This window comes from Bradyrhizobium sp. USDA 4502 (assembly GCF_054063355.1).
Genome location: NZ_JBSSGF010000001.1, coordinates 9065250 through 9122920, shown reverse-complemented (window position 1 = coordinate 9122920; position 57671 = coordinate 9065250). Strand labels below are relative to the sequence as shown.

Below are 57671 nucleotides of genomic sequence, written 5' to 3'. Positions count from 1 at the left end.
GACCGGCCGCTTGGCGCCGCGCAGGATCGCGCAGCACTCGCATGCCGGATTGTCGGCGACACGCAGCTCGTGCATCGCAAAACGCGCCTCGGCGTCAAATCCCGCGTAAGCCCGCTTCAACTTCAGCCCACTGTTGGGGACGAGCCCAAGCCCACGCCATTCGAACTGCTCACGCAATTCGAATACCTGCGAAACCTCGTCCTTGGCGCGTCGGTTGCCTTGGCGAGTCACCGCACGGCTGTACTGGTTCTCTACCTCGTAGCGGCCTTCGTTTACCTGGCGTACCAGCATCAGGATCGCCTGCATCACGTCGAGTGGCTCAAATCCCGCGATCACGATCGGCTTGCCGAATTGCTCCGCCAGGGGCTCGTAGGGCTGCGTACCGATGATCGTGCTGACATGTGCAGGACCAACGAAGCCGTCGATTGCGACCCCGCCGATATTGCGCATCTTCGGGTTCTCGAGAATGCTGTGCATCGCTGAGGGCGTAAGCACATGGTTGCAGAACACGCTAAGGCCCCTCAGCCGCTTCTTTTCGGCAATCCGGATCATCACCGCGGTCGGCGGCGTCGTGGTCTCAAATCCGATGGCAAAGAAGACCACCTCCCGGCTTGGCACCTGTTCGGCGAGCCGGATAGCGTCGAGCGTCGAATAGACCATGCGAATGTCTGCTCCGAGGGCTTTGGCTCGCATCAGGGACTGCCCCTGCGACCCCGGCACGCGCATCAGGTCGCCATAGACGCACAGAGTGACCTCCGGCCGCTCGACGAGCCGGATTGCCATGTCAATCCGGCTGGCGGGCAGAACGCAGACGGGACAACCGGGCCCGTGGATCATACGAATGTTCGCGGGCAGCAAATCCTCGAGGCCGTAGCGGGAGATCGCATGAGTGTGTCCGCCGCAGAATTCCATGAACCTGTAAGCCCGTCGCGCACCGGCTTCGGCGCCAATTGCCCGCGCGAGTCCCTGTGCGATGGTCTTGTCACGAAATTCGTCGACATACTTCATGTTCGGGGTTCCTGCCCTGCACTGCCGAGCTCCTGCAAGAGCTCCAACGTGCGCGTGGCTTCTGCTGGGTCGATCTTGGAGAGCGCATAACCGACATGCACCAGAACGCTGTCGCCAACGTCGAGCTCTTCGATGAGAGCAATCGATATTTCCAGGCTGACCCCATCGATGGACACGATCGCCATATCGTCGGGAAGAATTTTTGATACCTTTGCCGGGACCGAAAGACACATATCAGGCTACTCCTTCCAGGGCTGAAGACCGTTCAATAATCTGCAGAGCGGCAATCCACGCCTGGCCGAGGCTCAAACCTCCATCGTTGGGCGGCAGCTGCCTTGGCACCAGCGGGGTGAGGCCTGCGCTGCGGCAACCGCGCTCAATTTCATCCGCCAGCACCGCGTTCAGAAAGCAGCCGCCGCTTAGAACGATGGTATTGACGCCGGTTGTCCGTGCAGAGCGGCTGACCCAGTCAATGCAAGCGGCGGCAAAGGTGCCATGAAACAGCCCGGCTCCGTCCGCCGCGTCGATGTCGTCTGCAATCAACCGCGCAAATAACGGTCGAAGCGATAGCACGCCGCCGTCGATGGTCCAGCCGGCATCGAAAATCGCAGTCCGCCGCACCAGCGCCTCGAGCTTCATCGCGGCTTCGCCCTCATAGCTCTGCACACATGCGATTCCCAGCAGCGCTGCCGCGGCATCGAACAACCGGCCCGCGCTGGTCGTGGTGGCCCCGCCCGGCTGATCGAGCAATACCGACATGCGCTCAGCCTGCCGCTGCGCAGCAAAGCGAGGCCCGATTTCGTTACCCCGGCCGAGCGCCTGCAATATTGCGCTTGCCATACGCCACGGCTCGCGCGCCGCCCGCTCTCCACCAGGCATTTGCAAAGGCGCGAGATGCCCGATGCGTCGACACCTTGTTCCTTCGCACAGCAACAGCTCGCCACCCCAGTTACCGCCGTCGGAACCGAAGCCATGGCCGTCGAGCACCAGGGCAAGCGCCGGTCCGGCATGGCCGTGCTCAGCAATGACGGCGCCAGCGTGGGCGTGGTGATGCTGGACGGCGACAAGGGCCCGGCTGCTTGCTTCCGCAAAGCGGGTCGATGCCATATTGGGATGCAGATCATGGGCAATGACGACAGGCTCCACATCAAGGGTCGATGCGAGGTGGCGGATCGTCTCCTCGAACACACGGATGCCTTCGGCGGTATCGAGATCGCCTATATGCTGGGAGACGAAGGCTTCGTTGTCCCGCGTGATGGTGACGGTCGATTTCAGCGCGCCACCGACGGCGAGCACGACCGGCACAGACCTCGCAAGCCGGATCGGTTCGGGGACGTAGCCACGTGCGCGGCGTACGAATTGGGTCCGGCCGGCAACCACCGACAGCAAGGAGTCATCGGCACGTGTCAGGATATCGCGATCATGGGTTACGACTAGGTCTGCAATCCCTTCGAGCCGCCACAGCGCCTGCGCATTGTCGATCAGGAGCGGTTCGCCGCAAGAATTGGCGCTGGTTGCGACGATGACCGGGCACGCCCCCTCAAGCCACGCTCCCGTCGAACGAAGCGCGTGAAAGATGAGGTGATGCAGTGGCACGACCGGCAGCATGACACCAATGCGCGATAAGCCAGGAGCTATGGCGGGCGCCAGATTATTGCGCGAAGGCAGAAGGACAACGGGACGTGCTACGGATTCAAGCAGCGCAAGCTCGGCCCCATTCGCTTCTGCGATTTCGTTGACCAGCTCTGTGGAACCGACCATGACCGCGAACGGCTTTTGAAGGCGGTGCTTTCTGCTGCGCAATCGCTGCACGACGTCCTGGTTGCGTGCATCGCAGAGCAGTTGATATCCGCCGAGCCCCTTGATGGCTACGATTTGGCCGCCGGCGATCGCCGCGACAATGGCATTGATCCCATGGCTGAGCCGAGGACCGCATATCTGACACGCGATCGCCTCCGCATGAAACCTGCGGCTCGCTGGATCGGCATATTCGGCCGCGCAGGCAGCGCACAGCCTGAAAGCTTTCATGACCGTGTTGTGGCGATCATACGGAAGCTGTTCGGCGATCGTATAGCGCGGGCCGCAATGGGAACAGCTGACGAACGGATAAAGGTAATGGCGATTTTCGGGATCGAACAGCTCACTGAGGCATTGCTGGCACGTCGCGGCATCGGCGACGATCCGCGCTGATAACTTGCCACCCTCGCTCGTGCCGATCGAAAAGCCTTTTGCCGCGAGCGCCCCAGTCTGCTGAACGCAGATGTGGTCGATGTGTGCCAGTGGAGGCAGTTCGAGCGGCAATGCGGCGACAAACTCGGGCGCGCGGCGACCCTCGACTTCGATAGTGACGCCCTCGGAGCTGTTGACGACAAACCCCGCTAATCCGTACCGCGTGGCGAGGCCATAAACGTAGGGGCGAAAGCCGACCCCTTGCACGGCCCCGCTCACGCGCACGCGCAGCCGTGTTCGGTCGCAGGTGGTGGCGCTCATCGCCTCGTGTCCTCCAAGGCGCGCCTGTGATGCGCGGCCTGCTTATCGATCCAGGCGTAGAGCCCGCCAAAACCCTCGCCGGTCCGCGCCGAAACCGTGAGTACTTCGATCTTTGGATTGACGCGTCTTGCATATTCGACGGTCTTGCCCAAATCGAATTCAAGCAGCGGCGCCAGATCAACCTTGTTGATCAGCATGAGTGAAGAAGCGCCAAATGTATCCGGATATTTGAGCGGCTTGTCTTCACCTTCAGTGGTCGACAACACCACGATCTTGCAGGCCTCGCCAAGATCGAAGGCCGCGGGACAGACCAGGTTACCGACGTTCTCGATGAAGAGGATACCGCCAATGAGCGGCGGCAGGCGGCGATAAGCCTCGCCAATCATAGCAGCATCAAGATGACAACCCTTTCCGGTATTGACTTGAATGGCTGGCACGCCGGTCGCGCGAATGCGTTCGGCATCGTTCGAGGTCTGCTGGTCGCCTTCGATCACCCCGATCGGACGGCTGCGCTTGAGCTCGGACACGGCGCGGACCAATAGCGAAGTTTTGCCTGCACCGGGACTGGACACGAGATTGAACACGAGGAGTTCATCGGCCACGAATAGCGCGCGGTTATCCGCCGCGATCCTGCTATTCTTGCTAAAGATGTCGCGCTCGATCTGAACGACCCGCTCGCGGCGCATGTCCGCGACCTTCAAGCCAGCCGGGCCGGCGCTGCAGTCCAGAATCGCTTGCCCACCATCCGCCCTCCGACGGCCAGGATGATGATCGTGATCATGGCTGTGGCGAGCATGGTTTGAACGCTGCAGGTCCTGGTCGTCATGCAGATGCGCCTCATGGCGATCGCAATCGTCCTGCACATGAGGATAGTCGCGAGCGCGGCCTTGCGCATTATGAGCTTCGGAGGGCTCGGTCGAAGGAGTCCCTTCGCTGCAGCCGCATACGCCACACATCAATCGATCTCCAGTTCTTTCACTCGCATCTCTTCGCCCGCGGTGACCTGCAACTGGTAGCTGCCGCAACTAGGACAGCTTTCACCGCGCCGTGCAATCTCGACGCTCTTCGAACAGGTCATGCACCAGGCCTCGCCGGGGCGTTCGATGATTCTAAGAGCCGCGCCCTCGGCAATGGTCCGCGTTGCCACGACACCAAAGCAGAACCTGAGCGCTTGCGGCGCGACATGGCTCAAGGCCCCGATCTCCAGACAGATGCTCCGCACCAGCGAAAACGATCGGCGATGCGCTTCTTCCTCGACGATTTCGATGATGCTCTGACAAAGCGCCATTTCATGCATCGTCAACTTTTGCGAAACTTGAGCGTGAATCCGACGCAGGGATCAAGCGATTCGATCACCGCACGAACCGCTTTCTGATGCCGTCTCGCCGTCAGCACAGCGCCCTGCAGGTTACGGACAAGCGGTCCTCGTCTATGGAAATTCCATTCCGTCGGAGCAAGAAATTCGAAGCGGAATATCTGGCCCTGAGGATCAAGCTCAACCGCGTGATAGAGCCGACCCCTGGCGCATTCGACCGCGGCCGCCGCACGTCGAGGACCTAACCTGTAGCTTTCGATGATCCCAGGCTCCGCTGCGTCGATATGAGCACCGGACTTGAGCCAATCGCATAGCCGAACGATCTCTGCAATTCTGGCCTTCAGCCGCTCAACCGGACCGGATCGCCCCAGCCAGAGCCGCTCACGCGTCATTTGGCGCGCCCATGGACCTGTCTCGGGCGCACGCCCCCCAAGGTCGGGACAATGGCAAAATGTCGGGTCATCGCCGAGCAGCCGTTCAACGATGTTGCGGTCGTCGGCGACGGACAGGAACGAGTGCGCGATCCGGATGGACTTCAAGTCGACCTCGTCAAGCGCTGCAATGCAAAGCGCGGACGGGCTACCGGGCCTTGGCACGCCATCTTCATTCGGCATGCCAAGTGCAGTGAGCGCAGCAACAATCTGAGCTATCGCTTCGCGTCGAGCAGAGCCGCGAGCTGGCCGGGCGCTGCCGACAAGCATGGACAATGCCCGTATAAGGGACCGGATCGCCGCCGCACTGGCGTTCGGCGTGGGATGCGCGACAAAGAGAGCCCGCAGCAATTCTGAGATGCGTTCGGCAACGACCAGGATCATACGACGCTGTTTTGTCGCGAGGATGATCTCTTCGTCACGCGCCGCTTCGATCGCGGACAGCAATGCGACCTGCTGCGCAGCGGCACATAAGGTGAAGAGCTGCGGCAGCGCATTGAGCAACGACGATGGCGGTTTGCCGGCGAACAGCCGCGCCAGCGGCGGCCTGGCTCGCGGCAGGATCTCGACCTCGGCGATGACGTCGGCAGCAAGCAATATGGTAACATCGATTTTGTTGCGGGCGATAAGGCTCATGCGCACCGGTCCGCCATCATCTCGCGCAAGAAATGCCGGCGATTGATCAAACGAAGATGTGATGCTTGGAAATGACGTTGCGTTCGGCGGTCGTCCGGCCACACCATGGCAGGGACCGCTACTTCGGCAATGGCGCCACCCATGTCTTCGCCTGCGGAACTCGCCGAGAGCAGGAAGCAACAGGTGCTCGAGCTCAATGGCGCGATTTCGCTGAAAACAAGTTCAACGTCGCCGGATCGAACTGAGCGCAGGTTCGACCTCTGCCCAGCATGCCGTGAGCAGGTGCCGTTGCCCAGGCAGACGGCCACCTTCATGGCCCAAGGCGCGCCCATTACGCTATCGCCCCTGCCTTCCGCGCGTGCGAAACCCGATCGCGTCGACCCTGGACATGGATCGTTCAAGACCGATCGCGGGCGCATGGCTCGACCGGCGATATCCCAACAGGCTGCTACGAGCATCTCGTCGGACGCCGACAGCTCGGCGTTCTTGCGCCTGCGAAAGTCCTGTCCACGCTCAAGCATCACCTTCAGCCGACGCAAAGCCGGCCTTGGACGCACGAAAGCCGAAGCAGCTTTTAGTTTTTCGCGCGCAACGCGCTCGCGCAGCAGTCTGCGTCGCCATCGTTCTCCGGTGGTTGCGCACGATTCAGCCAAGGCCACATTGCGCGCGCGCCGGCTGTGAGAACCGACCGGACGCCAAACAGTCTCCAAGCTCTTCATGAGACGTAGGCCTTCATGATTTCCTGCAGACGTTCGGCAGAATCCTCGAAATCCTCGTCGGCAGCCAACGCAACAATCGGCGTGCCGCCGACCTCCAGCGTGTCGAGGATGATGGTGTCAATAGAGTTGAAAAACTGCACCGACCAGACGTTCCGGATCCCGGTCGCCTGCACTCGGCATGTGCCGTAGCCGCGGAAGATAAGTTGGACCGGACCGTTGCCCAGGCCTTGCTGCAGAAACGCCAGATCAACGGCGTTCATCGGCAGCAGTGTCAGATTGATGACATGCGCGCGCATGCCATGCCGCCAGACGCGGGCCCTCTCGCGTATTTCGGCGAGCACCGGCAACACGTTCATTGCGCCGTCCGGCGCCGCACCGATCACCAGATTGGTCGACGTCAGGTCTGTTGCGGCGCGTCGCACGATCTGCGGGATCGCCCCGATCTCAACGTATTCGTGCGCCGGTTCCGTCCCTATGCGCACGCGCCAGATTCCCGCAAGCACGGACTCCTGGATTTCGGCCAGAGAGCCATCTGGTAGCGCAACGAAGCCGGCGACCTCGCCTTCCCCAAGCACTTCGGCAATCAGCTTGCGCTCGGGATCACTGAGATCCGCGAGCCCATACAGTTGCGCGCGTGCGTTGCTCTTCTGGCCGCGAGCGGCAGCAGCGGCGTTCGATAACAGGGCGATGGCATTTGGACAGTTTCTTGCAAGCTCGCCGCCATCGCGCCAAGCGCGCTCGGCGAGCGCCCCCACAGCCGCGGGCCCGCTATGGATGACGTCGAGACTATCCGCATCCACAGGAAACTCGCTCATCGGCGACGCAGGGATTTCGTCTCCGTTGCGGGCCGCCGTTTTCATGACCCGACGTTCCGGTGAACGTGCCGAATGGCAATGCTGTTGGCGATCCAGGCGCTACCGGCTTGTGGTCGTACGATCGATGCCGACATGGGGGCGATCTTGTCCAAGCGGACCTGACTCTCACCGACCAGGCGCAGTGTAGCGCGCTGAGGGCATTCGGTCGGCCTCGGCGGGCCATGCAGGCCGAGCCGCCCGCCCGGTTCGCCACCGGCGCTGCGCGCGGTTACGACCTGTTGCACGGGCCGCCGGAGCGCCTTGGTCTGTTCAGAAAGCGCGGTTGCGACGTGGATCGCCCAGCGTGAATATAAGGGGCCCGCTGCCGACGGCAGCTCCACGCCTTTCTTCCCGGGATCCTGCCCGGCCAGATGAGCATCGCCGCCCGCTCTCTCAACCTCGGACAGACCAGGCCGCGCCAGATCATGCTGAGCCGGCTGGAACTTCATCAGACGCCTTTCTGATAATTTTCTGGTTCTTCTCGGCGAGGTCTTAGCAAGGCACATGCCAATCATCGTCTCGCTGTGATCGCATTCCCGACCGGAGCAGCGGCTGTAAGCGCTTTACATTTTCTCTGTAAAAGTTGCCTACGATTGCAAATCGGTTCGTGAGCAGGGGCCGGCAACACGATGTCCGCGCTCGGCACCCCGCTAGCGTAGATGGTCGGGCAATTGCGGCTCATGACCAATCAAGTCCGCAAAGAAGCGATCGCAGTCCTCGCCGTTGAGACTAGCCTCGAGCCCGTCGAGTGCTTCCGAGATTCGCCTTGCTTCATCCTCCTCCAAGGGCCGCACCGCTGTCTCGATATGGACGAGCACCTTGGCGCCGACCATCGCGCCGGAGAGCAGCATGACCGAGACACGTCGCTTTTCACCGCCATACTCGCATAGCGCCGTGACGCCGTCGGTCTCAACAATCGTCATTGGTAAGCCAAGGCACATGGATAACCGCGGCCGCTAGATCGGCTGCGCCCTTTCATAATTGACATGGTCGATATTGTTCCCCAACAGCCGTTCTGATGCAGGCAGCGGGGCGGCCCGCGGTCTTGCCGGTGCGCCCCACTGGGCCAGCAGGTTGCAGGCCAGTTCGATCGCAGGCGTGATCTGAACACGCACCGGTGCAGTCAGCGAACCGCCCCAATGCTCCATGTCCAGCGGCTGACAGCCGATCAGAGCGATCTCTCGCGGGCAGCGACCAAGCAGGTCGGCTGCATTCAAGACCTCCTGAAAGCCGGTCTGATGCAGGCTCAGCTTCTTGGCAGCGGCAAATTTCGGCACTTCGTCATCTCGCACGAGCTTCAACTGTCCGGGCGAAAGTCCATAATCGACGGCATCGAACACGATCAGGCAATCGGCCTGCTCGAGAAAACCGACGAGATAGAGCCCCTGCGTGCCACCATCGAGGATGGAGACGTTGTCATCGATGGTGTAGCGACGATAAAACTCCTCTACCACCCGCACGCCGAATCCCTCATCGGCCCACAGGATATTGCCGATGCCGAGCACCAGGATCCTTTTCTTGTTCTCCGGACTCAGCATCCGCCTCCTAGTCAATTGCGAAACTGACGCTGACCCGAAATCATCGAGGAGATGCTCCGGCCCGACATGATGTCTTCCCGGATCACCGCATAAATGTGGACCATCGCAAAGGTCACGATCACCCACAGGCCGAGATGATGCCAGGTACGGACGTCTTGACCGTTCGGCCAGATCGCGAATACCCAGTCGAACAGCTTGTACTGCCAGCTGTCACGATCGGTGCCCTGCCCGTAAAGTGCAAAGCCTGTGACGATCATGAACGTGGTGGTCTGCGTGAACATGAAGAACATCGCGAGCTGAGCCAACCGATTGTGCCCGACGTGCCTTTCGGGCTCAGCTGCCAGGAAGGCGTACCAGCGCATTTCGTCGTACACTTCGCGCCAAAAGCATCTGCGCCAGAGCGGCACGCAAAAGATCTGCATGGCATGCGGGTTTCCCATCAAGGCCCAGTAGATGCGCAGCATAAATCCGACGCCGAGCACATATCCCGCCAAGAAATGCGCAAAGCGGATATAGCCGAACAGGAAATTGTCGCTAGCCTCCCCCGGCATTGCCGGTGTCCCAGTTCCAATGAGATAACCGGTTATGCCCAGCACCAGAATGGCCACCGCATTGCCCGCGTGCCACAGTCGCACCGGCGCTTCATAAACGTAGGCGGCCCCGTGAACAGTCGGCGCTGCATCGACGACCGCAACGGCTTTCGGAGCCTTGTCCAGTATGGACCTAACGAACATTGATTGAAGCGATTTCTTGGCCGTAGGGACTGATCACGTGGGTCGAGCACGCCAAGCACGGATCAAAGGAATGGATCGTGCGCAAGATCTCCAAGGGCCGCTGCGGATCGACGACCGGGGTACCGATAAGGGAGGCTTCAAAAGCGCCAATATTGCCCTTGGGGTCGCGAGGAGACCCGTTCCACGTCGTCGGCACGACACATTGGTAATTGTCGATCTTGGTGTTCTTGATCTTGATCCAGTGGCCAAGCGCACCGCGCGGCGCTTCAGTGAAACCGTAGCCCCTGGCCTCATTAGGCCAGCCTTCCGGCTTCCAGTTGCTGACGTCGGCAGTTGCGCTATTGCCTTGCTTGATATGGACGACCAGCTTGTCCTGGAAATAGCGCATCTGATGCGCCGCCCACTGGCATTCGAGTGCCCGCGTCGCGGTACGGCCAAGCGTCGAAAACAGCGCGGTCAAGGGAAGATTGAGCCCCTTGAGCAGTCTCTCGGCCGGCTCCTTGAATTCGGCTTTGCCTTGCGCATAACCGATGATGTATCGCGCCAATGGCCCGACCTCGACGGCGTGGCCGCGCCAGCGCGGCGCTTTGATCCAGGAATACCTGCCGTCTTCGTCGAGTTCCTTGATATCTGTTCTGCTGCCTTTGACCTTTGCCCCTAGCTCAAAATTCGGTTCGGTGACGCCATCCCAGGGATGCAGGCCGCTGAACTCGCTAGGGTATTTATACCATGAATGCGCGACGAATTCCTGGATCTGCTCGGGATCGCCATGGTCGATCGGCAAAATCTCCTCAAGATTGCCGCCAAGAATGACGCCGCGCGGCAGCTTGAGACTTTTCGCGGAACAGTCGTTAGCGTTTTCGGGGATGTCGCCATAGGACATCACGCTTTTGCTAGAAAGCCCGCCGCCATGCAGCCAGTCCTTATAGAACGAGCCGATCGCTGCGATGTCGGGCAGATAGACCTGCTCGACAAACTCGATCGAACGGTCGATGACCGAGGACACCAGGTTAAGCCGCTCCATATTGATCGCGCCAACCGCACCATTTCCGTCGATGTTGATCGCGCAGGCCACGCCGCCGACCAGCCAGTTCGGATGCGGATTCTTGCCCCCATAGATGGCTTGGATCTTGACGATCTCCTTCTGGAAGTCGAGCGCTTCCAGATAATGCGCCACGGCCATCAGGTTCATTTCCGGCGGCAGCTTGTAAGCCGGATGCCCCCAATAGCCGTTCTTGAACGGACCGAGTTGCCCTGACCCGAAGAACTTGGTGAGCCTGATCTGCAAATCCTTGAAATAGCCAGGAGACGACAGCGGCCAGGGCGAGATGGACTGCGCCAGCGCCGAGGTGGACCTGGGATCAGCCTTGAGCGCGGAAACCACGTCGACCCAATCCAGCGCGTGCAGGTGATAGAAATGCACGAGATGATCATGCACAAGCAGGCACAGCTGCATGATGTTGCGGATCGAGTTGGCATTCTCCGGAATGGCGATCCCAAGCGCATTTTCAACGGCGCGCACGGAGGCGAGCGCATGGGTGCCGGTGCAGACACCGCAAATCCGCTCGGTGAACGCCCAGGCGTCGCGCGGATCTCGCCCGCGCAGGATGACTTCGATGCCACGCCACATCGTCCCGCTCGAGACCGCGTTGCGGATCACGTTGTTCGAATCGAGGTTGGCTTCGACGCGCAGGTGGCCCTCGATCCGGGTCAGCGGGTCGATCACAATTCGCTTGCCGGACCGATCGAGGTTGAACCCATTCGGTGTCTGGACGGCCACCGTCGTCCTCCCCTCAAGTTGGCTTATTTTTATGAGCTGCGCGATCCGGCTTGCGGGTCAATCGCTTCACCGCCGTGACCGCCGCATGTGCGGCTACGGTCAACCCAACCGCGCCGGCAGCGGCCATCCCGATCTGATCGGCGTTCTTCTCGATGCCGAACTGCTGGATGGCCGTGAGCCGGTCGTAGAACGAACCTTTGTCCCAAAAGCCGTCTTCGGAGCAACCGAGGCAACCGTGGCCGGATTGAATAGGGAATGAAACGCCCCCATTCCAGCGAAGCGTCGAACAGGCATTGTAGGTGGTCGGCCCCTTGCAGCCCATCTTGTACAGGCAGTAGCCCTTGCGGGCGCACTCATCGTCCCACTCCTCGACAAATTGGCCGGCGTCGAAATGCGAACGCCGATAGCACTTGTCGTGGATGCGCTGGGAATAAAACATCCTTGGGCGCCCTTGGCGATCGAGTTCAGGAAGCCTTCCGAACGTGGATATGAAGGTCACGAGGCCGGTCATGACCTCTGCGATGGGGGGACACCCGGGAACCTTGACGATCGGCTTGTTGGAGATCACCTTGTCGATAGGCACAGTACCGGTCGGATTGGGCCTGGCCGCTTGCGCGCAGCCCCAGGATGCGCAGGTCCCCCAGGCAATGACCGCCATGGACGCTTCCGCCATCCACCTGAGCCTCTCAACGAACGGCTTGCCGCCGTCAATGCAGAACATGCCTCCCTCGTTCAGCGGCGGGTTGCCTTCGACGGCAAGCACATACTTGCCTTTGTACCTGGCACGGTTTTCCTGCAGGACGGCTTCGGCCTGGTGACCAGCCGCGGCCATGATCATATCGTCGTAGTCGAGCGAAATCATCGACAACAGCACGTCTTTGATCAACGGATGCGCTGAGCGGATGAAGCTTTCGGAGCAGCAGGTACACTCGAGCCCGTGCAGCCAAATGACGGGTATACGCGGTTTGGTCTCGAGGGCATTGGCGATACTGCTTGCTGCGAGCGGACCGAGTCCGAAGCTCGCGGCCGTCAAACTGCAGAACTTGTGGAAACTGCGACGCGTGATACCCTGACGTCTGATCACGCTGTAGAAGGTTTCCTCTATCCCGCCCATGAGCCCTTCCAAGTGACGCGTCAGCCGTAACGATGCTGACGTTCAGCAGCAAGAAATAGGCCATTGCACAGCAAACATCTGACGGATACCAAGCCGTCGCTTGTGGATCTGCAGCAGGATTGGCGAGCTACGCGCAAGCTGCGCAACTGACCACTTGTCGTGCTTATGGTGTCCGGTTTGGACCGTCGATGTGAGAACTCCAACAATGCATCACAATGGCTCGCTCCTGGCGGCGACGGCGTCATACTCGCTCTTCAAGTACGGCCGCCACACCGGCCGGCACGATAATTGTCGCAGTTCGCGGCACCGTACTGATCACCGATTTCGATCAGAATGGCTCGTTCCAAGCACTGGGCCCGATCGTCCGACGCGGGTCAGCAAACGACCTTGCTGTCCTTTCAGGTTTGATGCCTGTCCGCAGCAGCAAGCATAATTTGCCAGTCATCCAAGCTGTTCATCGAGCATTTCCGACGGCAGCAAACTATCGAACTATTCCGGCATAGACGATATTTTGGACCTGTTCGCGGTAATACTTGCGGATCTCTCCGGGCGCGGCCGTGCCGACCACCACGACCAAGCGCTCCTTCGGATCACAGAAAAATTGTGTTCCGTAAGCGCCGGTCCAGGTGAACTCACCTGGACTGCCTGGAACGGCCGAGAGACCCTCGCTTATGCGCACAGCCACTCCGAGCCCGAACCCAAAGCCGGCGCGGTGCGGCTCCACATGAGCGACCTTATTTTTGATCTCTGGCCCAAGGTGGTTGGAGATCATGTGATGCACAGTCTTCGGACCGAGGATCCGCCGCCCATCGAGCTCCCCGCCGTTTAGCAGCATTTGCCCAAAGCGCACGTAGTCACCAACTGTCGCGAATGCACAGGCTCCCCCGCAGTCAAACCTCGTCTGACTTTCGAGGAGCTCGATGCTTTGTGGCTTTCCGGTCAGCGGGTCGTCTCTAAATGGACGCGCCAACCGCTTGCGTTGCGATGCCGACAAATGAAAAGTGGCATCCAGCATTCCGATCGGCTTCCACACGTTGCTGGAAAGATACTCGCCCAACGGCTGCTCGCTAACCTGCTCCACGACAGCTCCAAGCACGTCGGTCGAGAAGCCGTATTCGAACTCCGTGCCCGGTTGGTGCGCCAGCGGCAGCTTGGTAATGGCTTCGATGAAAGCCCGCTTATCGCCCTTGACCGGCGGAGCTGCGAAATCCGGATAGAGACGCGCCACCTGATCTGCGCTATCCGGTGGCGCACCATAGGTGAGCCCTGATGTGTGGCGATACAGATCGTGGACGTAAATCGGAGAACTCTGCGCTTCGTATTTCAATGAGCCGTCAGGCTGCGGCACTCCCACCTTCATCTTTGCAAATTCGGGATAGTAATCCGTCAGTTTGGCCCGCAGAGGCAGGCGACCTTGTTCCGTGAGGGTGAGGCCGGCAACCGCCACCATCGGTTTGGTCATAGATGCGAGCGCGAATATCGCATCGAGCCGCATCGACGTTCCTTTTTCAGGATCGAGCTGTCCATACGCCTTGTAGTGAATCAGCTTGCCGTCTCTGGCGATTGCAACCACTGCGCCCGGCACGCGTTTGGTTGCGTAGGCTGACAGCACCTTGGTGCGCCCAGGAACGTACAACGGAAAAGCGCGCTGACTTGCCGCCACTTGCTGCGGGCGGTCGCCCATTGCAACAAAGGCGCTATGGATCGGCTGCACCACCAAAGGGAGCGCCGAGAGGACCGACCCCACCACGATCCCCGCAAAGGTAAATGCGAGTGTGTGCTCGCCCCAGAAAGAGGCGAGAAGCCCGCCGGGTCCGTTCGGGCCGAGCAGGATGAGGACGCAGAAACCGAGCGCCGTCGGCGGCAGCACAAGCGGCAGTGCGATCATTGTCGCGACCGCCTCGCTCAAAACCGTCTTTGACCGTGCAAGCCACCACGCGAGCGGCGCGCCAATCACCAGCAGGATCATTGTCGTCACGCAGGCAAGCTCGACCGTGAGCGCAACGGATTGCCAGATCTCCGGCGAAAGGACATCCATGTGCGTCAGCCCACCAGTGAGAGCACGTCGCCATGCCCGCGCGGCGGTCGCTTGCACGCCCGGCCCGCCGAGGACTCTCGCGCGCATCGCGTTTTGATCGGATCCAGGCCCCAAGAACTGGGCGCCGTGCCTAGCTTCGGCTGCATCGCTTGCAGGATGGCGACCGCATTGGTTGTGTTTGCTTCACCTTTTCGCGCCACGATGCGCCTGGGGATCGACAACATCGTGAACGACGACGGCTTGCGGGTCTCCACGCCATTCACGACGCCTGAAGCCCAATTCGCCGCAGTCGTGAGGTGGATTTCTGGAGCCACAGGAGCATTCTCAAGAATGTCAATCGGGCGAATGCTGACGCTCGAGCGGAACGCCTGGAATGTTTCGATTTGCGTGCCTTGGCTATCGAACCTGGTGCTTGCGTTAACGCTCAACGCGTTCTCGGACCGTCTCAACGGCTTCGGCAAGATGGCACGCATATCGTCCGGCATGCGCAATCTCGTGAGGGCCACCACATTGATTCGCGTCGTTTCTGCGAGCAACTGCGGCATCGCAAACCTCATCGGAAACTCCTGTGACAGGGCCGCTCCGACCGGTCTGACGGCGGCAGCTCCTCGCGCGCCGTTCAGCAATACCCGTGCCGCTTGCGAAATGTGGTGCGCTTTGTGCCTAACGCGAGAAAAACCCACATGGACGCCAGCGTCACTGTGCAGTGGACCTAACCCGCTGTCAGGTTCCGGGCATCTTTGTTCTCAAACAGACAGCGGCGGCAGAATGAACAGGAGAGCTGGCCGCCCGACAGATATCGCGCTCTGAAATAAAATCGATGCAAATCCTCACGTGATTCCGCATCGAAGTAGTAATTGGTTTCTTTGGCGTCTCTCAAGAGCGACCGTGTATAAGCGCCGAAGCCCGCCAAAGTCCTACTGCGAGAATGGACGCCACCGAAAAACAAAGGTTTCGGAGTCCATTTCGTATTCGGACTGCGTGTTGCCGAGGACAAAGACAGGAGCTGCCGACCGTCTTCACCCGGTAATCATGCACGCACTGTTCCATGATAACGGAGCCTACCGTGGAACATGCGTTAGTTGCCGAGTTCTCGGCCAGAACCTGCTGCCCGAAAAACGTGCTGCAGCGAATCTATGGAGCGTCCGGGCGGTGTAGTATATCGACTGTAATGGTGCCGCGAGCGCGAGAGACACATGCACAGATCTTTTCGTTCCCGTGCTTTTGCTGCTCGCTGAAGAAAACGTCGCGGTGGTCGAGATCACCGTCGATTTCGACGAGATCGATGGCGCAGACGCCGCACTCGCCGCGCCGGCAATCCGAAATCACTTCGTACCCAGCCTCATTGAGCACGTCCAGCAACGAGCGATTGCGCGGAATCTCGATCTCAAGAGACCGATCTGCAAGGCGCACCCGGAAACCTTCGGTCGGCAGTGAGCCGCTCGAGCCAAAGGTCTCGTAGCGTAGGTCGGATAGTCCGCGACCTGCACCGGTCCAGGCCCGGCGGGCGGCATCGAGCATCCGGATCGGACCGCACAAGAGGGTCAAGGCATCGGGCGGCAGCGAGGCGAACAAGCCATCGAAATCGAGCCTGCGCCCTTCGCTGCCTGCATGGACAATAAGCCGCTCGTTCAGCAAAGGGGCGAGAACGTCCAAATAGACGGCTTGCTCACGGGAAGACACAGCATAATGCAGAGTGAAGTCGGCATTGCAGCGTGCCAGCGCCTGAGCCGCCCCGATCAGCGGCGTAATACCAATGCCGCCCGCAATCAGGCAATAGTGCCGGCGTGCCCAGTCAATCGGCAGCAGCGAGGCGGGCGACGTAATTGTCAACCGAGCGCCCGGCGCGAGCGACCACATGTACTGCGAGCCGCCGCGGGAGTCCTCCGCGCGCCGCACGGCGATGCGATAGCCGGCCGGGTCGGCTTCGCCAACCAAGGAATAGGATCTCGTCTCCGGGCGCCCATCGATAGTGACGGCAATATTGATATGGCTGCCGACCGGATAGGCCGTGCCATCAAAATTTTCTGGTTTGATCAGAAACTCGCGGATCGAAGGTGTCCGATCGCGCGTCGCGACGAGCGTTGCCGATGTCCAGCTTTCAATGAAGCGCATGAAGATTTCCCTTAATCGCCTGCCATCCTGATAAGCGCCAGTCCAGGCAGCAGGTCAGAATGCGTCTTATTCCTGAGCACCAAGCGGAGATTGCGCGCCGCCACTCGAGCGTGCTCGCGCATGATTGCCTCGGCGCGCGCGCCTTCGCGGTTTTCGATTGCATCGACCACGACGCGGTGTTGATCTTGCGCAATCAATAGTGTGTGGCGCGCATCCGGTAGTGTCGATTGGGTCATCACAAAGCCGCTGGGCGAGGCGAATGGTAGCGCCGACGCGCGATCAACCTGCCGGATCAAGGGCGGACTGCGCGACAATTCGGTCAACAGCGCATGAAAACGCGCATTGAGCGCGACGTAGGAGGAGAAAGCCTCGACGGAAATTGGGTCCTGCCGCACCAGGCTGTCGATCTCGTCAAGACATCCCTTTAGAGGCTCAAGATCGCGCGACGAAACACCGCGCTCGGCAGCAAAACGCGCGGCCAGACCTTCCACGGTGCCGCGCACTTCGATCGAATCCAGCACATCTCGTTCGGAGAATGCCTTCACCATGAAGCCGCCAGAAGGGATCGCTTCCAGAAGTCCTTCCTCCTCCAGCCGAACCAATGCCATTCGCACCGGACTACGCGATGCACCGCTCGTCTCCACGGCCTGCAACTCGGAGATCCGTTCGCCCGGCCGCAAGTCGCCCGACAGGATCAGATCGCGCAAGCTGAGCTGGGCGCGTACCGTCTGTGAGACGGAACGGTCATTGTCGCGCTCGACCATGCCCTACTCCGCGGCCTGACGACCGTGGTGCGGATTCTCGGCCTCGATCATGCGATCTATCAAGCGGCGGGCCCACATCGCGCCGGCATCGATGTTGAGGTTATAGAAGACCCGGTCGGGATTTTCGTCGATCGCGCGCTGCTGCGCCTCGAGAATGACCTCGTCCTCACGGAAGATGCCGGAAACGCCTTGGCGAAGTTCGGTGGTCAGGCGCTGTTCGTTCAGGCGATAATTGCGCACGAAGGCCCAGAAATAATGGCAGCTTGTTTCCGTTTCGGGCGTGATGGTGTTGAGGACAATACCATTGACGCCAGCCGATCGATCGCCTTCGGGCGCGCCGGTTCCTGCGGGCGCCACTCCGACGTCGATATTGATCGTGCACGGCGCCTCGAAACGGATAATCTGCCAGCGGTCCACCGGACCAGGTTTTTGCAATTGCTTGGCCCAAAACGGGGGCGCGGCAATTCCCTTCATCCAGCGCGTTACGGTAGCGGTCTTCTCACCATGGGTGACGTCAAACGGCGCTTCCGTGATTGCGTCATTGCCAATGCTGGCGCCATGCACAAAAGTCTCATGCGTCAGGTCCATGAGGTTGTCGACCACCAGACGATAGTCACATTTCAGGTGAATGGTGTCACCGTCGCCGGCCCAAGCGGGATCATCGCTCCAGTGCATATCCGGCACCAGGCCCGGGTCGGCTAGCGCCGGATCACCCATCCACAGCCAGACGAAGCGATCGCGCTCGACGACAGGATAGGCACGTACACACGCAGAGGGGTTGATCGTCTCCTGCGAGGGCATGAAGGTGCAGCGGCCCTGCGCGTTGTATTTCAGCCCATGATAGCCGCAGACCACGCTGTCGCCCTCAAGGCGCCCTTTTGAGAGCGGCACCAACCGATGCCAACAGGCGTCCTCCAGTGCTGCCACCTCGCCGTTGGCGCGCCGATACATCACGACGTGCCTGCCGCAGATTGTGCGCGGCAACAGTGCCTGCCTCACCTCAGTATCCCAAGCGGCCGCATACCAGACATTGGTCGGAAAGCAATGGCTCATGCGCCGATTCCTCACTTTGGGGACACCGTCTGTATACATTAATTCGAAACAGGCCGAAAAAGTGACGGATATGCGGGCTCACAGTGGAATGATTGTATACGGAAATGGCGACTTATCGATTCCGCGCGGCCATAACGAAGCATGCGGTGCGCGCACCAAAACAGCTGCCGTCTGAATTCGGACTCGCCATCGCGCACATCCCAGCTGGATCTAGCCCTTGTACCGTCGCGGCCTCGTACGGCTATCGGCGAGGTTCCTGGCCTGCATAGGGGCGCAACATCGGGCGTTTCTTAGCCGGCAACACAGTCCCTTTGCCGGGATCGGACGTCGACGACTTGGTGCCTAGATCGGCCCATGCTCTCAAGTCATCCAGTGCGTAGATGACGCGACCGCCGATGTTTCGATACGCTGGCCCCGTGCCATATGTGCGGTGCTTCTCGAGCGTGCGGCCGGATAGGCTAAGATAACGCGCAGCTTCCGGCGTACGCAGGAAGCGCGTGGATAGATCTGACATCGGATCGGGCATTTGAGAACTCCAGGTGAGAGGCTGGCCGCGAACAGCGGCACTTTGTCGTGCCATCATCATGGAGAAGCGCGTTCTCTGGAAGGATACCGAATATCGAGGAAGCAACTTTCGGCACCCCGTCCCCTGCGCCCTGCCGTCAAGCCTTCTTCTATTTAGCGCCCGCTCCAGCCTACGACATTGGTCAATCACGACTCGCGGCTGCGAAGACGCATTTGCACGGATGGATATCCACTAGGTAATCAGGCGCCTTCGCAAGGCGACGCAGAAACGCCCTGCGCAGAAATTCCGCCGAACCATCCGGTTTCACCAGATCACCACTTCTGTACTTGAGTACGCTCACCGTCGTCCGATTGCCGCAATTCATTCGAACTCGCATTGCAGCCGGAACAAGTCAGATTGGTCTCGTCCTACCTAGCAATGCGTTTAGAAAAAGAACGCTCAAAACGCCAAAGCGGAATGATCGCAGCTCCATCGCGACGCCGAGGCGCCCAAACGGCTCAGCGACCGCCCGATGCGGATACGCCTCACGTCGAGCAACCCGCTAGATGTCGCACGCTTCCATCGCATGGATGCCTCCGATCCAAACAATCAATTTTATCAATGGAGCGTACTGTCGCATCAACACCAGCGGGCGAAGCGTACCGATAACATTAGGAATTCTATGCTGAGACGTGCCTCGGGCAATTTGCCAGCAAGACGCGGCGATGCTGAGCAACCTTCGCGATCGACCTCACAAATGCCATTCGAAGATTCAAACAGCCTCGTCAGAAGAAAGGCGGCTTATCTGATAGCGTCTCGATCGTCTGGTTGGGCCTCTGGTGCAGATCTTGCTTGACGAAGCACGATAACGTAACTGAACGCCTGCCTTTGGAATGACGCGCCGGCTCTCGGAACCGTCTTCTATCGGACACGGCTAAAATGACAGCCTCGTATGATGCCGCCGCCTCTCAACGACGCAGCGGCTCGCATGCGAGTGTATTCGGGAAGGAAGCGTCATGACCACCATGGCAACTGCGGTGCCCGCGCGCGCGCCGCAGACTTGGTATAAAATTCTGTACGTTCAAGTGTTGATAGCGATCGTGCTTGGCGCCATCGTCGGCTGGCTGTGGCCGTCGGTCGCGACTAACGACTGGGTCAAGGCACTCGGTGACGGCTTCATCAAGCTGATCAAGATGGTGATCGCGCCGATCATCTTCTGCACCGTCGCATCCGGCATCGCGCATATCCAGGATGCAAAGAAAGTCGGACGCGTCGGCATCAAAGCGCTGGTCTATTTCGAGATCGCATCGAGCTTTGCCTTGGTGTTGGGCCTCGTCATGGGCAATCTGGTCCAAATCGGCCATGGTCTTGCGGTCAAACCGGACGCTGCGGCGGTCGCCAATTACGTCAAGCAGGCGGAAGCCTCGAAGACCGTCGACTTTTTTCTCAATATCATTCCCGATACCGTGGTCGGCGCCCTCGCTCGCGGCGATGTTCTGCAAGTGCTCCTGTTCGCGATCCTGTTTGGCTTTTCGCTGATGGCACTTGGGGAGCGTGGAGAACGGCTGCGCGGCATGATTGACGACGTCGCGCACGCGGTGTTCGGCGTGATCGCCATCATCATGAAAGCGGCCCCGATCGGTGCGTTCGGCGCGATGGCTTTCACGGTCGGCAAGTTCGGACCGGCGGCGCTCGGTAATCTGATCGGGCTCGTCGTACTATTCTATGCGACTGCGGCGATATTCGTGATCGTCGTGCTCGGCCTGATCGCGCGGATCGTCGGCTTTTCGATCTTCAAATTCATTATCTATATCAAGGACGAGCTTCTGATCGTGCTCGGCACTTCATCCTCGGAAAGCGCGCTGCCGCAATTGATGGAGAAGCTCGAGCGGCTGGGCTGCTCAAAACCCGTAGTTGGCCTCGTGGTGCCAACCGGCTACTCCTTCAACCTCGACGGCACCAACATTTATATGACGCTTGCGACATTGTTTATTGCCCAGGCACTCGGGGTCGATCTGACCTTTGGCCAGCAGCTCACGATCTTGCTCGTGGCAATGCTGACCTCGAAGGGAGCAAGCGGCGTGACCGGCGCAGGCTTCATCACACTTGCCGCGACATTGTCGGTGGTCAACCCGGCACTGGTGCCCGGCATGGCAATCGTATTCTCGATCGACAAGTTTATGAGCGAGGTGCGAGCCCTTACCAATATCACCGGCAATGGCATCGCCGCTGTGTTCGTGTCGTGGTGGGAAGGCGAGCTCGACGACGCTACGCTGCACGCTCGGCTCAAGCAGCCCACCGTTTCCAACGGCATCGATACACGAACATCAAGGAGGTAGACCCCGGGTCTTGTTCGTGATTTCAAGGCGCGCTCAACTGAGCGCAGCCAGCTCCGTGGTTCGTTCGCAGTTCAAATCGGCACAGCCGACTTGAACTGCGAGTTGATGTTTTTTTTGCACGAGCAGCGGTTCACACCATTGCTCCGTGTCGCGCTCCAAACCACGTCTGAGAATTCCACGCAAACGCGGAAGATGAAGTCGTTTTTCCACGAATATTTTTGGCGCGCCGTGGAGTTGAAAGCTCCCAGCCATCCAAATGCTGGCGCAAGGTTGGCGTGGGGCAACACAACACGATTCCGACAGAGCCTACCCGGCCTGACTGGCCAAGGGACTGGGTCTAGCCCACAAAATAGCTTGGTGCGTGGCCACTGAACCGGCCTCTTCCGCGCCCGCGGGTGGCGGCAATTTCCAACTCAGCCATCCGTTTATTCCGGCGCGCGTTACGGCATCACGTCGGAGCGGCTATGATCACCGTCGACCGGCTTGGTACCACCAGGCTAAGATGGATCTTATCGAACTAACGTCACGGCGCTCCACGGCTCATCGCGGTTCTTTGCGACGACGTGCCTCGTTGTTCAGCGTTAGCGTCTTTGTGGAATTCATGTAGCTGTTGTGCGCGTCATTGGAACGTGCCTTGGCGCCACGCAGCTGTGTTCGGCACGCGATGTCCACAGCCTCGGTCCCCCGCCAAGCGATTATCGGCAACGAAGGAAAACGGACATCTCCGACCCGGTTGTACGCGGGTCAGCGTGCCATATTGAAAGGTTTAGAACAACTATACCTACGTTTGTAATGCGCCTTTCTCCGGCACGTGCTGAGTTCAGCTGCAAGCAATTGACCCAGAACATTGGCGAGCGTCCCTTGGGGCCGAAAGATTGCCCCATTTTTGCCTAAATGTTATAACTCTCCCGCCGGAGAAAGGCCGGACGGTCAAAGAATGTATAACCAAGTCAATAATTTCAAACGTTCAGCCACACAGTTCACATTCGGCAGCATAACGCTGGCGGTAGTGACGTTGGCCTCCTTGTACCTTCAAACACATTTCGCTGCGACGGCGTTCGGCTATCTGCTGGTAATATTGCTGTTTTCACTGATCGGCAGCTTTATTGCATCATCCGCCCTTTCCATCTTGGCCATCGCTGCTTTGGCGTACTACTTCGCGCCGCCCGCGTTCAGTCTTGGGATCGACGACCCCCAAGTTCTTCTGGTGGTTGTCGCTTTCTTTACTGTCTCGATTGTCGGAACGCACCTGATTGGAAAGATCCGCCAGGAAAGAGAGGCCGCGCGTGAGACTGCGGCCGAACTCCGGCGCAGCACTGCCGATTTGGAAGACCGTGAAAAGCGGTGGCGCGCAATCTTTGAGCACAATCCCTCCATGTACGTCATGGTCGACGAAGCGGGTACTGTCCTCAACGTCAATACGCTCGGCGCGACACAGCTCGGCTATGCGCGCTCCGAACTGATCGGTCAATCTGTCCTGGGAGTCTTTCTGGACGAGGATCGCGCGTTCGCCCGCAAATGCATTCGGGCCTGCCTTGAAGATATCGGTCAATCGCAAACCTGGGAGGCCCAGAAAGTTCGGAAAGACGGCTCGGTGTTGTGGGTACGTGAAAACGCCAAAGCAATGCTCTGGGCCAATGAGCGGCCCGTTGTCCTCATAGCCTGCGAAGATATCACGGAACGAAAGCGGACCGAACTTGCCCTGCAGCGAAGCGAAGCACATTTGGCTCAGGCGCAGGAGTTGAGCAATACAGGCAGCTTCAGCTGGAACGTCGCCACTGGCGAGGCCTTTTGGTCAAAGGAGCTGTTTCGTATTCTACAGTTGGATCCGCAGACGGCTCCCGCGCCGGAACTGATCGTCGCGCGCACGCATCCAGACGATAGGGCCTCAGTCCAAGAGACCATCGATCAAGCGATGCGAGATCCAAAGAGCTTCGAGCATGAATACCGGTTACTGCTGCCGGATGGATCGGTGAAGCACATCCATGCGCGGGCACGCACCACGAGAACCGCGACTGGTGACATCGAGTTTGTCGGGGCAGCGACGGATATCACGGCTGCAAGACTGGCAGAACAGCAGTTGCGCCGCAGCGAAGCCTATCTGGCCGAGGCCCAGCATCTCAGTCACACGGGTAGTTGGTCCTGGGACGTCTACCGTCTCGATTTTATCTATCGCTCCGCCGAGGTCGATCGCCTGTTTGGCTTTGATCCGCAAGAGACGGTGTCGATAGAGACCATTCGGTCGCGTATCCATCCAGACGATCTGCCGCGACTTCAGGAAGTGCAGCGACTGGCTAGAGAAGACAAAGAAGGACGCTTCGAGTACGATTTTCGAATCCTTATGCCAGATGGCTCGATGAGGCATATACATTCCGTGGCCCATGTGGTGGTTGGCAGCGACGGCAATGTCAGCGAACTCATCGGAACACATATGGATGTCACTGAGCAATATGCAGCCAGGGAACGTCTGGAAAGCACACTTGCCGCGCTGCGCGAAAGCGAGCAGCGCTTTCGCGACTACGCCGAAACAGCCTCCGACTGGCTCTGGGAGACCGGGCCAGATCATCAGGTCACTCGCTTGTCCGAGCACACCAGCGCTGCGGGAATCCTGGCGACAGGATTGATGGGTATGCTTCGCTGGGACATTGCGTGCGACGTCGAAGAAGAACCTGAGAAGTGGCGGCAGCATCGGGCGAGGCTGGAGGCGCATCTGCCGTTTCGGGATCTGCTCTACCGCACTGTCAACCGGGTGGGATCTCCGATCTACGTCCGAACGAGTGGCAAGCCTTTTTTTGATATCGACGGTAATTTTCTCGGGTACCGGGGCGTCAGCACTGACATGACGGCTATCATTCGCGCAAATCAAGCCGAACAAGAGTTGCGAAAGGCACAGGCAGAGCTTGCACATGTGACGCGCGTGACCACCCTGGGAGAGTTGACAACGTCCATCGCCCACGAAATCAACCAGCCACTCGCCGCTATTATCAGCAACGCCGATGCGTGCCTCGGTTGGATGAACCGCGAAACCCCTGATCTTTCCGCCGCGCGCTCATCGGTTGAGTGGATAATCGAAGACGCAATCCGAGCAAGCGAGGTGATCCGTCGCATTCGCGCACTTGCGAAGAAAGGCGAGATCGAGATGCTGCCGCTCGACATCAATGACGTCGTTAAGGACGTCATTGCGCTTGTGACACGTGAGCTGATTAGCCACCAGGTTACGTTAAAAACCGATTTGACGGTAGCGCTACCCGCAATCCTCGGAGACCGGATTCAGCTGCAACAGGTGATTATCAATCTGGTGATGAACGGAATCGAAGCGATGGACGCAGTTACGGACCGGCCGCGTGAACTAGTGATTCAGTCATCTAGCGACGATATGGGGCACGTGCGGCTTGCCGTGACTGACAGTGGCATCGGCATCGCCGAGAATGACGTCGACCGAGTGTTAGACCCATTTTTCACGACAAAATCGAGCGGCCTTGGAATGGGGCTTTCGATCTGCCGCTCGATTGTGGAGGCTCACGGAGGGCGTCTTTCGATCGTCTGCAAGCAAGGGCCGGGGGCCACCTTTCGGTTTGACCTGCCGCTGCACAAGGAGATCGTGTCATGAGTGAACGCTCCAACTCCCAGCGCGAAGGCAGCAAGGCCGAGGCGTCGGCGCATGCGATCGTCTTCGTTGTTGAAGATGACGTCTCGATGCGTCGGTCGCTTACGAACCTTTTCCAATCCGTGGGCCTGGACGTCGTTGCATTCGGATCGGCCCGAGAAATGCTGCAGAGCAAACTTCCCGACGTTGTTAGCTGCCTGGTTCTTGATGTCCGGCTGCCAGGCTTGAGCGGCCTTGAGTTTCAGACTGAGCTAGCCAAGGCGAACGTTCATATTCCCATCATCTTCATTACCGGCCATGGCGACATTCCCATGAGCGTCAGGGCTATGAAGGGCGGAGCGGTCGATTTTCTCACCAAACCGTTTCGCGATCAGGAACTGCTGGACGCCGTAGTCGCAGCGACCGAACGCGATCGCAAAAGGCGCGAGGACGAGCAGACTATCGCGAAGCTGAAGTCTCTATTTGAAACCTTGAGCCCGCGCGAGCAGGCGGTGATGAAACTGGTCGCTACCGGATTAATGAACAAGCAGATAGCCGCCGAGCTGGGGCTCGCCGAGATTACGGTCAAGATCTACCGTGGACACGTGATGAAAAAGATGCGCGCCAGGTCGCTGGCGGATTTGATCAGAATGACTGAGACGCTGGGAATCCGCGGTAACCGCCCCGAACAAACCTAAGTATGATTTTACAATTTAACCACTCAAGCCCACTTTTCGCTCAATGGTGGCTAGTGCCTCGGCAGCCGCTAGTCCCGCGCCAGGAGAGCTTGTCTTGTCCACGCCTTTGATTTCTGTCGTTGATGACGACGCATCGGTCCGTGCGGCGACAGAAAATCTTCTGAAATCGCGTGGCTACGTCGTTCAAACGTTTGCGTCGGCCGAGGAGTTCTTGAGGTCGCCGCGGTTGAACGAGACCTCCTGTGTAATTACCGATGTGCAGATGCCGGTTATGAGTGGGTTGGACCTGCTGGCGGAAATGCGGACCCGTGGCTATGGCGTGCCATTCATTTTTATTACAGCCTTCCCCAATGACCGCGTGCGCGCCTCAGCCCTGAGCGCGGGAGCGACCGGATTCTTGGCCAAGCCCTTCGCCGGACATACGCTGATCGAGCACCTCGATGCCGCACTGAGTGAGAATGGCGACGGCGCAGACGCTTGAAACAATCAGCCGACCGCCGACTTTTGTCCGGTCTGGGCGCCTCGCACGAGAGCCGATCTTTGGCCAGCCGAGCCCGCTCCCCTGTCGTTAGATTACCGTTTGGCGCGGGCTGGGGCTCTTATTAGTTTTGTACGAGTCCTGTCGGACTGCCACTCCCGAGCTCGCCTGAGTCAATTTTAAACCCACTGAATGGTGAGATTGTATCGCGACCTCGGACCAACTTTCCAAGGTCAGGCGAAACCACTGTGAACGGCCACGGCAAAGAGATCCGATCACGTAGGCACACGGTACAACTGCTCGAAAACTTGTAGTCAGCTTCTCGTCAGACAGTCTGACTATCAAGTCCCGCTCGGCCTTGGTGGCCCTGACACTCAAGACAACTTTCTTGGATGGGAGCGCGAACGCCCATGTACAATCGACTAGATGGCTCACCCAGCTTTCCATGGATGGGTAGTTCCGACTTTGATGGAATGACACAAATTGAAGCCGGCGGTACGCAGACAGATCAAGACCGACGCTTCGAGGACGTCTTTTCCAGTTTGCAGATAGCGCCACAAACAGCCTATGCCCGTTCAACTTCGGCAGCAGCGCGGCCGTACTCACTAGCTGCCAAACCACCTGTCGTGGAGATCTCAAGCACCTCATTTCAGGAACTGTTGGAAGATTTCTATGGGGATGAAGTCCAGCATATCGCGGCCAATCCCCAGCAATACTCGCGGTCGGTGGCATTGAAGGCCGAACGAGCTGCGGACGTCGCCTATAATCATGGCAGGAAGGTCGGTTCGGACGACGCACGACATTTCAGCTATCAATTAGGAAACAAAAGCGTTGGACTTCTCCGAACGGAAGGAGGAGCTACCGTCGATGATGTGTTCAAGGAGGAAACCGCACGCGCCCGTTGGCAGGAACAGTTTCCCGGACGATCGGACATAACATCGACAATAGACTTTCGGGTTACGCATCCCCTGGTCGACAATGCAGGCGATATCTTGCTGGAGTATCAACTTCGGCTTGATGGCGATGAGCCCTTGGTCCTTTCTCACCCTGTTAATCCGGAAGCAAAAGCCCGTGCGGCAGCGTTGGGTTTTGTTGAGATAGGTGACTCGCTGATGGTCCTTGATCCTACCCAGCATCCCGACAAGTGGGGTAAGAATAGCCAAGGAGAATGGCAGCGAGAGAACAAACCTCGATTTTACCTTTCCAAAGCGGCGGAGAGCGAAGGCAGAGGCACGGAACGTTCCGAGCGTGCAGGAAATACCTCGCCGGATTGGGAGGATGATGACTTTATGTAGGGGGACGTTTGGCGCTCCGCGAGGCACGATACGTCCCCGCGAGGCTATCTGCATTCTGTATCACTTTAGTTCGTCAGTTCGGCATGCGCGAGGATTGGAGGTAGGACGAGGCATTGGTGATCCATCAGGCATATCCGTATTTCGTTCGGGCTGGTTCGGGCCTGTGGAACTGATAGGTGCCCAGCTTGCAGCGTGAGCTGGGCTACCCGAAGCTAACGCACGCGGCATTGACGATGCGGAGAGGTACGAGGGCGCCCATGCGTCAATCACGAACGGAATCGGTCTAAGTTCACCTACTGAAGCGATCCGATCGCTTCCTTCCGATAGCGGTTAGGGTCAACCAGAGTGGCTTCCAGATCGCAGTCTCGATAAGTTCGGCGGGCGCGGCGAGCAGCGAGCAGTCGTCAATAGGAGTCACGACGACACGTTATTGCATCCCCGGAACTGCCCGCAGGACAGCATATCGACGCTGCCGCGGCCATCTATTCAACTGTGACCGATTTGGCAAGATTGCGCGGCTGATCCACGTCCGTCCCCATAACGACGGCGGTATGATAGGCTAACAATTGTACCGCGACGGCATAAACCATGGGCGTAAAGCTTGCAGCCATATCTGGTAAAACAATGGTCATGAGCGTATCCACCGTCGCTTCCGAGGCGCCCCTTGCATCGGTGATCAAGATGATGTTGCCGCCTCGAGCGGCGACTTCTTGCATGTTCGAGACGGTTTTCTCGAAGACCCCGTCGTAGGGCGCGATCACCACCACGGGCACTGTCTCATCGATCAACGCAATCGGTCCATGCTTGAGTTCGCCGGCGGCGTAGCCTTCTGAGTGGATATAGGAGATTTCTTTCAGCTTGAGCGCGCCCTCCAAGGCCAGGGGCGCCGATGTGCCTCGGCCGAGATAGAGCACGTCGCTCGACTTGGCAACATCACGCGCGAGTTTCTCGATCTGCGGCTCGACCAACAGCGCTGCAGCAATCAGCCGCGGCACTTCGATAAGTTCGCGTACAAGCCTCGATTCATCGATCTCGGATAGCTTACCGCACTCTTTGGCTGCTGCGACGGCAAGGGTCGCCATCACCGCCAGCTGGCAGACGAATGCCTTGGTGGAGGCCACGCCGATTTCTGGACCCGCTAGCGTCGGCAGCACGGATTCACTCTCGCGCGCGATGGTCGACGTCGGGACATTGACCACGGATATCGTGTGTAGGCCCTGGCTCTTGGCATAGCGCAACGCGGCCAGTGTGTCGGCCGTTTCCCCGGACTGCGAGATGACGATCGCGAGATCGCCCCGGCGCAAAGGCGCCTCCCTGTAGCGGAACTCGGACGCCACGTCGACTTCGACAGGCAGGCGGGCCAGCCGTTCAAACCAGTACTTGGCAATGTAGCCAGCATAGCTCGCCGTGCCGCACGCTGTAATTGAGATGCGCTGAATAGAATTGAAGTCGAACGGTAGTGTGAGCGGCAGGACTACGCGCTCGGCTGCCATATCGAGATAATGCGCCAATGTCTGTCCGACCATGGTCGGCTGCTCGTGGATTTCCTTTGCCATGAAGTGACGATAGTTCGCCTTGTCCACCAGGAGTGACGACGCGCCAGGCTTGGATGTTTCCCGATGGACGACAGTCCCGTCTGCGCCATAGATCACGCAGACCGCGCGGGTAAGCACGGCCCAGTCGCCGTCCTCAAGGTAAGTAATGGCATCGGTCAAGGGCGCGAGTGCGATCGCGTCCGATCCTAAATACACTTCGCCAGGACCATGCCCGATCGCAAGGGGCGATCCCTTGCGCGCACCGATCAAAAGATCCTCATGGCCTTTGAACAGAAATGCCAGAGCGAAAGCTCCGCGCAGCCGTGGCAGCGAGGCTTGTACCGCATCCTGCGGCGAGTAGCCATTCTTGAGGTAGGATTCGACGAGATGCGCCACCACCTCGGTATCCGTCTCTGAGCTAAAATGAGCTCCACTCCGCTCCAGTTCGGCTCGCAGCGCGTGGAAATTTTCAATGATACCGTTGTGAACGACCGCGACATTTTCCGTCGCATGCGGATGAGCATTACTCTCGGTCGGTTTTCCATGAGTTGCCCAGCGGGTGTGACCAATGCCGCTATGACCCGACGGCGGACAATGGCGTAGCCGTTCCTCAAGGTTTCTCAACTTACCTTTAGCGCGCCGGCGCTCGATACGGAGACCCTCGAGCGTCGCTAGGCCAGCGGAGTCATAGCCACGATATTCCAGTCGCTTCAGCGAAGCGACCAATTGCCCAGCGACCGGACCACGCGCCAAGATGCCGACTATTCCACACATATTGATCGATACAGCCCAGGTTCAAAGAGTCAGGCGTTCCCACAGAGGGCCCCATGGAATCTGCCTACCCGACGGTGATAGGTATCAAGCTCTCAATTTATTGCGGCTTCATGTATCGCCGCATTCGCAAGTGCGGGCTCGGTCTATTTCAACCATCATCGCTTTCTCCGGCCACGCTCTGCTTTTGGTTGTCTCCATCGAATACAAACAGCGATGACTGCGAATGGCGTGCCTCCTTAGAGGTGAGCCCGATATGCAGGCACGGTTGGTGGCTGAGTTCGGTATCCAATCCCGATACAAACAGACTCTTCGCTCGAAGGCGACGGCAACTGTCACCATCGCGTGGTATGCCCGCTGCGAGGATAGATCGCGCAAGCGCCTAGGCTTCATGGATTGAGGAACTTTGGCCAGATCGGCAGACCATTCATTCCAGAGTGAAGCGTCATGTCCTATTTGGCTCATCATCCTGATGAGCCACTCACGACTCTTCAGCTCAAATCCCAACAAAGCGAGCGGCGACGCGGCCGATCCGGTTAGCAGCCGACGCGGGAGTACGGTCCCGACGCCTCACTGAGGATCTCCTCGAGAACCTTGCACCGGCTGTGCTCCTTCGGGCTGCTAGAAGGATGCGGCCTCACCGTGCTTTCCACATGTCTGCTACTGGTGTATCACGCAGCCGCTCTCGCGTGGATCGTCTTTGTCGTTACTCGTCGGGATATGAGACTAGACGATTGCATCGAACTCTCTATTGTACGAACGTAAGCTATCGATATCGAAACGTTCGAAGAACTATACCAACGTTTGCCATTCTTTCTTATTCGGTCTTGCGTCGGTTTACACTTATTGAAAGAAGCGCTAGGCCGACGACCCTATTGACCAGATTGCGTGCTCTGTTCGGAAGTCAAAGGTACGGGAGCTTTGTAGAATACGATATCGAGGCCCAAGCTCATTGTGTGCTTGCATGGCGTAATTCCGGTAAGGGCGTCGGCAACTGCACCTCAGCAAACCACTCCGCCGGCTATGGCGAGACTACGCGAATATAACGTGCGCAAGATAGACGAGGAACTTGGACCATCGGCGTCATCTCGTTGGAAACATCGCCCGAGCAGTATCCGGCTGCGCGTGATGGCGTTTGTCGTCCGGCTTGTTCGGTCAGGATTGTGGACATTCAACTCAATGGTCCCGCTCTCCAGTCGAGTAAATCAACGTATATAGTGCGCATTTCTATATGATGTGTATGACTAAAGCTAATGATCGTTCTCCTCTAATTGCGGGTGGTGCGCGCTTGCGCATCTAGATATCACGAGAAAGCGCTCCGCAACGCGCGTTTCAAGGAGCGCTTTCTTTCCAGCGCAACTAAGAGAGACCATGGCGGCTCAGGACTCACAACGGCGCATTGCGCTGATCACCGGCATCACCGGGCAGGACGGCGCGTATCTCGCCGAATATCTGCTTGGTCTCGGCTACACCGTGCACGGGATCAAGCGCCGGTCGTCCTCGTTCAACACCGCGCGCGTCGACCATCTCTACCAGGACCCGCATGCCGGCAACGTGCCGTTCCTGATGCACTATGGCGACATGACCGATTCGACCAATCTGATCCGCCTGGTGCAGCAGATCCGGCCGACCGAGATCTATAACCTCGCCGCCCAGAGCCACGTCCAGGTCAGTTTCGAGAGCCCGGAATACACCGCCAACGCCGATGCGATCGGCGTGCTGCGGCTCTTGGAGGCGATTCGCATCCTCGGCATGGAAAAGGAAACGCGGTTCTACCAGGCCTCGACTTCGGAGCTTTACGGGCTCGTGCAGGAGGTGCCGCAGAAGGAAACCACGCCGTTCTATCCGCGCTCGCCCTATGGCGTCGCCAAGCTCTACGGCTACTGGATCACGGTGAACTACCGCGAGGCCTATGGCATGTTCGCCAGCAACGGTATCCTGTTCAACCATGAGAGCCCGATCCGCGGCGAGACCTTCGTGACGCGCAAGATCACCCGCGCCGTTGCCCGCATCGAGGTCGGCCTCGAGAACAAGCTCTATCTCGGCAATCTCGACGCCAAGCGCGACTGGGGCCACGCCCGCGACTATGTCGAGGGCATGCACAGGATCCTGCAGGTGGACGAGCCCGGCGACTTCGTGCTCGCGACCGGCGAAACGCGGTCGGTCCGCGAGTTCGTCGAGCTGGCGTTTGCCGAGGTCGGCCGCAGCATCGAATGGCGCGGCAAGGGCGTCGAGGAGGTCGGTGTCGACAAGGCGTCCGGCAACACCCTGGTGCAGATCGATCCGACCTATTTCCGCCCGACCGAGGTCGATCTTCTGATCGGCGACGCCAGCAAGGCGCGCGCCAAGCTCGGCTGGGCGCCGAAGACGCCGTTCGCGCAGCTGGTGAAGGAAATGGTCGCCAGCGATCTCGTCGAGGCCAGGCAGGATGCGGCCAATGGCAAGCACGGCGTTTGAGCTGAAGGACAAGACGGTCTTCGTTGCCGGCCATCGCGGCATGGTCGGCTCGGCGCTGATGCGCCGGCTGGCGCGCGAGGAGGCCGATCTCCTGACGGTGTCGCGCAGCGAGGTCGATCTGCGCGACCAAACCGCGGTCAACGCATGGTTTGCCGCGAAGCGGCCGCAGGCCGTGTTCCTCGCCGCCGCCAAGGTCGGCGGCATCGTCGCCAACAACACGCTGCGGGCCGAATTCCTCTACGACAATCTGGCGATCTCGAGCAACGTGATCCAGGCAGCGCACGCCAATGGCTGTGAGAAGCTGATGTTCTTCGGCTCGTCCTGCATCTATCCGCGCCTGGCGCCGCAGCCGCTGCGCGAGGATTCGATGCTGACCGGCCCGCTGGAGCCGACCAACGAGCCCTATGCCATCGCCAAGATCGCCGGCATCAAGATGGCCGAGGCCTATCGCAGCCAGTACGGCGCCGATTTCATCAGCGTGATGCCGACCAATCTCTACGGCCCCGGCGACAATTATCACCCGGAATACAGCCACGTCGTCGCCGCGCTGATCCGCCGCTTCCACGAGGCCAAGGTCTCCGGCGCCGGCAACGTCGCGGTGTGGGGCACCGGCACGCCGCGCCGCGAATTCCTCTATGTCGACGATCTCGCCGACGCCTGCATCCATCTGATGAAGACCTATTCCTCGTCCGAACTGGTCAATATCGGCACCGGCGAGGACATCACCATTGCCGAATTCGCACTCATGGTCGCGGCCGCCGTCGGTTTTCGTGGTGAGATCAGCTTCGACACGTCGCGCCCGGACGGCACGCCGCGCAAGCTGCTCGACGTCGGCCGACTGGCGCGGCTCGGCTGGCGCGCCACCACCTCGCTGGAGGACGGCATTCAGCTAGCGTACCGGGCGTATCTCGCCGACAGCAAATGGACGGTACCTTAGTGAACTGGTAGTCCCGACAGCGGGTGCAAGCAGACCCATCCGAGCATCAGCGGACATTGGATATTCCAGCCTGGCCCAACGGCATTCATCAACAACAGCGCTCAGTTGGATGTCCGATCACCCGAGTGACTCGCATATCCTAGTTACGGCTCAGCCAACCAACTTGCAGGAAAAGAAGAATGGCCGTGATCGAGGCGTACCGTTCTACTGCTAAAGTTTTAGACCTGATCGACGCTCAGCCTCTAACGCCGTCCCCCGTCTCTCTCGACTAACGAGCCTTAACGCCCCTCTGTCATCACCATCCGTGCCGACAACGTGACGACGCACATGAGCGCACCCAACATCGCGAACGCCAAAGGCAAGCCAGTCATGTGTGCGACGAGCCCGATGCCAGCGGGACCCACCAGTATACCCGCGTAGCCAGCTGTCGTGATGACCGCGATCGCAACGCCTACCGGCATCACCTTCTGTTTGCCGGCGCGTCGACACAGTACGGGTACAACATTTGAAATGCCCAATCCAATAAGCAGGAACCCCGCCATGGCAATCAGCGCTACCGGCGCGGCGACCACAGCCAAGAAACCTATCATGATCGGCAGAGTTCCGAGCATCAATGTGGCACGGTCGCCGATTCGCTCCACAACGGCATCTCCGCCGAGGCGCCCTGCGGTCATTGCGATGGCGAAAAGCATACATCCAAGACCTCCGTGCGCCTCCGTGAGAAGATCTTCCCCAACGAGAAGCAAAGCGCTCCAATCAAGCATTGCACCTTCGACAAGAAAAGTGATAGCCGCGAGCGCCGCTATTAGCAGCACACTGCGATGGGGCAAGACAAACAATGGCCCCTGCTGTCTCAAGCTCGTTGCAGTCAACCGCGGCCAGGCCGACACTATCGCGATCATCATAAACGTCGAACAGACCAACGTCGAAGAAAGTGAACTAAGCTGAAGCGAGAGAAACAGGGTCACGGCAGCAGAGCCGGTGAATTCTCCAATGCTGTAATGGGCATGGAAACCGGACATCAACGGACGGCCGGTGGCTCGCTCCAATTCGATCGCATAGATGTTCATGGCTACATCGATCGAACCGAGTGAAACGCCGAAAGCAAACAGCGTGGCACCCAGCGCAAGAGGTGTTCCAGCGATAGCCAACCACGGCAGGATAAGCGCGAGGCCGAGTCCACCCACGAGGATAATGGGCTTGCTGCCGTACCGCGCGTTCGACACGCTGGTCAGAAGCATAGCGAGAACGGATCCTGTTCCGAGACAGAGCAGCAGAAGACCAAGCGTGCGGTCGTCTACCGCGAGCCGCTCCTTGGCAAGCGGCACCAACGGCGCCCACGCCGCGAGGCCGAATCCGGCAACGAAAAACGCAAGCCGCGTCCCAAGCAGGCTGGCAGCCCAATTGGCAGATGGTATCACTGGCACTCCTGAGAGAACGGGCTCGTAAGCGCGGCGCCCCTCACCCTGCGTGCGTGGCCTGCAAGCGGCCGCAACTCGACGATGATGAACTCATGTTGACATTTTCATCTCTGCAAATGCGATGCCATCGCAAAAGCTCGGGCCACCTCAGAAGGTGCGAGCGTCAAATAGGAGTGATCGCCAAGCAACCCGGATGCGTGTTACGGCCTATCTTTCGCGGATGAGCAACCGCAACGAGGACGTCAGCCTTTGCCTTTTTCCGACAGTCAGAGGCGTAACAGCTCAATATCCCTTTGTCACAAAGCGTACAAAGTCGTCGGGCGCGCGTCCTTGTGTGTATTTCGAGGAGAAGGCTACGGCTGGCGCGAACACGGCCGCAAGTTCCGCGACAGCACTTGTCGACTCCACCAAGCATTGCCGCTGACGCTAGCATCTTTATGAACGCTCGAGCCAGTTCCGACCATGAAGAGGCGCGGATCACAAGGTTGGTGTTCGGATCGTTCAGCTAGCAGCTTAATGCCGACTTTGCATCGCTCCTTGTACGCTCCAGATCAGCAAAATCGGAGCGTTTCACGTACCTGCCCGAAGCTACCGGACAACCTGTGTAAAGTAGGAATGCGCCCGGCTGCTCTTTGGCAGGAGATTCGATGATCGCCGCACAATGAGCGGTGTTGATATCGATGACCGACGAGACGGCGACTCGATGTGCTTGTGTCTCGAGTGTTCCTTTTTCTCGATCAGCGCCCGCGGGCAAACGATCACAAGTATTTCGAATAGCGAGTCGGCACCATCTGCCTCCGACGCTTCAGAACTGAGATTTCAAATTCCCCCGCCTCGAAACACCGGATTGTCGTGGAACAATCAGCCAGTTGTCATGCCCTTATCCTTGGCGCCGACAGGGCCACATCGGCATCGCGCGCAGTCATCGATTGGCTTTGCTTTCGGGCCATTAGGATCCAGGTCGCGCGCGCGTTCGATACTGGGGCGCCCGCCGACATCGTTCAAGCGCTTATATCCGCGGCGCGCCGAGACCGTCGCTCTGACCAGGTCGGACCGTGCGTGGTAAAGAACGAATATAGCAGGCAAACATCGATCAGTATCGTCGCCGACATCACGCTATAAGCCCAGGAGCTCCGCACTAGATCGAGCTCGATCAGCACTCGTGACAGACCGAATCCGACGATCCAGGCATCAAAGCTCATGCAGATGCGTCGGAATATCTCAGGATCAAGCCGGCGCATGGCGTAGGATCCCAGCGGGATGCCGAGCACAACGCTGGGTATAAAGGCATAGAGCAGGCTGCCGCTTTCGGAGATGAACAGGCCTAGCTTGTAATAGACGAAGGCGGTCACGCTCGACTCAACCACGCGAACCAGAGCTAGACCGGCGCGAAATTCACTTCTGACCAGGCCCTGGTTGTTAAACAACATCGCCAAAGGCGGACCGGAGATGGTCGTCACTGAATAGAGGATGCCCAGCATCGAACCGAATGGTAGACCGATCAGCCAGCTAGCTTCGATAGGGCGGCGCCAACCTGCGGCTTGTAGCAGGATCAGGGGCAGTATGATCGTGTAGGTAGCGAATTTGATCCAGCCCGGCTGCAGCGAGGCCAACGCATAGCCGCCAAGCGCAATGCCCGGCAAAAGTCCAAGCAAGATGGGAAACACTCGTCTCCAAATTGCCGGCACGCCCTTCAGATTGATGAGGACGACGTATACGTTGACGAAGACCTCGATGATAACAATGGCGGGGTTGAGAACGCGATTGGTGTAGAAAACCAGCGCAAGAGGCACAGTGAGCGACGAAAACCCGTAGCCGATGGCTCCATTTACAAAGGACGCAAAGCACGTCGTTGCGGCCAGAAAAAACATAGCTGCATCAAACTCAGGCATTTCGATAACTTTCGCACTTCGGAGGGCGTCGGAGCATGTGTCAGGGAATCAGGCCTGAACATTGGCCATCAGGACTGAGGCAGATTCTGGCCTCCCGCTTGGCAGCTCACGCTGCCTCCATCGTGGCAGCGAACGTGGTCATGTGCATCGCTTCAACGTCTGCTCCATAATCGACTTCGGTTGAGAAGCCGTGCTGTACTTTCCCACTACCTGACTGTGATCACTCAGCCAATACGACGGCGACGAGGAGCAAGTAATTCTATTTCTAGCGGCATTTGGGTAATAGCAATGCCGCCCTTTCATCAAGCGAGCATGAATTCTCTCCGCCCCGCGGCGAGTACGAAATTGAGCGTTCTGCGGCCGTGAACGTCCAGCAATTCGCCGAGGCGGGCCAGCAACGGATCGCCGACGTGTTTTTTGCCGAGCATCTGATGCTCGCCAAGCTCGGCAGCACAGGCATGAAGATCTCGAAATGAAGCCGCCCCAGGCTCCTTCGCTCACCACACCGGCGTCATGAACGATCGCATTTCTTATTGGTTTAGTCTTTCCCGCTGGCGAACGATGGATCGAAACGGGCGCAGCAACCGGGGATCATCCTTCGGGCCCCTTCCCGAAATTCGGGCCCACCAAATCACCACGGCCGGCGGACAACGCGCCAATCTAGGCCAGCAATCTCGTCAACCCGGAGTGGTTTGACATCAATGCTTGGCCAGCTGGGCATTAACGGCTCCCGCGAGGCCGCCCTTGTCGTAGCCGGAACTCGCGTCGGCACGGTGATCGGATGCGATCGCGACATAGACCGCCGGCAACACGAAGAGCGTGAACAGCGTGCCGACAGACATACCGGCGACGATCACGAGCCCGATCGAGAAGCGGCTCGCGGCTCCGGCTCCCGTTGCGGTCAACAAGGGTATCAGGCCCGTGACCATCGCCGCCGTAGTCATCAAGATTGGACGAAGTCGGACGCGCGCCGCCATCTCTATCGCCGAGCGACGGTCAAGTCTCTGCCTGAGTTGCAGCTCATTTGCGAACTCAACTATCAGGATGCCGTGCTTGGAAATCAAGCCAACAAGCGTCAGCAATCCGACCTGGGTGTAGATGTTCATCGTCGCCCAGCCAAAGAATAGCGGTATCAAGGCGCCGACGATTGCCATCGGCACACTGATCATAATGATGATGGGATCGCGCAGACTTTCGAACTGCGCCGCGAGCACCAAGAATATGACGATCAGTGCAAATGCGAACGTGATGGCCAGCTGGTTGCCCTCGTGCACATATTGGCGGGCGTCCGCAAGGAAGTCGTGGCTGAAGCCTGCAGGCAGCTTCTGTGCCTCCGCCTCCAGGAAGTCCACGGCTTGACCGATCGTGACGCCAGGCATCGGCACGGCCTGAAAGGTCGCGCAGTTGAGCTGGTTGTAGTGGGTGAGCGCGTTCGGATCAGTCGCAGTCTCGACCGAGACAACGGTAGACAGCGGAAGCATCGAGCCCGTCGCAGTCTTCAAATAATAGTTGCCGATCGCTTCCGGGGCCAGGCGTTTCTCACGCGGCACCTGCGGAATCACTTCGTAGGAGCGACCCTGCAGATTGAAGCGATTGATATAGTTTCCGCCAAGTAGGATGGCGAGCGCGTTACCGACATTCTGCATGGTGATGCCAAGATCGTTGGCCTTGGATCGATCGACCTTGATTCGCACCACCGGCTGGTTGAACTCGAGATCAGAGTCGCTGATCATGAACAGGCCGCTCTTGCGTGCGGCGTCCTTCAGTTTCGACATCTGCTCATAGACAGATTGGAAGCCGAGCGTCGAATTGATCACCATCTGCACTGGCAGACCGTCCGATCCGCCCGGAAGTGCCGGCAAGCTAAAAGCAAATGCGTTGATACCTTCGATTTTGGACAGCTCGGCTTGGAGTAGGGACTTAAGAACTATCGACGATCGCTTGCGCTCGTCCCATGGCTTGAGCAACATGCCGGCCATACCCGCCTGCGAACCGCCACTACCGTTGAGCACGAAGCTCAAATCGGTCTCGGAAAACTTCCGAAGCGCCTTTTCGAGCTTGGCGCCGTAATAGTCGAGATAGTCAATATTGGCGTATTTCGGCGCCTTGGTTAGTGCGAATACAATCCCTTGATCCTCCTCCGGCGCGAGTTCCTTGGAAGTGTTCACGCAGAGAAAGCCGACGAGGCCCAGCATGGTCACGGCAAACAGCCCGGTAATTGGGCGATAGTCGAGCGAGCGGTCGAGCTTGCGGCCATACCAGCGTGTCATGGCGCCGAACACACGGTTCACAATTCTAGCAAACCGTCCCTCCTCAGCGCCCCTCAGGAAGACCGAGCACATCATGGGCGATAGCGTCAAAGCGATCACGCCCGACACGATCACCGCCCCCGCCAGTGTAAACGCGAACTCGCGGAACAGCGCACCGGTGAGGCCACTAAGAAAGCCGATGGGGGCGTATACGGCGGCCAACGTAATCGTCATGGAGACAACGGGGCCAACGATCTCGCGCGCGCCTCTCGCAGCAGCCTGCGGGGGCGGCGCACCTTCTTCTAGATGGCGATGAATGTTCTCTACCACGACGATCGCGTCGTCGACCACGAGACCGATCGCGAGCACCATCGCAAGGAGGGTAAGCAGATTGAACGAAAACCCGAGCGCCAGCATCATGCTGCAGACACCGACGAGCGACAACGGAATAGTGACGACAGGAATGATGACCGACCGCAGCGAGGCCAGGAAAAGGAAGATCACCACCACTACTATCACGATCGCCTCAATGAGCGTCTTCTCGACTTCATCGATCGACGATTGAATGAATTTGGTTGAGTCGTAAGCCACTTTCATCTTCAGCGATGGCGGCAGGTTACGCTCCATTTCCGGAAACATCGCCCGAACGCCTCGCGCTATGTTTAGCGGATTGCCTTGCGGGCTCGCCCGCACGCCGATGAAGACCGCGTGCTCGCCGTTCATGGAGACGCTGACGTCTGCGGTCTGCGCGGCAAGCTCGATTGTCGCAATATCCTCCATGCGCACGAAGCCGCGGTCTTGAGCTTTGACAATCATGCGCTTGAAGTCATCGACACTCCGCAGGTCGGTGTTTGTCGTGACATCGGAGACAGTGAAATAGCCCTTGGTCTGGCCGGCCGCGGTCTGGAAGTTGTTGGCGGCGATTGCAGCCGAAACATCAGCAGGCGACACGCCGTGCCCCGCCATTTTCGCAGCATCGAGCCATAGCCGCATCGCAAAACTTTGGCCGCCCAGGATGTCTGCCGCCGCGACGCCGTCTACCGTAGACATAACCGGTTGCACGACGCGCGAGAGATAATCGGAGATCGCGCTGGCCGTCAGCTCCTCGCTGGAGAAGGCGATGTACATGACAGCGGTTGCCTGACCGGTTGATTTAGTGACAACCGGATCGTTTGATTCCTTCGGGATCAAATATTTTGACTGAGTTGACCTTAGACAGCACCTCGGTGAGTGCCTCATTGGGATCAAAATTGAGCTTGATGTAGGCTTGGATCGTTGAGGTACCGAGCACCGACGAGGAAGTGACGTAGTCGACGCCCTCTGCCGAAGCGACGGCCTGCTCCAGGGGAGTGGTGATGAACCCCTGGATCATGTCGGCGGATGCGCCAGGATAGGATGTCGTGATATTGACGACTGTATTGGATAGCTTCGGATACTGGCGGATCGGTAAAACGGCGGCAGCGCGAAGGCCGATCAGCAGGATCAGGAGACTGACGACGATAGACAACACCGGACGTTTGATGAAAAGCTCGGTAAATGCCATCTCGACTCGCATTCAAAGAGGGTGACGCAAATTCCCGGCCAAGTCGCGCTAGGCCATCGTCATCAAAGGCGACCGCGGCGAAGCCACTATTATGAGGGAAGCGGAAACGGGTGCTCTAAAGGCTCACATGCTTCCCAAGCAGAGAGCTCAATCGTCCGCTTCTTGCATCCTGGTTGCTTGGATTAACTCAGCCCCGCCGTTCGGATCGCAGATCGCGATCTCGAACAAGAAGCACCTTCGCAAGATTAAGACCCATGTCTTTTTGCGCACAATCACCTGAGATCCACCTCAAGATGTGGACGAGCGCTCGCGTGTTTCCATTTAATCTTGTCCTTAGGTCTGAATGGGACTCAACTACTTCCGGCAGCGAGTCAAGTCAGCTTAAAGGCTTCGCCCGTTCAATCGAATGCCTAGCTTCAACATCGAAACTAGAAACAACGTGACGGATGCACAACTCTACAAAGGTAAGCGAGTGACATCGAATGGGTTGCAAACCCTATACCAAGGTTTGTCAAAACGAACTCTGGTCGCTACCGCGCGAGACTTGTGGCGTTGCCAGACAGAAAGTTCGCGGTCCGGTTTAGCTGACTGAAGTGAGTCGGTGACTTTGCCGCAGAATGAGCGGCCTGCTAATTCTACGCACGTCGCGCGCTTACAGGACGACGCATGATAACTGCGCCAAAGCAGGCTTGAAGGTCGAATTCAAGCTTCAGAGAACGGAAAGGAACACCTGGGGAAAAGTCCGAAGCGCGGGCGCGGAAGCGTGGCTCAACCTTGCCGGAGCGCCAGACAAATTGTAAACGATGCCGCGCCGCCGCCTCAGCAGCGGGCCTGTAGCTCAATGGTTAGAGCCGTCCGCTCATAACGGTCTGGTTGCAGGTTCGAGTCCTGCCAGGCCCACCAGATGACACACGCACTGTGCGGACACTTTGAGAACGACTCGATTTCCGCTTTTAGAACGACTCGACGTCGTTTTGAGAACGACTCGATTTCAGATCCCTCTGACACGACTGGCGAATTTCACCTCGAATTTTTCGCCCATTTTGAGGCGCGAAAAAACCGAGGGGTCTTTTCTAGCCGAAGACGTTCCATCGACGACCGGCCATAGCGTTAGGCCATGAGACCGCCTACGACAGCACGACCGGCGCGAGATTCGGTCGCCGCACTGAACCCCTCCCGGACGCTATGCCTTACCGGCGAGGCCAGTCACATCGAAGCGCGGCGCACATCCGATCCGAACGCCAACCACTCGACGAGGTCTCTGATTGCGCTGTCGGATCTCGCGATCGAGCCTAAGAAGCCGCCATCGGAGCTGCACAGGTCGTGGCCCGCTCAAAGTTCGGCAAGTGACCATCCGTCGAAAAACGCGACTTTCGTATATCCACACGCCATCCGCCGACGACCGTGCATTCCGAACTCCAGTTCTCCGAATGGCAACATTTTGACATTGTCCTCCCGATGTGCATGCTCGCTTAGATTGTGGCGCTGAAAGCCGGCGTTTTTTTATTTCCCCCGGCACCTTTCGCGTTGCACTTCCTTCGCCGCCCTCTTTCGCGGGCGATCCTCCAAAGTGATGCCGCCAAGGCGACCTGAGCGATGAACTTCCCCCGTACGATCAAGCTTTGGCCCCATCAGGCGCGGGCAGTCAGGATGGCGTCAACGTATCTGGGCGGCACCAGACAGGGGAAGGCGCAGAAGTCAGCTCTAGTGAATATTCCGACCGGTGGTGGCAAGACCGCTGTGATCGGGACAATCGGACATTGGCACCCCGAAGTAGACGTACTGCTCGTGGTGGCGCCGCGAACCGCAATTCGGAATCAGCTTGCCCGAGAACTTGGTGGCGAGCGAGGGTTTTTCCTTCGGAGTGGATTTGGTCCCAACGACCTTCCGAAGTCAGTTCTGCTGCTCGAATCCGCCAGCGATTTGCCGGACAATATCGCCAAAGGAACGATATTCGTATCAACAATTCAGCTAATCAACGAGCTGGCACGGAACCGATCAGCGGATCCCAGCTACGACAAACTCCGCAAGCAGTGCGACGCTGTCATCGTTGATGAGGGACACTACGAGCCTGCCGCTGCCTGGAGTATGGCGATCCGCGGGCTGGAACTCCCGACCGTTCTAGTTACGGCAACTCCGTACAGGAACGACCTCAAGCCGTTTGATTTCGATCATGCCTATGTCCACGTATCCCGATATTCCGAGCTGGTCTCGGCGGGATTCTTGCGTGAAGTCGACATATCGCCAGCTCCTTCGCGATCGACCAGTAGTCCTGCGCGTTTTGTTGATACCGTCTTGGACCACTTTATCGCGAAGTACGGTGAGCCTCCAAGCGAACGTCGCAAGCTCATCATTCGCTGTAGATCGAAGGAGCAGATCGAGCGCATCGGCGAGCTAATGTTGCGTCACCGTCATGGCGCTGGTGGAGTACTTTGCCTTCACGAAGCTTTCGCTGCCGACTCTCAACGCGCTTGGGAGAAGCGTCATCCCTCCGATCCGGAGGCGCCAGGCGCGCCCGCCATATGGGTTCATCAGCACAAACTTCTGGAGGGCGTCGATGGACCAAGTTTCCGCGCTCTCGCATTCTACGGGGTTCTCGGATCGGCCCGGGCGCTGGTGCAGCAGATAGGACGGGTGATCAGAAATCCAACGAAAGACCTGACCGAAAACGCACTGCTGATCGATCACTCCGATGGGGTCATCGCGGACATGTGGAGGAGGTTCCGCGAATACGACGCTTCGATCGACGAAAAGAACCTAAAGCTCGGCCTCGACGACTTTGCCAAAAGTCTCGAAGCGAATCTGCCACCGGTCGTGTACGCTGATCGGCAATTCCGGCGCCGTTTCGGGTTCAACATGTCCGAAGCGGACGCGCGGCGCTCACTACGGCTTCCGCTTCGATGTCATCTCTACGCGATCAACCATAAACGGGTGATGAACAGGCTCGCAGCGATTACCGAAGAACGTCTGACCGAGGCAGAGTATCCATTTCAGACGGTTGTCAATACGGACGACGAACTGATCGTGCTTTTCGTGAAGCTCGGTACATCCCCGCTCCTCGCAGAGCATTTCTTCATTGAACGCGAGTTGCATGCTTTCATCGCTCGAAAATCTGGGCCAGTCATGGCTGTCCTCGACACGTCCCGAGCAGGTCTCGAATCGCGTGCGAGACTCGTCGTGGGTCACCCGGTAACTCGAAGGCAAATGGGCCGCCTGTTGAGCAAGAGTCCGAACACTCGTCTCGTTGAAATAGTTGCTCGAAATGCGGCGCTTGGCCCTTCCGCTGTGCGGAGAAGATCTGCGACCGCCGTGTCGCTCGAAGAGACACCGCCGGCTCTGGACGAATTTCAGTTCATGGCTTCTTCCGTCACTGCCGCAGATGCGAGAACGGACGACATTGAAAGCTTTTCCTTTCGATCGATCGGCTTCGGGACTGCGAGAATTTCGGACGAATCGACAAGGAAATCGCTCGATACATGGTATGACTGGACCGAATCCCTGATCGCTGCGGCGGCAGATGGCACGCGCACGGGGCATATCTATCTGGACCGCTTCGCACAGGCGCTCGATGGCCCTCCCCAAAACCCTTGGCCGAGGAGCGTACTGCTCGATCTTGACGAGGCAAGGCAGTCGTTCGTCACGCATCCCGAAGAGGAAAGTTTGAATATAGAGGATGTGTGCCTCGATTGCCGGCGAACGGCCGGAAGTGCGCCGGAGGAGCCTCGCGCATTCCGCATAACGGCGAACGGTAGGATCTGCCACGGGAGCGTGGCTTTCGATCGGAGCACCGGAGAGTACGTTCTGGAATCGGCTGACTTAAGCCGATTATATCGATATGCCGATGGAACTCGCCATGGCACGATGCTTGATTTTCTAAACACTCGCCAGGCCTTTTCGATCGTTCCTGAGACTGTGGGCGTCATCTATTCCGAAAGCGGATTTTTCGATCCGCGTCTCGGGCTAGGAGCGCGGTTTGATCCCACTGCCCTCGGGCTGGACGACATGATTCGACACGTTCCTTATCTCCGGAACTGCACTTCCGAGAAGGGCGCTCAGGGCAGCGCTCTCCCAAACGGATGGGCCCAGAATTCCGTATTCGAATGGATAGATCAAAATGTCACGGACATTCTTCCCGATGCCGAACTGGTTCTTTGCGATGACGGACGAGGCGAATGTTGCGACTTCCTGCTCGCCGGCCACCGCGGCGGTCGCGAGATCATCGTCATGGTCCATGCGAAGGCATCGAAGGACGGGTCGTTCGTCTCTGCGTCGGCATTGCATGAGGTTTGTTCGCAAGCCGCGAAACAGATCGGAACTATTAGTCAATTTAATCCGATAGAACCGAAGCAAATCGCCCTATGGAGTGGGACGTGGGAGGGCCCAGGAGGAGAAGGTACCGTCGACCTCCGGGTGAGGCGCAGTCAAGGAGCTTGGCACGGATTAGACGGCATCGCCATATGGGCCCGACTTCGTTCGCTTCTGCTGAGTCAAAGCACCGATCGCGAGGTCGTTATGGTTCTCGGAGCCGCGCTGGAACGGGACCGATTGTTCACGCAGGCGCGCAGGCAGACTCCGCCGGCCCCCGCTGTGCACTGTATTCACCTTCTCCGATCGACCATGGCTGCGGTCGCGGGCGTGAACGCCCGATTGAGGGTATTCTGCGGTTGAACGACATTGCCCGGGTCTTTGCTGCAAAGAATGCGCGCCGGGGCCGAACATTATCCGGATGGAAGTTTTAGATGCCGATGAGACCGCCAACGCAAAAAGAGAAGGAAAGGAAGACCAAGCTGGTCAAGAACTACATGAAGCTATTGAATGCCAATGGCGCATCGGAAATGTCGATCAAGCCGTTTCTCGATGCGAACCCTAGCTTCATACCAATGCCTTGGATGCTCAATCATCAACTGCATTTCAAGGTCGTCCTCCCTCAGCTCTCCGTGTCATCGGGCCTGAAGACCGACTATGTCTATCTGACCAAGAGCTCGACATCTTGGTGGTGCGTGCTCGTCGAGTTCGAGAGTCCGAGATCAAGGTTCTTCACCAATGGGAACAGCATTGCAATTCACAGCGATCTCACGCGCGGGCTGAATCAGATCGATAATTGGCGCGCGTACTTGAAAAAGCACAAGGAAGCCTTTTTGGCCGAGCTGGATCCGATCCGTCAGCCATTGAACAAAAACCCGGTCGAGTTTCGATACACGCTGGTAATGGGTCGTAGATCTGAATTCGAACATTCGATCAGGAAGGTGGAGCGCTATTCGGCATACGAAACGGGCGATCGATACAAAGACGTTCGCGTGCTGACCTATGACGCCGTCGCCTCCGAGTTCGAATACAGTCGCATCAGCCGCCGTCACACCATGAAGCGAAGTGGCTCGAAGTTCGCTTTCGTGAAGTACAACCCGGATCCGTATGGCGAACACCTCTGGTCTTACATGACGAGAGAGCACCTCAAGCTCAGCGCTACGCAGATCGAAAAGGCCAGAAGAACTGGTATAAAAATCGATGAATGGCTCGATGGAAGGCGTCTTTGCAATTTGGGGCGCGACGTGGCTGGCGCGAGGAAAAAGACGATCTCCAATACGGCAAAGAAATAGATGGATAGGCCGCAAGTGATTCTAGCGTAGCTCGACCTTCCCGAATATCAGGACCTGCTCGACCTCACACACGGTCTTGCGACCGGTATCGCCCGCCGAGGGACCAGGCGTCGCAGCACGCGGTAGTCCGTCAACCGGCTCAAAGCCTTGGCCATCTCGGCCAGATTGGTCGTTTCCTGAACATCGCTTCCGAACGAACTGCGGCGACTAGGATGCCGCTGGGCGGAATCGCCCCCCACACTATGGGCGCCTGGCTCATGGTTGCGACATACGCGTCAGTCTTCGGAGTCGGCGATGCGCTTCCACACGCCGTCGCCGTCGATGAACTGCATGAGACGGCGGATGACGCACATCAGCTCCACAAGCTGCACCCCGTCGAGATTGCGTGCATGCATTGTGGGCCGTCGGAGGGCGACGAGCGCCTGAAGATCATGGATCAAACGCTCTCGATTCGGGAATACATGCCCGAATGCTCCGTCCCAGTTGTCCTTGCGGAGCAAGATGCCGGTCAAATCGCCGAGGTCCAGATAGCAAATCAACTCCTCGTCGCGTTCGCCATTCGCCATCGCGGCGGCGCGGTTGCCACGAGCTTTTTCACGCATTTTCTCATCGACGCGTTGCTTGAACCACCGCGGACCGACGAGTGCCGCGAGCTTTTGGGTGATCAAGAGCCTCAAGGTCCGTTCAAAGCGGTCGACGGCTTGAAATGCGTCGAGTTGGAAGTTGGCCGACCGAATTTGCATGGACATCCCCCCGATCTCGAACGTCGCGACGGATGCCTTCCCATCGGAGATTCCGCCTGCGAGGCCGCTTTCGATTGTCACTGCGACCACCGTCTCTGGCGTCGCCTCGATCAAACCCGCGTCCACTTCCGCTTCGGCGTAGTAGCCTCGACGGTGATCGGGATGGTTCCAGAAATGATCCGGCAGGTCGAGCCGCGTGCGCCAACCGCCGAAAAGGCGGGCATAGGCCGCAACGGTCGTGCCAGCGCCAAAGCCCAGCAGATCCGCCGAACCCGCGAGTGCCGCTACCTTCAACCGCGTTTCTGCCAGGCCCGACGAGAGTCCGACGTCCACAACGGCTCCTGCACCGAAGCGCGATATATGGTTCACGACGCCTCGAATCCTATCGAGCTCGGCGACGTTAGCAGAAATCCCCGTGAGGCCTGCAAGCGCATTCGTGGTCGAAAGTTGAAGTGCCCACCTGTCCGTGCGTCCTAACGCAATCGTACCGTCTCGATATCGCGCAAGCTCGCGGGCGATGGGCGAGTCCGCGTAGTGCCGTAGCGCTTGAGTTGTAGGCGAGTCTGACAGGTCGCGAAGCATCCGAGCGGTCGGCGAATCCGCGAACTCCCGCAAGACCTTGGCCGCGGGCGAATCCGCCAAAGCACGGAGCGTGCGCGCCGCCGGCGACTCCGCGTAATCCCGGAGAGCTTTTGCCGCGGGTGACTCCACGTAGTCGCGCATCATCTTTACGGCCGGCGAATTTGCATAGTCGCGCAAGGCCCGGGCCGTCGGTGAATCCAGATGCTCACGCATCATCCGAGCGACGGGCGAGTCCACGTAGTCACGCAGGGCGCGCATCGTCGGTGAATCCAGGACGCGCATCATCCGTGTCGCATCCTGAATCTGCTTCCGCACCGGATCTGCCGCCGCGGTCGACAGATCCGAATGCTGCTGCTTTTCCGGGAGCGCAGCAATCTCGCGAGTCTCCGTCTGCCCGTTGGCGGCCGAAGATGCCGCCGCGCGCTGTGACTCGGGTTCAGCCGGATCAGAATCGCATCCGGCGGGCCGGTCGGTATCGTTCATCGTTGGTCCTTGACGATGTGAGACAGTCATTCCAGTCGATGACGCGAAGGATCGCACCATATGAACGCTGCTCCGAGCTATCATACTTCGAGTCGGTATAGTTCATCTAGTTTGGTCGGACGGAAGTGCCAGCTCTCTAGGATCGCATCCAAGAGGCGGACGAAGACGATGGCACGAATCTCCGACGAGGCATGCAGGGGTTTCGGCGGCGGGTGGGAGCATGCCCGAAAGGTTGATTTCCCGGGCTGGCGGCAACCGCGAACACCTCGTTTGCCGGCACAGGCCAAGTGAACACTTTTCGACGGATTGAACACTCAGTAAAGTGCAACCTTGAGACCGCCGCGGCGAGGGTCTCATTTTGGCGATCGGGGCGGAAGATGCGTTCGCAAGCCATATCAATCAGTTTTGCCTTTCTTTGGTTTTTGTGTGGTCTGTCGCCAAGTTCGATTTCAACACCGTCGTCAGCCGCTGGCGTGATGGCAACGCTTGGGCTCAGCGCGGAAGTCGGCTTTGACGAACCAACTCGTAAATGGCTGTCGACACTGCCTGAACAATGGCGAGAGCCGCTTAACAAGATCGTTGAGGACACACTGACTAGCGTTGATCTGCATTTAGATAACGCCCTAACGAAGATTCGGGACCAACTAAGACAAATCGAAAAAGACGCTGCATGCGTGTGGGTCGGCGCTAACCTGAATACCGTCGAAGTCTGGAAATCTGAACTTCCATTCTTAAAGAAGCCCGCACCCTTTAGAGAGCTAGATTCTTATATCGCTGACGAGCGAAAAAGCGCGTTGGCTAGGCCAAAATAACGCTGATGAATCATCTTCGCACTCGCAGCGGCCTCGCCTCCGTCTGCGCGACACTCGCTGTAAAGTACAGTCGCCTCGCTGTAAGTGGCGTTTCACCGCCCATGCCTTGGGGGCGCCAGCAAAGGGGTTGGCTTATTTGTACAGAGAATCTCTCCCGTCCTTGTCATCTTTTGCAAGAGTACGCTTTCTCTGCCCCTCTTCGACACCGTTCATAACGGAGTCAGATGTTGATAGATCCTTCAAACCCACGCAATGTCCGAACTCATGGATCATGGCGCTGAGCAGGTCATATGTATCGCCGGCGATAGGGCCGACTAGAGTCGTACTAAACTTTACTTTATCGGAAAGTCGGATATCGCAGTTGCGCAGCTTCTTCTTGTCCTCGGAAACTGGGCATGGCGAAGTTGCGGCGGCGGCTCGGTAAAACGGATCCGTGGTTGCTATGGGCCCCCTATCTATAACGTTTATTTTCTGGCACTTATTGAAATTTTCATTCATTTCGCATTCCTTTGTTTCGTCGATACTGAATTTGATTTTATCACCGTTGCTCCAAACATCTGCGGCCTCGCGAATCCGCTTCCGCGCCTCGGCATCAATGCCCTTGCTGCATATGAAAAATTTGACTTCTCGGGGCTTTGTGAGATGCGCCCAACTGGAACCCGTTAATTCAAACGCATCCGATGGGCAGGTAGCAGTCGTACTTACGACTGCTACAATGGAGATCATCATGACGTGCTTCACACATCTACTCATGTTGCGTTCCATAAGAATTATCTCCTCTTCGTGAGTTGAAACATTCGCCCTTATAGCCGTTGGACTTGCGCTGGAGCGGCGGGTGTGGGCTTCGAGGAAGACTCATGAGACCTGCAAGCCTGACGGCCCGATGCGGCATTTCATGTCAACCAACATGAAGTACCTGTTGGTTTACCGAGCGCCAGCGACGTTCCAGTCAGTTCGGTCGTCTGGTTTGCACGACATCGGCTTTATCTCTCGATCAGTGAACTACAACGAATCGTATCACCCGAATTCAACGCAGTTGTTCGCCCTTAGAGACGTGTCCGTAAAGCACACCGCTCTCCCACGTCCGCACCTCCACTTTCAAGCTTTCAAGTTAGCCAACTCCAACCGCACAGCGAAACGCGGTCCGGTTTCTACAAAAACCTCATCGTTTGTCGTGTCCCGCCGCGGCTCGTCTGGGTAGGTTGCGGGACGAAGTCGCTCAACTTCCTCAACGTAGATCGCGTGCCGCAAATCAGGATGGCGGAATTTCGATGTGGGGATCTCAATGCGCTGCTCCCAGACGGTTGGCGTGCCTTGCCGGATGATCCGTGCCTCGTGCGCTTCCACCACGCGATCGCCGCCCTCCGCGCCCCGCCGCAGCAGAACAACGCGCATCAGCGGCGGTTGTGTCGACGCGCGTTCTGGCGTCACGCCATGATCGCCGCGCGCCGAGGCCGCTCCGGTGACCTTCACGCAGATGATCGTCGTATCGCCGAATTCCTCCACTACTGCCTGCGCTTCTCGGCGCGGCATCACTTGAATCCATTCAGCTACCGGCTCGGAAACCTGCAGATGCCGCGGCGCATGCGGTTGGAAACGCACCAGACCGAGACGGACGAATGGCCATGGCGCCTGCGGAACGTCGATCTCTATATCGGCGTACCATTCCTCCCGCTCGGCATCGAAGCGCGCCTCGTATGTCACCAGCGCGACGGTCATGAAGCGCACCGGCTTCTTGCCTTTGTCCGCATCATCTTCATCGCTTGGAAGCGGCATCAACACATTCTGCGCCAACGCAGCGTCGCGTGGGGCATCGGCTGGCCGCTTGGCCCAATCCGCGTCGTTCGGCAGAAAGGGATCGCGCTCTGGATACAGCGCCGGAAGCGACTTGCCGCCGGCTTTCGCCTTGACCGCTATTGGTTCAGGCGGCCACTTCGCCTGCGGAAAATTGTTTCGCGACAGTAGCCACCCGGTGTGCGGGTCGCCGCTGATGCGGGTCGGGTCGGCGCCCCAGCGCGTCACCCAGCTGCCGCCGGGTCCAAGGTCACCGTCCTGGAATTCGGTCGGGCCGCCCAGGCCGTCGAGCGGCAGCTCGGTGATGTCGATCCCCGGACGGCCGGGCGCGAGATCACGCACGATGTTGTTATAGATGTCATCATCCTTCAAGCTGAAGAGGCGCGGCGGCCACAGCACCACGCCCAGCCGCTCGCCTTCGCCGGAGCTGAACCACGGCCTTCGCATGCGCGCACGGATCATCATGGTTCGCGTGGCCGAGACGACATTGCCCGGATTGCCGACCGGCTTCGGCCAGGAGAACGACGGAATGAGGCTACGTGGCGCGATGCGGGCCGGACGAACGCAGGCCGGCAGCCAAAACGAGGACGACTGTCCCGCCAGCGACTGCTGTTCCATCAGTTCGTCGTATCGCGTCCGCAGCAGGCCGCCGTGACGCGCGACGGCGACAGGCTCGATGGTGAGGTAGCGGGCGCGGCCGTCGGTGAGGGCCTCATGACGCAGGGTTTTCCTGGGCTCATCGGCGGTGGCGTCGGCCGCCCCGGCCGCCTTGCGCTGTGCGAGGAAGGCGTCGATGACGTTGCTGCCGGCACCGAACGCCTCGATGCGTAGAAGCGGCACCCGTTCCTGCGGATGCGTCACCCGACCGTCGCCACCTACCTTGAAACCGAACAGGTCTTCGGTCTTGATCGGATTTTCGGCTGAGATTTCCGGCCACAGACCGCGGAGACGCGAGTCGCGCGGCCGGCCGCGGTCGGCATCGTCGAAGCGGCCGCGCGCGGCCGCAACTCCGGAGGCAATGAATTCGACCGCCCCCGTAGAAGCGGCATGAACCTTGACCTGGCCGGTCAACAGCACGTCGGTCGCACCGTCGGGCGTGCTTTCCAGGCTCCAGTTTTTTAGCTTCGCGCGCGCCGTATCCCTGGTGAGGGTATTCAACAGATCCACGCGTGTCTCTTGGTTGACCCTAATGACTGCCGGCGCCGCCCCTGCCTGCGCCGGCAGAGGATAAACCGGCGCTTCCTGCGGAATGTCGACCGCATAAGTCGCGGTGATCGTTAGCGGTGAGGCAATCTCTGGGATCGGCGTGGTCTTCATGAAGGTTTCGACCTTCTTTGCAATCGCGTCGATGCCGGCTTGGGTCGGCAACGGCAGGCCACCGATCGCCGGACCGCAAGCGGCGCCGGGCGCGCCGAGTTCGATGCTGTCCCCCGCCAGACTGGCGAAACCGTCACGGCATGCGGCGTCCAAGGTCGAAGGGTCCGTGGTCGGCTTTACGCAACCGCAAGCGACGCACAGCGCCGCGATGGATTCGATCGGTTCGAAGGCATATTGCAGGAACAACTCGCCGGGCAGGCACCACACCCGGATCGTGGCCTCCTCCCCCGGTGCCAATGCGACCACGACATGATGCACGGCGACTGAACCGGACGCCTCGGGCTTGAGATTCTCGTCGGCGCCGTAGCTCCAGACGCCACCCGTCCTGCCTTGTGCCCAGCCGAGCAATGGCTGTCCGCTCTTGGCAGGCTTGACATCCAGCACCAGTGGCAGCGCGTCCGGATAGCGTGGATGCGTAAGCTTCTTGTCCCTTTGTCCCTGATACACTGGAACTTGAAGATACTCATTGCGACGTCCTGCTACGCTCACGCTAATGACGAGCGCGTCCGCGGCAGGATCCGGATAGTACGGCAGCCGCTCCTTCTGCGTCGGCGCTCCGGCAGGCAAGGCACGGAAGACGGCATCCCCGTGCGGCGCGCCGCCGAGCGGATGCCAAGCGCCGGTCAGCTTACTGGCCGACTGCTTCTTACCGCTGACAATGCGGCGGACAATACGCGGATCGTCGATTGCGATTTCGCCCTCGCCCGTCGCGGTCTTCTTCACGTAGACCGGAAAGCCGCCCCACGAGGCGCGCCGGTCAACGCCTCGCAATCCGCCACGCGGGCGGTTGGCGATTTTGTTCTTACGCCAATAGATATAGCGTTGCTGTACGTCGCCGTCGGGCTGCGTGGCTTCTATGCATTCAACCGCATCGCCCTCGAGTGGCGGCTCCCGGTTCTGGAACTCGTCCATTGCCGGAAAATACGGCTCCGGCAGTTCAATGTTCAGTTCGATATCCTTGTCGCGCGAGATGGCGCGGAAGGCATCGTGCAGTCCCGCAAACGCCAAGCTCACAGAGGGCACCATCAGCACGCGCCGGGCAAAACCCCTTTCCTTCGGCACGTCTGGTTCGTTGCGCTGCAGCAGCTTTCTGTTGATTGGATCCTGGACTTTGCGGATTACTATCTCCCGCGCTTGCTCGGATACAAAGCGGCCTGGCAGCCTGAGCCCGCCCTGGTTGCCCACTTGTGCACCGAACGCCCAATCCGGAATCGCGATCATCGGTTCTGCCAGACGCTCGTGACGGCGGAAGGCTCGCCCTTCTGCCGCAGGCCCGGGAATCGCCGGCAGCGCAAGCGTTCCCTGCCGGCTGCGCTCGTAATGGCCGAGAGCACGTTCGAGCGGGACGGCGACGCCGCCGGCCCAAACGGCGCGCAACCCGAAATGATAACGCCAGCCGAAACGCAGCGGCGGCGGCACGTACGCATCGTCCGTAGCGCGGTTGGGCAGGCTGAACACCATGCCGATCTGCAGATCGTGCGGATCGACTTGCAGCGTGTCGGCCCGGCAGGCAACGCCGAGTGGATCGCCTTCCCATGACGCGACAAGCTCTTCGGTAAATGCAGTCGTTCGGGTAGCCGTGGCGAGATCTACACCGGGCTGGCGCAGGGCCGCGGGTACAACAACCGTCGCGGCATCCACGTGCCGTCGCTCGTTCCGTCTGTCGCCGTAGAACGAAGAGATCATCGCATTCATCGTCCTGCCGCCGATGCGATCCTGCTGGCTGCCGAACACGATGTCGCGGTTCATCAGCGAGTGCCATCGGCGCCGTTTGTGCGATTTCACGCCCACATCGAGCCGGTAGCCGACGGTGAGATCGCTGGCGTCGAGCACGATCGGGAACTTCTCGGGTTCCGCATTGTCCCCTTCACCGATTTGCTTGCCCGACACAATGTAGCGCGTGACCGCGTGCCGCTGGCGGTACCGGTCGATCAATGCGAGTCCCCCGGTGCGTAGGGTGGCGCGATTGAGCGGATCGCCCTCGCCGCCGGCCGGGTCCACCTCGTCAAGGTCGCGGTTACGCTCCTGCATAAGCATTCGCTGCCGGCGCCCCTTTTCAAACTGCAGGTCGGCCGCGGTCGAGGTAATGGTGTCGAGTGCCGCGATATCGAAACGCGGCTGAGTGACCGCATTGCACAGCGCCGACTGGCCGAGATGCACGATGCCGTCGATCTGCTCGACAATCGCAGCGCCGAGCAAGTCCGGCTCCTGGGCGAGCCGGGCATCGATTTCTTCGCGGGTGCAGGGATAGAAATGCCTGACGGGCTTTTCGGCCGTCTCGGCGCGCAGCTTCGCAGCCGTCCAAATTTTTCGCGGATTGCGCGCGGCCGCTTCCTTGTTTAGCGACGCCGCCAAGAATACGAACCCGGCTCGGCTCTTGCCCGGTTCAGGTAGGGCCTCACTGGTCATCGGTTTGCTCGAGTCGTGATCGTGATCCACGACATTCTCTTCGTCGAACCAGTCAGGATTTGTGTCGGTCGAGCGGAATGCATCCACGTTGCATTCGACATCAACGACGAAATGGAAGAGTCGCGCCAGCGATGGATGCGCCTGCAGCGCAAACAGGCGCCGCAGCGCGAACTCGCCATCTACATTCGGCTCGATGGGATTTCCGTCACCTTTGAGAGGCTCGCCCTCCTTGTTCATTTTCTCGGAGGACAAACGCAATGCGCCATGCGCCTCTTGCAGCGCGGGTCCGGCATGTGGTTGCGACCTGAGTTTGATCGCGACCTGCGCCGGCGTCGGCTTCTCCGGACAACCGAGCTGGCGCTTCTTCAGAGCCGCCACGGCTTTCTTAGGATCGGTCTCCTTTAGGTAGGTGTCGTAAGCGAGGGCGTCGGCATCGGTTCTGGCCCGGCTTTCAGCTAGGTCCTTCCATGCGACCTCTTCTTCGTAACGCTGCTCAAGCTCGCGGAATTGTTCTTCAAATGTCCGACTTTGCTCCGCCGCATCAAGGCGATTCCTGAGCTCTCTCCAACCCTGCAGTTTGGCTCTTACCACGCCACGCGTGAGCTTGTTGGCGGCCGTGCTGCCCGGGACGAGTAGGTCGCCGTCATCGCCGCCAGCTAAGCATGCAGTCGCACATAGAATATCATCCACCAGCTTGGAAAAGCTTGCTGGAGGAGATATCGGCCGCGTGTCGACCGGCTTGCAGGCCAGCCTGTCTATAATGTGTTTGGCATTTTCCAGCGTCAACGCAACTGCGACTTCGCCGCGGGCCGCGCCGTGAATATCCGGCGCTTCCGATCCGCCATTTTCCGTCGGTCGCTTGAGCGCGCTGAGCGTCGCCTTACGGTCATCTTTTGCTAAGAGTTCTTTGACCGGACCCAACCCGGTGTTGCCACCCATGGTCGCTGTCCATAGCGCCACCAGGTCGTCTTCCTCGTTCCTCTCGAGCGGCCGCATCGGCAACATCGTGACCGTCTTCGCGTCAGCCTTCGGCGCAGGCCGCGCACCGTTGTCCTTCACCGGCGAGACCGCGACCCGCACGCCCTTTGACACAGCTTCGGCGACATCGCGAGGCCACTCATTCAAATCCAGGGCGCCTGTCTCCCTCGTCCCACCCGAAAGGATCGGAGTCAGAACCAGGGCGGCGCGCGCCTTCCCACCACGGATGCCGGCGGCGATGACCCTCACAGCCGCATCGACCCAGATCGGATTCGGCTTCTTGGTTGTCACGTTGGACGGTCTCGGCCGAGGAACGGTCATGTGGGGAATCCATCGACATCGTTGGCGAAATAGCTGTCGTGACGCTTCCAATCGACACCCTGACAGGCGGTATCCGCGCGGATCTGCACCGTCGACTTGCCGCGCGCCATGGCGTATGCGCCGGAAAAGTCGCCGAGCGCGGCGAAGCGCGTGGGAACGTCGATGAGTGAGGCCTGCCCGCTTCCCGAGAAGCCCTTCTTCTCGCTCTTGGCGACACGGACCTTGAACTCGATGTCCTTAACGCCGAGCGAGAACGAGAAAGTGTATTGCGCGCTGCCCTGCATACTGCCGCCGGGCTGCTGCGAGATGCGCACGCTCAGCGACGTGCTCATGCTGAAGCAAGCGATATGCGCTGAGCCGCCGGCGAAGAAGAACCCTTCGACGGTGGTGCCCTGCGGGCCGTCCTTGTCCGGGCTTTCTACATGGTTGATGTAGATGCCCATGGTAATGCGGCCCTGCCCCTCTAGGGGCCCAAACTTGAAAGCGCCTGCGCCGCCGTATTCGAACGACGCCTCGAAGCCAATCATGCGCTTGCTGTTAGCGAGCAGGCCTAAGAAGCCACCACCTCCATATGGCGCGGCCGAGATAATGAAGGGTGAATCGCGGCGTCCGATCGAGACGGTGAAAACGGCCTGGCGATTCTCGAACGGCAACCGGCAGGCCGCGTTGAGCGATACGTTGGAGAACGACACGTTACCGATCGAGATGATGCCAAGGTCGAGCTTGTAGCCGGCCTCAATGCCGATCGGACTGAAGTTCGGCCTGACGTAGGGTCCGCTGCCCTGCGGGTTCAGGAATTTCTGCAGCGGTTCGATGAATTCGGCTTTCTTTCCGATCTTGAAGTCGTTGTAGGTGAGCGCGAAGTCGGAGCCCTTGGTGCTGTCGTTGTTGAACTTGGCGCCGTTGAACATCAGCGTCACGACTTCGAACAGATTGATGTCGAATGCGCTGAGCTCGGCCTTAGCGATGAACACCGGCGGGTTCTGCGGCTCCAGCAGGTCGTAGCGCGCGCTTGCGTCTATCGTCAGCAGCTTGCTGCGCTGCGGCACGAATAAGTCGAAGCCGAACAGTTTGAGCGGCTTCATTTCGGCGCTCAAGCCGTAGCTGAGCGCGACCTTCGACGGCACCATCTCCTTGATCTTGGATTCGATGCGGCGGCGCGCGCCCTCGAGATCCACGACCTTGCCGAGATCGCCGCTGAGGACCCGTTCGCTGGCGCGGCGCACGGTTTCAGCGAGCACCACCGCCGAGGCCCGGCCCGCGGTCCAATCCGCGAACAACAGCGCGATCTGCCTCGCGGTCTCGGGCGGAAGCGGCGTACCCGCCGGCTGGGCAGTCCTCTTGAGCGCTTCGGAGAGCGCATTCAGCTCTTTCATCTCCCTGGCGAGATAGTCGTCGGCCGGCGCCGCCGGATCTGGCGACAGCGGCGGGCTGAACACGCGCGTGTCGCCGGGCGGCGCCACCAGCAACAGGCGTGCGATCTGCGCCAGCGTCACGCTGCTGAGATCAGCCAGGATATCGTTGCGGCCGCCGGTAGACGTGCCACCGGCCTTGTTGAACTCGGTATAGATCTTGTTCCGCTGATCGACGATGCGCGTCTGCGCCTTGCTCAGGATGTCGACCGCCGGGTTGAGTGTACGCGCGACGAACTGGAACGCCCTGTCGCGATACGCCTCGCCGCCGATCAAGGCCTTGGTCAGGACGGACAGAATAGCCTGCTCGCCCTGCTCGATGAGCACTTTGAGCCTGGTGTTGACCTCTTCCTGGGCCCGCTTGAACTCGGCCTCCAGCGCGTTGAGATAGGCTTCAACGGCGGCAGACGTCTTGCCGATGTCGTTGATCGATTTATCACGAAGTCCTTGCAGCGCGCCGCGCACTTCGAGTTCCAACTTGCCGATATCGCTCCTCGTCTTGGTGATCACGGCCATGGCCTGCTCAAGCCAATTGCCCGCCTCTTCAGTGAGCGGAGACTTTCGGAGCAGTACGGCAAAATCCTTCAGCGTAGCCTCGATCTCGGCGATTTGCTCCGCCTTGCCTTTCAGCGAGGTGATGTCCTGCGCGATCCTCTGCGCACCGAACACGAGGCCGCCGACATTCTTCGCGACGTTCGTGGCGTTCTCGATCGCCTTGTCAAGCTTGTCCTGCGCCCCGACCGGCGGTGTCGTGCCGGCGAGAAATGTCAGTGCGCTGCGCAAGGTTTCCGATCCTGCTGGCGGCGTACCGAGACTGGCGCGCAGTTGGGCGACCAACTCGTTGAGGGAGTTGATCAGCGCTGCCTGC

38 protein-coding genes, 1 tRNA gene and 1 pseudogene (2 of these 40 cut by a window edge) are annotated in these 57671 nt (G+C 59.1%); 13 read left to right on the top strand and 27 right to left on the bottom strand.

Annotation, left to right across the window (positions count from 1 at the left end; translation table 11 throughout):
- The 6 genes in view from hypD to ACVW1B_RS42470 are tightly spaced (at most 2 nt apart) and all read right to left on the bottom strand, a layout consistent with a single transcriptional unit that may run on beyond the window.
- A protein-coding gene (hypD, locus tag ACVW1B_RS42495; RefSeq protein WP_253604005.1) for a hydrogenase formation protein HypD crosses the window boundary here: on the bottom strand, positions 1-1008 show its 5' portion. 135 nt of this gene lie to the left of the window's left edge; 1008 of the gene's 1143 nt are visible here — the first part of the coding sequence; the start codon lies at positions 1006-1008; its stop codon lies off the left edge, out of view.
- A complete protein-coding gene (locus ACVW1B_RS42490; protein WP_082653847.1) occupies positions 1005-1241 on the bottom strand; it encodes a HypC/HybG/HupF family hydrogenase formation chaperone in 237 nt (78 codons plus the stop codon). The genes hypD and ACVW1B_RS42490 overlap by 4 nt, the downstream gene beginning before the upstream one ends.
- A gap of 1 nt (position 1242) precedes the next feature.
- Positions 1243-3498, bottom strand: a complete 2256-nt coding sequence (hypF, locus tag ACVW1B_RS42485) for a carbamoyltransferase HypF (RefSeq protein WP_253604007.1) — start codon at positions 3496-3498, stop codon at positions 1243-1245.
- Positions 3495-4454 carry a hydrogenase nickel incorporation protein HypB gene (gene hypB / locus ACVW1B_RS42480; RefSeq protein WP_253604009.1) on the bottom strand — a complete coding sequence of 320 codons (960 nt, stop codon included), beginning with the start codon at positions 4452-4454 and terminating at the stop codon, positions 3495-3497. The genes hypF and hypB overlap by 4 nt, the downstream gene beginning before the upstream one ends.
- The gene (gene hypA, locus ACVW1B_RS42475; RefSeq protein ID WP_092090203.1) at positions 4454-4795 is read right to left on the bottom strand and encodes a hydrogenase maturation nickel metallochaperone HypA; all 342 of its coding nucleotides are present in this window, start codon (positions 4793-4795) and stop codon (positions 4454-4456) included. The genes hypB and hypA overlap by 1 nt, the downstream gene beginning before the upstream one ends.
- A gap of 2 nt (positions 4796-4797) precedes the next feature.
- Positions 4798-5880 (bottom strand): hypothetical protein, encoded by a 1083-nt coding sequence (locus tag ACVW1B_RS42470; RefSeq protein ID WP_253604011.1) that lies wholly within the window; start codon positions 5878-5880, stop codon positions 4798-4800.
- A gap of 141 nt (positions 5881-6021) precedes the next feature.
- On the opposite strand from ACVW1B_RS42470, the gene ACVW1B_RS42465 reads away from it, so the two are divergent.
- Entirely contained in the window at positions 6022-6561 is a 540-nt protein-coding gene (locus ACVW1B_RS42465; RefSeq protein ID WP_253604013.1) for a hypothetical protein, read from the top strand.
- Between the two features lie 34 nt (positions 6562-6595).
- Here the strand turns inward: ACVW1B_RS42465 and ACVW1B_RS42460 are convergent, their stop codons facing one another.
- The 13 genes from ACVW1B_RS42460 to ACVW1B_RS42400 all read right to left on the bottom strand — a co-directional run bounded on the left by ACVW1B_RS42460 (position 6596) and on the right by ACVW1B_RS42400 (position 19115).
- A complete protein-coding gene (locus ACVW1B_RS42460) occupies positions 6596-7459 on the bottom strand; it encodes a hydrogenase expression/formation protein (protein ID WP_253604015.1) in 864 nt (287 codons plus the stop codon).
- Positions 7456-7902, bottom strand: coding sequence for a hypothetical protein (locus tag ACVW1B_RS42455; RefSeq protein ID WP_253604017.1), 447 nt, complete (start codon positions 7900-7902; stop codon positions 7456-7458). The genes ACVW1B_RS42460 and ACVW1B_RS42455 overlap by 4 nt, the downstream gene beginning before the upstream one ends.
- 201 nt (positions 7903-8103) lie before the next feature.
- Positions 8104-8394: a HypC/HybG/HupF family hydrogenase formation chaperone gene (locus ACVW1B_RS42450; RefSeq protein ID WP_253588082.1), complete on the bottom strand. Its 291-nt coding sequence runs from the start codon at positions 8392-8394 to the stop codon at positions 8104-8106.
- Positions 8395-8409: 15 nt separating this feature from the next.
- Positions 8410-8991, bottom strand: coding sequence for a HyaD/HybD family hydrogenase maturation endopeptidase (locus tag ACVW1B_RS42445; protein ID WP_253588084.1), 582 nt, complete (start codon positions 8989-8991; stop codon positions 8410-8412).
- Between the two features lie 11 nt (positions 8992-9002).
- Positions 9003-9725, bottom strand: a complete 723-nt coding sequence (gene cybH, locus ACVW1B_RS42440; RefSeq protein WP_256558552.1) for a Ni/Fe-hydrogenase, b-type cytochrome subunit — start codon at positions 9723-9725, stop codon at positions 9003-9005.
- Entirely contained in the window at positions 9715-11505 is a 1791-nt protein-coding gene (locus ACVW1B_RS42435; protein WP_253604020.1) for a nickel-dependent hydrogenase large subunit, read from the bottom strand. The genes cybH and ACVW1B_RS42435 overlap by 11 nt, the downstream gene beginning before the upstream one ends.
- 13 nt (positions 11506-11518) lie before the next feature.
- A complete protein-coding gene (locus ACVW1B_RS42430) occupies positions 11519-12619 on the bottom strand; it encodes a hydrogenase small subunit (protein ID WP_253604022.1) in 1101 nt (366 codons plus the stop codon).
- Positions 12620-13100: 481 nt separating this feature from the next.
- Positions 13101-14657 (bottom strand): serine hydrolase, encoded by a 1557-nt coding sequence (locus tag ACVW1B_RS42425; RefSeq protein WP_253604024.1) that lies wholly within the window; start codon positions 14655-14657, stop codon positions 13101-13103.
- Between the two features lie 5 nt (positions 14658-14662).
- On the bottom strand, positions 14663-15214 hold the full coding sequence (locus ACVW1B_RS42420; protein WP_253604026.1) for a hypothetical protein: 552 nt from the start codon (positions 15212-15214) through the stop codon (positions 14663-14665).
- Between the two features lie 577 nt (positions 15215-15791).
- Positions 15792-16772: a PDR/VanB family oxidoreductase gene (locus tag ACVW1B_RS42415; RefSeq protein WP_253604028.1), complete on the bottom strand. Its 981-nt coding sequence runs from the start codon at positions 16770-16772 to the stop codon at positions 15792-15794.
- 11 nt (positions 16773-16783) lie between these two features.
- Positions 16784-17536, bottom strand: coding sequence for a GntR family transcriptional regulator (locus tag ACVW1B_RS42410; RefSeq protein WP_253604030.1), 753 nt, complete (start codon positions 17534-17536; stop codon positions 16784-16786).
- A 3-nt stretch (positions 17537-17539) separates the two neighbouring features.
- The gene (locus tag ACVW1B_RS42405; protein ID WP_253604032.1) at positions 17540-18589 is read right to left on the bottom strand and encodes an aromatic ring-hydroxylating dioxygenase subunit alpha; all 1050 of its coding nucleotides are present in this window, start codon (positions 18587-18589) and stop codon (positions 17540-17542) included.
- Positions 18590-18830: 241 nt separating this feature from the next.
- Positions 18831-19115, bottom strand: coding sequence for a helix-turn-helix transcriptional regulator (locus ACVW1B_RS42400; RefSeq protein WP_253604034.1), 285 nt, complete (start codon positions 19113-19115; stop codon positions 18831-18833).
- A gap of 995 nt (positions 19116-20110) precedes the next feature.
- Between ACVW1B_RS42400 and dctA the strand changes: the two genes are divergently transcribed.
- The 5 genes from dctA to ACVW1B_RS42375 all read left to right on the top strand — a co-directional run bounded on the left by dctA (position 20111) and on the right by ACVW1B_RS42375 (position 27490).
- Positions 20111-21433, top strand: a complete 1323-nt coding sequence (gene dctA / locus ACVW1B_RS42395; protein ID WP_156436293.1) for a C4-dicarboxylate transporter DctA — start codon at positions 20111-20113, stop codon at positions 21431-21433.
- Between the two features lie 937 nt (positions 21434-22370).
- On the top strand, positions 22371-25043 hold the full coding sequence (locus ACVW1B_RS42390; protein ID WP_253604036.1) for a PAS domain S-box protein: 2673 nt from the start codon (positions 22371-22373) through the stop codon (positions 25041-25043).
- A complete protein-coding gene (locus tag ACVW1B_RS42385; protein WP_057018013.1) occupies positions 25040-25717 on the top strand; it encodes a response regulator transcription factor in 678 nt (225 codons plus the stop codon). The genes ACVW1B_RS42390 and ACVW1B_RS42385 overlap by 4 nt, the downstream gene beginning before the upstream one ends.
- A gap of 94 nt (positions 25718-25811) precedes the next feature.
- Complete coding sequence (locus ACVW1B_RS42380; RefSeq protein WP_069279831.1) at positions 25812-26198, top strand: response regulator transcription factor; 387 nt, start codon at positions 25812-25814, stop codon at positions 26196-26198.
- Positions 26199-26605: 407 nt separating this feature from the next.
- A complete protein-coding gene (locus tag ACVW1B_RS42375) occupies positions 26606-27490 on the top strand; it encodes an Effector protein NopP (protein WP_253604038.1) in 885 nt (294 codons plus the stop codon).
- A gap of 482 nt (positions 27491-27972) precedes the next feature.
- On the opposite strand, the gene glmS is transcribed toward ACVW1B_RS42375, so the two are convergent.
- Positions 27973-29799 carry a glutamine--fructose-6-phosphate transaminase (isomerizing) gene (glmS, locus tag ACVW1B_RS42370; protein ID WP_253604040.1) on the bottom strand — a complete coding sequence of 609 codons (1827 nt, stop codon included), beginning with the start codon at positions 29797-29799 and terminating at the stop codon, positions 27973-27975.
- Positions 29800-31167: 1368 nt separating this feature from the next.
- On the opposite strand from glmS, the gene gmd reads away from it, so the two are divergent.
- Positions 31168-32253: a GDP-mannose 4,6-dehydratase gene (gmd, locus tag ACVW1B_RS42365; protein WP_253604042.1), complete on the top strand. Its 1086-nt coding sequence runs from the start codon at positions 31168-31170 to the stop codon at positions 32251-32253.
- Complete coding sequence (fcl, locus tag ACVW1B_RS42360; protein WP_375167008.1) at positions 32234-33190, top strand: GDP-L-fucose synthase; 957 nt, start codon at positions 32234-32236, stop codon at positions 33188-33190. The genes gmd and fcl overlap by 20 nt, the downstream gene beginning before the upstream one ends.
- A gap of 278 nt (positions 33191-33468) precedes the next feature.
- Here the strand turns inward: fcl and ACVW1B_RS42355 are convergent, their stop codons facing one another.
- Entirely contained in the window at positions 33469-34608 is a 1140-nt protein-coding gene (locus ACVW1B_RS42355; protein ID WP_057018079.1) for an MFS transporter, read from the bottom strand.
- A 1004-nt stretch (positions 34609-35612) separates the two neighbouring features.
- On the bottom strand, positions 35613-36503 hold the full coding sequence (locus ACVW1B_RS42350) for a sulfite exporter TauE/SafE family protein (RefSeq protein ID WP_057018041.1): 891 nt from the start codon (positions 36501-36503) through the stop codon (positions 35613-35615).
- Between the two features lie 275 nt (positions 36504-36778).
- On the opposite strand from ACVW1B_RS42350, the gene ACVW1B_RS42345 reads away from it, so the two are divergent.
- The gene (locus tag ACVW1B_RS42345) at positions 36779-36979 is read left to right on the top strand and encodes a hypothetical protein (protein ID WP_253604044.1); all 201 of its coding nucleotides are present in this window, start codon (positions 36779-36781) and stop codon (positions 36977-36979) included.
- 222 nt (positions 36980-37201) lie between these two features.
- Here ACVW1B_RS42345 and ACVW1B_RS42340 read toward each other — a convergent pair.
- A pseudogene (locus ACVW1B_RS42340) lies at positions 37202-40295 on the bottom strand (efflux RND transporter permease subunit).
- An 827-nt stretch (positions 40296-41122) separates the two neighbouring features.
- On the opposite strand from ACVW1B_RS42340, the gene ACVW1B_RS42335 reads away from it, so the two are divergent.
- The 3 genes from ACVW1B_RS42335 to ACVW1B_RS42325 all read left to right on the top strand — a co-directional run bounded on the left by ACVW1B_RS42335 (position 41123) and on the right by ACVW1B_RS42325 (position 45892).
- Positions 41123-41198 (top strand) — tRNA-Ile (locus tag ACVW1B_RS42335).
- Positions 41199-41891: 693 nt separating this feature from the next.
- Positions 41892-44963 (top strand): DEAD/DEAH box helicase, encoded by a 3072-nt coding sequence (locus tag ACVW1B_RS42330; protein WP_456822993.1) that lies wholly within the window; start codon positions 41892-41894, stop codon positions 44961-44963.
- A 71-nt stretch (positions 44964-45034) separates the two neighbouring features.
- Positions 45035-45892 (top strand): Shedu anti-phage system protein SduA domain-containing protein, encoded by an 858-nt coding sequence (locus ACVW1B_RS42325; protein WP_456822992.1) that lies wholly within the window; start codon positions 45035-45037, stop codon positions 45890-45892.
- 275 nt (positions 45893-46167) lie between these two features.
- Here the strand turns inward: ACVW1B_RS42325 and ACVW1B_RS42320 are convergent, their stop codons facing one another.
- Complete coding sequence (locus ACVW1B_RS42320; protein ID WP_456822991.1) at positions 46168-47700, bottom strand: hypothetical protein; 1533 nt, start codon at positions 47698-47700, stop codon at positions 46168-46170.
- A 377-nt stretch (positions 47701-48077) separates the two neighbouring features.
- Between ACVW1B_RS42320 and ACVW1B_RS42315 the strand changes: the two genes are divergently transcribed.
- Positions 48078-48512, top strand: coding sequence for a hypothetical protein (locus tag ACVW1B_RS42315; RefSeq protein ID WP_456822990.1), 435 nt, complete (start codon positions 48078-48080; stop codon positions 48510-48512).
- 132 nt (positions 48513-48644) lie between these two features.
- On the opposite strand, the gene ACVW1B_RS42310 is transcribed toward ACVW1B_RS42315, so the two are convergent.
- The 3 genes from ACVW1B_RS42310 to ACVW1B_RS42300 form a co-directional block, all read right to left on the bottom strand.
- The gene (locus tag ACVW1B_RS42310; protein ID WP_456822989.1) at positions 48645-49277 is read right to left on the bottom strand and encodes a matrixin family metalloprotease; all 633 of its coding nucleotides are present in this window, start codon (positions 49275-49277) and stop codon (positions 48645-48647) included.
- 333 nt (positions 49278-49610) lie between these two features.
- A complete protein-coding gene (locus ACVW1B_RS42305) occupies positions 49611-55361 on the bottom strand; it encodes a hypothetical protein (protein ID WP_456822988.1) in 5751 nt (1916 codons plus the stop codon).
- Between the two features lie 26 nt (positions 55362-55387).
- A protein-coding gene (locus ACVW1B_RS42300; protein WP_456822987.1) for a hypothetical protein crosses the window boundary here: on the bottom strand, positions 55388-57671 show its final stretch. 2372 nt of this gene lie beyond the right edge of the window; the window shows 2284 of its 4656 coding nt (coding positions 2373-4656); its start codon lies beyond the right edge, outside the window; the stop codon is at positions 55388-55390.

Excerpts from the sequence above, each read along its gene's own strand:
- ACVW1B_RS42490 (WP_082653847.1), bottom strand. The coding sequence starts at position 1,241 with ATGTGTCTTTCGGTCCCGGCAAAGGTATCAAAAATTCTTCCCGACGAT.
- hypF (WP_253604007.1), bottom strand. The coding sequence starts at position 3,498 with ATGAGCGCCACCACCTGCGACCGAACACGGCTGCGCGTGCGCGTGAGC.
- hypB (WP_253604009.1), bottom strand. The coding sequence starts at position 4,454 with ATGTGTGGCGTATGCGGCTGCAGCGAAGGGACTCCTTCGACCGAGCCC.
- hypA (WP_092090203.1), bottom strand. The coding sequence starts at position 4,795 with ATGCATGAAATGGCGCTTTGTCAGAGCATCATCGAAATCGTCGAGGAA.
- ACVW1B_RS42470 (WP_253604011.1), bottom strand. The coding sequence starts at position 5,880 with ATGAGCCTTATCGCCCGCAACAAAATCGATGTTACCATATTGCTTGCT.
- ACVW1B_RS42465 (WP_253604013.1), top strand. The coding sequence starts at position 6,022 with ATGTCTTCGCCTGCGGAACTCGCCGAGAGCAGGAAGCAACAGGTGCTC.
- ACVW1B_RS42460 (WP_253604015.1), bottom strand. The coding sequence starts at position 7,459 with ATGAAAACGGCGGCCCGCAACGGAGACGAAATCCCTGCGTCGCCGATG.
- ACVW1B_RS42455 (WP_253604017.1), bottom strand. The coding sequence starts at position 7,902 with ATGAAGTTCCAGCCGGCTCAGCATGATCTGGCGCGGCCTGGTCTGTCC.
- ACVW1B_RS42450 (WP_253588082.1), bottom strand. The coding sequence starts at position 8,394 with ATGTGCCTTGGCTTACCAATGACGATTGTTGAGACCGACGGCGTCACG.
- ACVW1B_RS42445 (WP_253588084.1), bottom strand. The coding sequence starts at position 8,991 with ATGCTGAGTCCGGAGAACAAGAAAAGGATCCTGGTGCTCGGCATCGGC.
- cybH (WP_256558552.1), bottom strand. The coding sequence starts at position 9,725 with ATGTTCGTTAGGTCCATACTGGACAAGGCTCCGAAAGCCGTTGCGGTC.
- ACVW1B_RS42430 (WP_253604022.1), bottom strand. The coding sequence starts at position 12,619 with ATGGGCGGGATAGAGGAAACCTTCTACAGCGTGATCAGACGTCAGGGT.
- ACVW1B_RS42425 (WP_253604024.1), bottom strand. The coding sequence starts at position 14,657 with ATGGATGTCCTTTCGCCGGAGATCTGGCAATCCGTTGCGCTCACGGTC.
- ACVW1B_RS42420 (WP_253604026.1), bottom strand. The coding sequence starts at position 15,214 with ATGAGGTTTGCGATGCCGCAGTTGCTCGCAGAAACGACGCGAATCAAT.
- ACVW1B_RS42415 (WP_253604028.1), bottom strand. The coding sequence starts at position 16,772 with ATGCGCTTCATTGAAAGCTGGACATCGGCAACGCTCGTCGCGACGCGC.
- ACVW1B_RS42410 (WP_253604030.1), bottom strand. The coding sequence starts at position 17,536 with ATGGTCGAGCGCGACAATGACCGTTCCGTCTCACAGACGGTACGCGCC.
- ACVW1B_RS42405 (WP_253604032.1), bottom strand. The coding sequence starts at position 18,589 with ATGAGCCATTGCTTTCCGACCAATGTCTGGTATGCGGCCGCTTGGGAT.
- ACVW1B_RS42400 (WP_253604034.1), bottom strand. The coding sequence starts at position 19,115 with ATGCCCGATCCGATGTCAGATCTATCCACGCGCTTCCTGCGTACGCCG.
- dctA (WP_156436293.1), top strand. The coding sequence starts at position 20,111 with ATGACCACCATGGCAACTGCGGTGCCCGCGCGCGCGCCGCAGACTTGG.
- ACVW1B_RS42390 (WP_253604036.1), top strand. The coding sequence starts at position 22,371 with ATGTATAACCAAGTCAATAATTTCAAACGTTCAGCCACACAGTTCACA.
- ACVW1B_RS42385 (WP_057018013.1), top strand. The coding sequence starts at position 25,040 with ATGAGTGAACGCTCCAACTCCCAGCGCGAAGGCAGCAAGGCCGAGGCG.
- ACVW1B_RS42375 (WP_253604038.1), top strand. The coding sequence starts at position 26,606 with ATGTACAATCGACTAGATGGCTCACCCAGCTTTCCATGGATGGGTAGT.
- glmS (WP_253604040.1), bottom strand. The coding sequence starts at position 29,799 with ATGTGTGGAATAGTCGGCATCTTGGCGCGTGGTCCGGTCGCTGGGCAA.
- gmd (WP_253604042.1), top strand. The coding sequence starts at position 31,168 with ATGGCGGCTCAGGACTCACAACGGCGCATTGCGCTGATCACCGGCATC.
- fcl (WP_375167008.1), top strand. The coding sequence starts at position 32,234 with ATGGCAAGCACGGCGTTTGAGCTGAAGGACAAGACGGTCTTCGTTGCC.
- ACVW1B_RS42350 (WP_057018041.1), bottom strand. The coding sequence starts at position 36,503 with ATGCCTGAGTTTGATGCAGCTATGTTTTTTCTGGCCGCAACGACGTGC.
- ACVW1B_RS42330 (WP_456822993.1), top strand. The coding sequence starts at position 41,892 with ATGAACTTCCCCCGTACGATCAAGCTTTGGCCCCATCAGGCGCGGGCA.
- ACVW1B_RS42325 (WP_456822992.1), top strand. The coding sequence starts at position 45,035 with ATGCCGATGAGACCGCCAACGCAAAAAGAGAAGGAAAGGAAGACCAAG.
- ACVW1B_RS42320 (WP_456822991.1), bottom strand. The coding sequence starts at position 47,700 with ATGAACGATACCGACCGGCCCGCCGGATGCGATTCTGATCCGGCTGAA.
- ACVW1B_RS42315 (WP_456822990.1), top strand. The coding sequence starts at position 48,078 with ATGCGTTCGCAAGCCATATCAATCAGTTTTGCCTTTCTTTGGTTTTTG.
- ACVW1B_RS42310 (WP_456822989.1), bottom strand. The coding sequence starts at position 49,277 with ATGGAACGCAACATGAGTAGATGTGTGAAGCACGTCATGATGATCTCC.